Source organism: uncultured Chloroflexus sp. (genome assembly GCF_938091255.1).
Classification (GTDB): domain Bacteria; phylum Chloroflexota; class Chloroflexia; order Chloroflexales; family Chloroflexaceae; genus Chloroflexus.
The window spans coordinates 1-49,912 of record NZ_CALLJH010000049.1 but is presented as its reverse complement, the minus strand read 5'-3'; the positions used below and the strand labels follow the sequence as shown (position 1 = coordinate 49,912).

At 58.7% G+C, this 49,912-nt stretch carries 37 protein-coding genes and 1 rRNA gene; 20 read left to right on the top strand and 18 right to left on the bottom strand.

Annotated elements, in window-relative coordinates; translation table 11 throughout:
* Positions 1-144: ribosomal RNA gene (locus Q1A00_RS15605) — 16S ribosomal RNA — on the bottom strand; the annotation flags it as partial.
* A gap of 446 nt (positions 145-590) precedes the next feature.
* Here Q1A00_RS15605 and Q1A00_RS15600 point away from each other — a divergent pair.
* A complete protein-coding gene (locus tag Q1A00_RS15600) occupies positions 591-1,574 on the top strand; it encodes a CaiB/BaiF CoA-transferase family protein (protein WP_298482381.1) in 984 nt (327 codons plus the stop codon).
* 1 nt (position 1,575) lies between these two features.
* Here the strand turns inward: Q1A00_RS15600 and Q1A00_RS15595 are convergent, their stop codons facing one another.
* Genes Q1A00_RS15595 through Q1A00_RS15565 form a run of 7 tightly spaced genes read right to left on the bottom strand, consistent with a single transcriptional unit; the run spans position 1,576 to position 7,030 of the window.
* A complete protein-coding gene (locus Q1A00_RS15595; protein WP_298482379.1) occupies positions 1,576-2,472 on the bottom strand; it encodes a thioredoxin family protein in 897 nt (298 codons plus the stop codon).
* 15 nt (positions 2,473-2,487) lie between these two features.
* Positions 2,488-2,886, bottom strand: coding sequence for a FixH family protein (locus Q1A00_RS15590; protein ID WP_298482377.1), 399 nt, complete (start codon positions 2,884-2,886; stop codon positions 2,488-2,490).
* Positions 2,883-3,533: a hypothetical protein gene (locus tag Q1A00_RS15585; RefSeq protein ID WP_298482375.1), complete on the bottom strand. Its 651-nt coding sequence runs from the start codon at positions 3,531-3,533 to the stop codon at positions 2,883-2,885. The genes Q1A00_RS15590 and Q1A00_RS15585 overlap by 4 nt, the downstream gene beginning before the upstream one ends.
* Before the next feature lie 14 nt (positions 3,534-3,547).
* Positions 3,548-3,829: a DUF507 family protein gene (locus Q1A00_RS15580; protein WP_298482373.1), complete on the bottom strand. Its 282-nt coding sequence runs from the start codon at positions 3,827-3,829 to the stop codon at positions 3,548-3,550.
* Positions 3,830-3,840: 11 nt separating this feature from the next.
* A complete protein-coding gene (locus Q1A00_RS15575) occupies positions 3,841-4,518 on the bottom strand; it encodes a class II aldolase/adducin family protein (protein WP_298482370.1) in 678 nt (225 codons plus the stop codon).
* Positions 4,496-5,587 (bottom strand): hypothetical protein, encoded by a 1,092-nt coding sequence (locus tag Q1A00_RS15570; protein WP_299757702.1) that lies wholly within the window; start codon positions 5,585-5,587, stop codon positions 4,496-4,498. The genes Q1A00_RS15575 and Q1A00_RS15570 overlap by 23 nt, the downstream gene beginning before the upstream one ends.
* Before the next feature lie 24 nt (positions 5,588-5,611).
* On the bottom strand, positions 5,612-7,030 hold the full coding sequence (locus Q1A00_RS15565) for an amidase (protein WP_299757700.1): 1,419 nt from the start codon (positions 7,028-7,030) through the stop codon (positions 5,612-5,614).
* Positions 7,031-7,477: 447 nt separating this feature from the next.
* Between Q1A00_RS15565 and Q1A00_RS15560 the strand changes: the two genes are divergently transcribed.
* Positions 7,478-8,524, top strand: a complete 1,047-nt coding sequence (locus Q1A00_RS15560) for a trans-acting enoyl reductase family protein (RefSeq protein ID WP_298482365.1) — start codon at positions 7,478-7,480, stop codon at positions 8,522-8,524.
* A gap of 1,118 nt (positions 8,525-9,642) precedes the next feature.
* Here Q1A00_RS15560 and Q1A00_RS15555 read toward each other — a convergent pair.
* Positions 9,643-10,167, bottom strand: a complete 525-nt coding sequence (locus tag Q1A00_RS15555) for a hypothetical protein (protein WP_298482363.1) — start codon at positions 10,165-10,167, stop codon at positions 9,643-9,645.
* 218 nt (positions 10,168-10,385) lie between these two features.
* Between Q1A00_RS15555 and recN the strand changes: the two genes are divergently transcribed.
* The 3 genes from recN to Q1A00_RS15540 are packed head-to-tail and all read left to right on the top strand — an operon-like array spanning position 10,386 to position 16,522.
* The gene (recN, locus tag Q1A00_RS15550) at positions 10,386-12,161 is read left to right on the top strand and encodes a DNA repair protein RecN (protein ID WP_298482361.1); all 1,776 of its coding nucleotides are present in this window, start codon (positions 10,386-10,388) and stop codon (positions 12,159-12,161) included.
* A gap of 56 nt (positions 12,162-12,217) precedes the next feature.
* Complete coding sequence (locus tag Q1A00_RS15545; protein ID WP_299643367.1) at positions 12,218-15,448, top strand: hypothetical protein; 3,231 nt, start codon at positions 12,218-12,220, stop codon at positions 15,446-15,448.
* Between the two features lie 48 nt (positions 15,449-15,496).
* Complete coding sequence (locus tag Q1A00_RS15540) at positions 15,497-16,522, top strand: MraY family glycosyltransferase (RefSeq protein WP_298482357.1); 1,026 nt, start codon at positions 15,497-15,499, stop codon at positions 16,520-16,522.
* Positions 16,523-16,572: 50 nt separating this feature from the next.
* Here Q1A00_RS15540 and pcs read toward each other — a convergent pair whose 3' ends face one another.
* A complete protein-coding gene (gene pcs, locus Q1A00_RS15535) occupies positions 16,573-22,041 on the bottom strand; it encodes a propionyl-CoA synthase subunit Pcs (protein WP_299757696.1) in 5,469 nt (1,822 codons plus the stop codon).
* A gap of 457 nt (positions 22,042-22,498) precedes the next feature.
* Between pcs and Q1A00_RS15530 the strand changes: the two genes are divergently transcribed.
* Complete coding sequence (locus Q1A00_RS15530; protein ID WP_298482354.1) at positions 22,499-24,697, top strand: serine/threonine protein phosphatase; 2,199 nt, start codon at positions 22,499-22,501, stop codon at positions 24,695-24,697.
* Between the two features lie 76 nt (positions 24,698-24,773).
* Here Q1A00_RS15530 and Q1A00_RS15525 read toward each other — a convergent pair whose 3' ends face one another.
* Positions 24,774-25,211: a hypothetical protein gene (locus Q1A00_RS15525; RefSeq protein WP_298482352.1), complete on the bottom strand. Its 438-nt coding sequence runs from the start codon at positions 25,209-25,211 to the stop codon at positions 24,774-24,776.
* 127 nt (positions 25,212-25,338) lie between these two features.
* Between Q1A00_RS15525 and Q1A00_RS15520 the strand changes: the two genes are divergently transcribed.
* The 4 genes from Q1A00_RS15520 to Q1A00_RS15505 all read left to right on the top strand — a co-directional run bounded on the left by Q1A00_RS15520 (position 25,339) and on the right by Q1A00_RS15505 (position 29,463).
* The gene (locus Q1A00_RS15520) at positions 25,339-26,031 is read left to right on the top strand and encodes a hypothetical protein (protein ID WP_299757692.1); all 693 of its coding nucleotides are present in this window, start codon (positions 25,339-25,341) and stop codon (positions 26,029-26,031) included.
* 163 nt (positions 26,032-26,194) lie between these two features.
* Positions 26,195-27,676 (top strand): IMP dehydrogenase, encoded by a 1,482-nt coding sequence (gene guaB / locus Q1A00_RS15515; protein ID WP_298482348.1) that lies wholly within the window; start codon positions 26,195-26,197, stop codon positions 27,674-27,676.
* 17 nt (positions 27,677-27,693) lie between these two features.
* Positions 27,694-28,860: a GHMP kinase gene (locus Q1A00_RS15510; protein ID WP_298482346.1), complete on the top strand. Its 1,167-nt coding sequence runs from the start codon at positions 27,694-27,696 to the stop codon at positions 28,858-28,860.
* 207 nt (positions 28,861-29,067) lie between these two features.
* Complete coding sequence (locus Q1A00_RS15505; RefSeq protein WP_299757688.1) at positions 29,068-29,463, top strand: hypothetical protein; 396 nt, start codon at positions 29,068-29,070, stop codon at positions 29,461-29,463.
* Between the two features lie 75 nt (positions 29,464-29,538).
* Here the strand turns inward: Q1A00_RS15505 and Q1A00_RS15500 are convergent, their stop codons facing one another.
* Together Q1A00_RS15500 and ychF are read right to left on the bottom strand one after the other, a co-directional pair.
* On the bottom strand, positions 29,539-30,927 hold the full coding sequence (locus Q1A00_RS15500; RefSeq protein ID WP_298490409.1) for a DUF4147 domain-containing protein: 1,389 nt from the start codon (positions 30,925-30,927) through the stop codon (positions 29,539-29,541).
* Positions 30,893-31,975 carry a redox-regulated ATPase YchF gene (gene ychF / locus Q1A00_RS15495; RefSeq protein WP_298482340.1) on the bottom strand — a complete coding sequence of 361 codons (1,083 nt, stop codon included), beginning with the start codon at positions 31,973-31,975 and terminating at the stop codon, positions 30,893-30,895. The genes Q1A00_RS15500 and ychF overlap by 35 nt, the downstream gene beginning before the upstream one ends.
* A gap of 398 nt (positions 31,976-32,373) precedes the next feature.
* On the opposite strand from ychF, the gene Q1A00_RS15490 reads away from it, so the two are divergent.
* The 7 genes from Q1A00_RS15490 to Q1A00_RS15460 all read left to right on the top strand — a co-directional run bounded on the left by Q1A00_RS15490 (position 32,374) and on the right by Q1A00_RS15460 (position 40,459).
* The gene (locus Q1A00_RS15490) at positions 32,374-33,033 is read left to right on the top strand and encodes a cytochrome c3 family protein (RefSeq protein WP_298482338.1); all 660 of its coding nucleotides are present in this window, start codon (positions 32,374-32,376) and stop codon (positions 33,031-33,033) included.
* Positions 33,034-33,117: 84 nt separating this feature from the next.
* On the top strand, positions 33,118-36,207 hold the full coding sequence (locus Q1A00_RS15485) for a TAT-variant-translocated molybdopterin oxidoreductase (protein WP_298482336.1): 3,090 nt from the start codon (positions 33,118-33,120) through the stop codon (positions 36,205-36,207).
* Between the two features lie 2 nt (positions 36,208-36,209).
* The gene (nrfD, locus tag Q1A00_RS15480; protein WP_299757683.1) at positions 36,210-37,670 is read left to right on the top strand and encodes an NrfD/PsrC family molybdoenzyme membrane anchor subunit; all 1,461 of its coding nucleotides are present in this window, start codon (positions 36,210-36,212) and stop codon (positions 37,668-37,670) included.
* Positions 37,671-37,682: 12 nt separating this feature from the next.
* Positions 37,683-38,222, top strand: coding sequence for a DUF3341 domain-containing protein (locus tag Q1A00_RS15475; protein WP_298482331.1), 540 nt, complete (start codon positions 37,683-37,685; stop codon positions 38,220-38,222).
* Between the two features lie 9 nt (positions 38,223-38,231).
* Positions 38,232-38,849, top strand: coding sequence for a cytochrome c (locus Q1A00_RS15470; RefSeq protein WP_298482329.1), 618 nt, complete (start codon positions 38,232-38,234; stop codon positions 38,847-38,849).
* Positions 38,850-38,866: 17 nt separating this feature from the next.
* Complete coding sequence (locus Q1A00_RS15465) at positions 38,867-40,102, top strand: hypothetical protein (protein WP_298482326.1); 1,236 nt, start codon at positions 38,867-38,869, stop codon at positions 40,100-40,102.
* A gap of 18 nt (positions 40,103-40,120) precedes the next feature.
* On the top strand, positions 40,121-40,459 hold the full coding sequence (locus tag Q1A00_RS15460; protein WP_298482324.1) for a hypothetical protein: 339 nt from the start codon (positions 40,121-40,123) through the stop codon (positions 40,457-40,459).
* A 73-nt stretch (positions 40,460-40,532) separates the two neighbouring features.
* Here Q1A00_RS15460 and Q1A00_RS15455 read toward each other — a convergent pair whose 3' ends face one another.
* Complete coding sequence (locus tag Q1A00_RS15455) at positions 40,533-40,994, bottom strand: DUF123 domain-containing protein (RefSeq protein WP_298482322.1); 462 nt, start codon at positions 40,992-40,994, stop codon at positions 40,533-40,535.
* A 93-nt stretch (positions 40,995-41,087) separates the two neighbouring features.
* On the opposite strand from Q1A00_RS15455, the gene purD reads away from it, so the two are divergent.
* Positions 41,088-42,332, top strand: a complete 1,245-nt coding sequence (purD, locus tag Q1A00_RS15450; protein WP_298482320.1) for a phosphoribosylamine--glycine ligase — start codon at positions 41,088-41,090, stop codon at positions 42,330-42,332.
* A gap of 3 nt (positions 42,333-42,335) precedes the next feature.
* The gene (gene purN / locus Q1A00_RS15445) at positions 42,336-42,956 is read left to right on the top strand and encodes a phosphoribosylglycinamide formyltransferase (protein ID WP_298482318.1); all 621 of its coding nucleotides are present in this window, start codon (positions 42,336-42,338) and stop codon (positions 42,954-42,956) included.
* An 86-nt stretch (positions 42,957-43,042) separates the two neighbouring features.
* On the opposite strand, the gene Q1A00_RS15440 is transcribed toward purN, so the two are convergent.
* Together Q1A00_RS15440 and Q1A00_RS15435 are read right to left on the bottom strand one after the other, a co-directional pair.
* Positions 43,043-44,716, bottom strand: a complete 1,674-nt coding sequence (locus Q1A00_RS15440) for an AarF/ABC1/UbiB kinase family protein (protein ID WP_298482316.1) — start codon at positions 44,714-44,716, stop codon at positions 43,043-43,045.
* Between the two features lie 178 nt (positions 44,717-44,894).
* The gene (locus Q1A00_RS15435; RefSeq protein ID WP_298482314.1) at positions 44,895-45,287 is read right to left on the bottom strand and encodes a diacylglycerol kinase family protein; all 393 of its coding nucleotides are present in this window, start codon (positions 45,285-45,287) and stop codon (positions 44,895-44,897) included.
* A gap of 211 nt (positions 45,288-45,498) precedes the next feature.
* On the opposite strand from Q1A00_RS15435, the gene Q1A00_RS15430 reads away from it, so the two are divergent.
* Positions 45,499-46,140 (top strand): histidine phosphatase family protein, encoded by a 642-nt coding sequence (locus Q1A00_RS15430; RefSeq protein WP_298482312.1) that lies wholly within the window; start codon positions 45,499-45,501, stop codon positions 46,138-46,140.
* 262 nt (positions 46,141-46,402) lie between these two features.
* Here the strand turns inward: Q1A00_RS15430 and Q1A00_RS15425 are convergent, their stop codons facing one another.
* Both Q1A00_RS15425 and Q1A00_RS15420 read right to left on the bottom strand, forming a co-directional pair.
* Positions 46,403-47,902, bottom strand: coding sequence for a glycosyltransferase family 39 protein (locus Q1A00_RS15425; protein ID WP_299757674.1), 1,500 nt, complete (start codon positions 47,900-47,902; stop codon positions 46,403-46,405).
* Between the two features lie 212 nt (positions 47,903-48,114).
* Positions 48,115-49,912: exo-alpha-sialidase (locus tag Q1A00_RS15420; protein ID WP_299757672.1), on the bottom strand; the 1,798-nt coding region annotated here is incomplete at its 5' end.

Here is a 49,912-nt window from a genome sequence, read left to right as displayed (position 1 = left end):
GGGGTATCCCCCACTCCGGGGGTGGTAACCCACGTGTTCCTCAGCCGTTCGCCACGCAGCCGGCACAGGGCCGCTGCGTTCGACTTGCATGCATTAGGCACGCCGCCAGCGTTCGTCCTGAGCCAGGATCAAACTCTACATGATTGGTGCTGAGCCACAGCTTGCGCTGTTTCCCGTCACCGAATTGACATGGCGTTTATCTCTGGTTCACTCGTCATTCAGTTGTGAAGGTGCTTCTGCGGAACGAGGGAGAAAACAAAACCAAGAAAACTCAGCGTACTGAATTTTCTTGGCGACGTCTCTGAATTGTCTTCAGCGCGTTTCGCTCGAGTTTGCTCTCCACTTGTTTGGTCTGCCTCGCTGCTCGCGAGTGAGACCTCGTTCGTTCCAGCCCGCGTAGTATAGCACGCTGGTCGTAGGTTGTCAAGAGGGTACAAAATTTCGCATTTCTGCCCTTGAGGAAGCCTTAAATCAATTTTTTGAAGCAAGAGCAATTTTGTGAATTTTTCACCACTTTCACAACGAACCGTGCGCGCTAGCTGTGTTACGATTTATGAGGCATTGATCAGAACGACGAGTAGTGAGGAGCTATGCTGAACCTTTCGCAAGCGTTGCGCAGCGTGTCGGTAGTTGAAATCGCCAGCTATATCCCGGGGCCACTTTGTGCCGCAATCCTTGCCAAGTTAGGGGCAACGGTGATCAAGATTGAACGTCCCGGCGGAGACCCGATGCGCACCCTACCTCCACTCGATCAGACTGGTGAAAATCCGCTCTTTTCGCTGCTTAATCACGCCAAGCAATGCCGGGTGCTGAATCTGCGCCAAGCAAACGATCAAGCAGTCTTGCACGATTTGGTACGGTCGGCTGATGTGCTGATCGATGGCTTGCGCCCGGGTGCGCTTGGCCGGCTCGGTCTGTCTGATGACGTGTTGTTACAGGCTAATCCGCGGTTGCTGATAGTAGCCATTGGCGGTGCGCCGGCAACCCATACGCGCCGCGCCGAGGCGTTGCACGATTTGAACGCACAAGCGTTAAGCGGGTTGCTCGCTGCTGGCGAGCCGCCACCGCGCGTACCCGGTGTTCACGCCGCTGATATGGTGAGCGGCTTGATGGCCGCCAGCGCCGTCTTGGCCGGCTTGCTCGCCCGTACTACGACCGGCCAAGGCGGTCGCATCGAAACCTCAATGCTTGCCGCTGCGCGTTGGCTCAATACACCAGCATTGGCGCTCGCGATCGCTGGGTTGGCGGCTGATGATACGCTTAGCGGTGGTCTCGCTTGTTACCGTCTGTATCAGACGGCTGATGGCCGCTTTCTCGCTGTCGCTGCACTCGAAACCCATTTCTGGCAACGGGTCTGCACGGCGCTCAACCGGCCCGATCTCGTTCCATTACAGTACGACCCTGCTGCTCAGCCGATACTCACCACTGCGCTAGCGGCGGCTTTTCGCCAGCGCTCACTCACTGAATGGATGGCAATCTTCGCGCCGCTCGACGCATGTGTTTCGCCCGTCTTGACCCCGCAAGAAGCAGCGCAAGACGGGCCAGTAAGCGTGGCGTTGGCGATCGAAACCTGATCTACGGCATCGGGTTAACCGATTGGCCAGCCGCAAGTTGGGCAATCGCCGGTCGTAGCTCGTCGAAGGTAATCCCACCTTCGTAGCGCGCTTGGATTACACCGTTGCCATCGACAAGGAATGTCCACGGCTCGGTGCGGAGATTCCACTCTTGCATCGCCGGCACGAGCTTGGCCTGTTGAAACGACTCGCCGAATGGATAGGGGTACACCTCAACGTGAATGAAGTTGACCCGATCGCCAAATTCGCTCTTGAGTTGCTTCAAAACACTCATATTCGGTGCGCAAACCGCTGTTTGGCAGAAACTTGGCGTTGAGAACGTCACCACGAATGGCTTGCCGCTCGCTATAGCATCAGCAATGGTCAGCCGGTAGAAATCAGGATCAGGCCGCGGGTCTGAGGTTAACTGATCGAGCGCAGGCACATCAGCCGCGGTCAGATTGCGTGACGGGATGGCTTTATCACCGACCATGGGCGCAAAGGCGCGCTCGCTTACATCGAGCCGAATGCGACTCTTCTGCGTACCACCTGCCTGCGGAATGACAATTTCGGCTTCCCAACCGCCAGCCCGATCGAGATTGGCGTAAGCAACGTAGAGACCGACCGGCAGCCCTTGACCTCGATAGACGGCCTTGGCCGTTGTGACCGGCTGGGTGCGATCACCGCCGGGGCCAACGTAGTATAATGTTACATCAAGTGAAAGATTTGGATCGTTGAGCGGCACACCACCCTGTAATAAGCCAAACGGCAGCCGGTTAAGACCAACCACCAATTCTGATGCGGCAATCACTGGTGCAATTGGCGCCGCCTCGGCTTGAGGTGACGCTACTTGGCGGCCACAGCCTGAGATGAAAACGGCCACGAGCAACACCATCGCCAAAATAAGACGCGAGTGCATAACAAACGTTCTCCTCTATTGCAAGACATCACGACGAAACGTGGCTCGATACGTGGTTTCGGCTCGTTCCACCACAACGGTAATTTCCCACCAGCCTTCCATAGTGTACGCTGTGCGCGTCCAATAACGCCCCGGCCCGTCTGGCAAGGCGACCGGTCGCGTCACCCCCATTGGCATCTCCGGCATATCGAGATCGAGATACACGTTGGCGTCATTAACCGGATTGCCCTGCGCGTCAGTGAGCAAAACCACAAAATCGACCGCCGTATTCATCTTGGCCCGGTCGGGCGTGTCGAGAGTGATTGACAAGCCATCAACGATTTTCGTTTCGCGCAACGGTGTCACGCTGTTGCCACACGCCGTTACGAGAGCAAGCAAGACAACAAAACCGAGTGAACGAATGAAACCCGTCATAGCGATTTCCGTACACCTTCGACCAACAATGGCAAGGCTGCCAACTGGACCAGATGAAACAGGCCGTTGTGATCGAATGGTATCTCGCCAATCACGACTTCAAGCGAACTGGTCTGAATACCAGCGGCAGCGATCGTGACTAAAATCCCCAGCATGATCCGATCAGCACCGGGCAATTGGCGACGACGGGCCAAATCGGCATAGATAGCCAATGCACTGACCATCGCTACCAATTCGTAGATAATAAACGCGAGAAAACCCCGCTGCACCCGCCGGCTGAGCCACGTAAAACCGGGAGCGATTAGGGCTAGCACTGGCAAAACGCACTGCCCGGTTCGTTCTCCCCAGCGATCGCTGAACGCAGCGGTCGTGAAAAGAGCAATGATGAGTGCCAGCAATACGTTCAGCGGTTGCCACAAACGCTCACGGGTTGAGGGTGAGAGGCGCAACCCATGCACAATAGCCCCCAGCGCACTGCTGGCGGCCAAGAGGGCAAAAGCGACTTGCCAGATGCGCCGGCGCCAACCTGCAACGCCGCGTAAGCGTTGTATCGCAATCAGCGCTGCTCCTGCCAGCGCCAAATCAGTTGCCGCTGTGGTCTGTTCACGCCGATCAGCAATAAGGAGATCGACAAGCCATTGCTTCACATGGCAACCTTGGTCTAGAGCACAATCTTTCGTTCAGCGATCAGGCGCTGGCGCAAACGGCGAAAGAGCGTGTCGTAATCGAGCCGTTCGTGCGTAATCTCATATTTGTACGCCTGCAACATCTGATGCACCTCGGCATTCAGGCGATCTTCCACCTGAAGTTCATCAGTCATAATATCGACAATGGCAGCCCGCAGTTCTGGATCGCCAGCTTGAAACAGCACCCCATCCGTCTCGGCCAACACATCGACCAGCATCGTCGCAAGTTGCTCAACTTTCGCTGGAGAAAGCTTCATTGGTGCCCCCTCTAAATGCGTCCAGCGGCCCGAAACGCGCGCCGCACCTCGGCTAGTTCGGCGAGCCGTTCGGGCGGCAACGGGCGCGCGCCGCCAAAGAGATGGGCCGCCAGCAAGGTGCGCGCGCAGTGTTCAATTTGTTCCATGCGGTGAAACGCCTGCATCAACGTGGCACCGTAGGTCAAGGCGCCATGGTAGGCCAGCAAGATGGCCTCGTGATCGGCGACAAACGGCGCAATCGCCGCGCCCATTTCAGGAGTGCCGGTCAGGGCGTAGGGTGCGGTTGGAATTGGCCCTAAGGCGATCAACGCCTCTGGCAACAATGGTTCCGCTAAGTTGACTCCGGCTAACGTCGCCCCCACTGCCGTTGGCGGATGGGCATGGACGCACGCCATCACGTCGGGCCGCTGGCGATAGACGAAGAGGTGCAGATAGCGCTCGGACGATGGTTGGCGGCCCGGCGCACCCCGAATCAAGTGGCCATCAAGATCAACTACAACGACATCGTCAACGGATAACATCCCCTTCGCCAAACCTGCCGGCGTCATCAGGATCGTCCCATCGGGCAACCGCGCCGAGAGATTGCCGTCGCCGGCAACGATCAACCCGCGCTCGTACAATAAACGACCGCATAGAACCATCTCGGCGCGCAGCGCCGCTTCTACCTCAGTGAGTTCGGTGGTTGTCATAGCGTTTGTGTTGGCGTAAACGGAAGAACAAGACAGCGGCAACAATCCAGCCCGACCATGCCAGTAGCGGACGGCTAAACCGCATGATAAGCATTACGATGAGTAGTACGGTTCGCAAACTCTGAATTACTAGCCGCTTAGCAAGGTCAGGGCGTGGCGTTGCCGTCCAATCAATCTGGTTGAGACGCGGCAATAAGCCGCGTTCCACACACCCTTCAAGTGAAAAGAGGTAAAGGGTATCGGTGTAATGTGCGGCGAGTTGCAAATCACGTTCGAGCGCGTCCCACGTGAGTGGAGGCAAATCTTCGGCGCTGCTTGATCGCACGGCGCTGCCGACAATACAACCGACCCCGATCGCATCAGCCGCCGGGCCGTAACTGTCGATCAGTGCGCCGCCGAGATCGTTACCCAATTTTTCGATCGGAATACTGCTAAAGCAGAGCAACACCTCTACGTCAGCCGGGAGATCGACAATATCGAGTGCGCGTTGAATGGTTGTAGTCGCAGCACGCCGATCATCGATGATCAAGGGCAACTGGTAGGTATGCACCTCGTAGCCGTCGTGGTGCATTTCGGCGATCAAATCAATGTAAGCGGCCCGCGCGCTCTCGTACAAGACATTTTCGTGGGCGAGCCAGATCCGGCGAGCAATGTCACGAATGCCACGTCGCCGGCTGGCAATCACTTCCCCTAGCGGAGGCTCAATATCAAGCCCAATCGCCTGAAAGTGCAGCTTGTGCGCGATCGCCCATTGCCGCGCGGCACGGTAGCGCTCAATCGCTTGCGGATAGTTCTGGAGGTTAAACCAGAACCCTTCTTCCGCCGGCAATAGCAACCATGCAATCACCGGGATCCGGTGTTGGTTGAGGGTGGCAATTGCTTGCGCCGTCTCTGCCGAGAGATTGTGCAGGGCGACAGCAACGCCGTACTCACCGGCGGCGAGAAAGTCGAGCAACCCCGGTGTGGCGAGTAACTCAAGCAGGGCCGGCCCCTCAAGCTCACAGAAGAAGATGATGTGGGGTCGCCCCAGCGTTGATGGTATTACGGCTGGCAGTGATCTCGTTTGCACGTCTGCATTATAGCACTGTCGCTTTCACGCCGTCGCCAGTTGCGGATGGCGCCGCCAGTGTTGCGTCGCCTGCTCATAGGCGTAAGCTAGTTGTAAGACTCTGACATCGGCACGCGGACGGCCGATGATCTGCAACCCGACCGGTAATCCGTCAGGGGTGAAGCCGGCTGGCACGGCGATTGCCGGCGTATTACAGACCGAGATGTAGTAGCACGAGCGCATCCATTCGATATAGTTGCGCATCGGTATGCCATTGATCTCGGTAATATACGGTTGGTCGACCGGGAATGGCGGCACTTGGCTCACCGGCGCGATAATGAATTCATAGGTCTGCATAAACTCGTGCAGGCGTGCTAGCAACGCCGCGTGTAAGCGCATTGCACGCCCAACCTGCGGCCCGCTCAACGCTCGCCCGGCCTCGATGTTCCAAACCACCGTATCTTTCATACGAGCGCGTTCGCGATCGAGCAGCTCACCGAGTGCAAGTTCGTAGCGAAAGGCGCGCATGACCTGAAAGATCTCGTCGGCGTCGCTGAGATCAGGAGTCGCCTCTTCCACAATGCAACCGAGCTGCTCGAACACGGCCCGTTGCGCGGCAATCACGTCGCTCACCCGCGAATCAACCGGCAAACCACCTAGATCCGGACTCCACGCCACCCGCACACCGCGCAGATCGCATTCAAGCGGTTGGGCAAAGATGCTGGCCGGCTCGCTGATCGAGAGCGGCGCGCGTGGATCAGGCCCGGCAATGGCTTGCAAGATCAGGGCAATATCGGCCACCGTGCGCGCCATTGGGCCATCGATCGCGAATGGCAAGTATGGGGTGGGATCCGGCCAAACCGGCACGCGACCGGGTGAGGTGCGAAAACCGACCACGTTACAATAACCGGCTGGATTGCGCAGCGAGCCGCCCAAATCGCTCCCATCGGCAATCGGGATCATCCCGCATGCCAATGCCACGGCCGCCCCGCCACTACTGCCACCGCAGGTTTTGCTTAGGTCGTAGGGATTGCGGGTGGGGCCAAAAATTGGGTTAAAGGTCTGCGAACCAGCGCCAAATTCGGGAGTGTTGGTCTTGCCGATAGTCACGGCCCCGGCAGCTTTGAGGCGAGCAACGATCAGAGCGTCGAAGTCGGGCACAAAATCGGCAAAGATCGGCGAGCCATAGGTGGTACGCATGCCTTTGGTTTCGGCCAGATCTTTGTGCGCCACCGGCAAGCCAGCCAACGGGCCGGGATCCTCACCGCGCGCTAGCGCCTGATCAATGGCACGAGCGCGATCACGCGCACCTTCCACATCGAGCGTGACAATCGCATTCACCAATGGATTGAGCGCTTCGATCCGAACTAAATGAGCCGCAAGCACTTCGCTGGCCGAGATGGCACGCTGGCGGATCAAACGGGCAATGGCGGTCGCCGGTTGTAAACAGAGGTCGGTAGGCATAGGAATCTCTCGTTCAAGGCAACGGATGGTAGCGATCGGTCATTATCGCAGCTCGCAGAGGTTATGATACATCGGAATGCCTACAATGGATTGCAAGTCTTTCCTATGATGGCAGGCCTGATGTGGGAATAGCCACGAAAAGACACACATGACGCAAAGAGGAAACGTCAAGATTTTGGAGACTTTTGTGTGTTTCTGTGACAATTCCAAGCCCCACGCCGCCCGCAATATCCCCGGCCCTAAAGGGTCGAGCGATGGGTGCGAAGCCCGCTCCGCAGGCTTGGTTACCACTAATGCAGAAGGTGACCAGCAGATTTTTGCGGCTTTTGTACGTTTTGGCAGCTATTCCGTGGTGTATGATGAGAACGCATAGCAGAAGACAAGTATGAGCAACGGATTGTCTACCACAACCTAGGCTTTGCTCGTTTACGAAAGAAACCATGCCTAATGAATGACTGGATCATTTACGGTGCGAACGGCTACACTGGCGAACTGATTGCCCGCGCGGCAGTAGCAGCCGGTCTACGACCGCGGTTGGCTGGGCGTAATGCGGCTGCAATTAGGACGTTGGCCAACACGTTAGGTTTGCCATTCACCATTTGCCGGCTTGAGGATCGAGAGGGGTTACACCAAGCGTTGCAAGGCGCGCAAGTGGTACTACACTGCGCCGGTCCTTTCCAAGAGACCAGTGCGCCGATGGTTGAGGCATGCCTACAGACGGGAGTTCACTACCTTGACATCACTGGCGAGATTAGCGTCTTTGAGGCCGCAGCCAAGCAAGATGCCGCTGCCCGACGAACGGGAGTGATGTTGATGCCGGGAGTTGGTTTTGATGTTGTGCCATCCGATTGTCTGGCCGCTCACCTTGCCCGCCGGTTGCCGGAGGCGACGTCGTTGGCGCTGGCGTTTCGCACCTTTGGCAGTATCTCGCGCGGCACTGCGATCACGATGTTGACTATGACCACTCGCGGTTGTGAGCGGCGCAACGGCCAGCTCATTATCACACCGCCATTGCACGAGGTGCGCATGTTCGATTTTGGGCGGGGGCCTCAGCCGTGCGTGAGCATTCCGTGGGGTGATGTCGCCACTGCCTACTACACCACCGGCATTCCCAACATCAAGACCTTCGTAGCGATCCCACGCCGCGCACAGCGTTGGTTCAGCTTAGCTCGGCAGCTCCTGCCAATCGTGCAGCTACCAACAATACGAGCAGGATTGCGCCACTTGCTAGCACGGACATTGCACGGACCCGATGCCACCACCCGCGCTACTGGGCGAAGCATCATCGTGGGGGAAGTCACCGATACGACGGGACGGTGCGCAACCAGCCGTTTGACCTGTCCAGAGGGCTATACGCTCACCGTGCAGACGGCGCTGCTGATTGTGCAGCGGGTCTTGAACGGCCACACAACCGCCGGCTTTCATACCCCGGCAGGATTGTACGGACCGGATTTGATCTGCGAGGTGCCGGGAGTAACAAGGAGTGACGAATAGCGATACAGCTATATGCCAGTATGTTGGCATGTATTGAGCAGAAACTCTTTCACCATTTCGTGGTAACTGCTATATGGCAGTAGAGATGCCGCATTCCATATCTCCCACTGCGGTAGTTCTACGTCTACACGCGAAACTTTGCCGGGTCGAAGGTGGAGCTACAAGCAACAACCACATGACCGTCCTTTCCAACGAATATTCAAGAGCCGACAGAACACACGAGTGTAGATGTAGGGGATGGCTTTGAGATGAGGCGGTTCATCCTCAATTCCTGCCCTTCTCCCACTGGTGCTAGCGAGGCTCCTGTGTTCCACGCCCGCAATGCCGTGCCTGCCATCTCGTAGCTCCCCCTCGCCCGCCCTGAGGGGGTGAGGGTCAGCAGCTTGCACAGCAGGCTTTGTCAGCCGAGCGAGGTCCTTCCGGGCCGGGTTCTCTGCCCAACGGTGCAGCGCGACGGGTTTTTTCGATTGTTACGCAAACCAACTTCAGGGCCGGGTTCCCTACACAGCGGCCTAGGCGATCTCCTGTGTTCCACGCCCGCAATGCCGTGCCTGCCATCTCGTAGCTCCCCCTCGCCCGCCCTGAGGGGGATGAGGGTCAGCAGCTTGCACAGCAGGCTTTGTCAGCCGAGCGAGGCCCTTCCGGGCCGGGTTCTCTGCGTAGAAGTAAGCGGCTGTGCTCAACCATACGTTCTATCAGCCCTCTCCTCTGGGGCGGGCGAGGGGTGCGCAGCGCCAAGCGTTGAGGCATTGCACAGCGATCAATCAATAGTTACAATCGATTTCTGTCCACCTCTCAACCACCAAATACCAACGCGTTCCCATTAGGAGGAACGCACCTATCCAGTGCTTCATCCACCCAAACGTGCGTTACGTTTTTAGCGGCCATTCTCTACGACAACCAGCGTGCCCGCCGGATACCGGCGGGCACATCTGCCAAAAGCCACCTTAGGATTGCGTTGCGTGCCTCGTAAGCGAGCGCGCCTGCCAACAGCTTGATAACCAGCATGAATCACCCAAACCGCAACCAATCCTTCTTGGTTTACCCCAACCACCTGCCAATCACCGGCTCGTGGTCGAACAAGACAACGTTTGCCAGCCGCCATAGAACCTTGCTTTCTAACGACCCATCTGGCGCACGATTTGCTGCCGCTCCTCGGCAGTCACGAGACCAAAGCTGTCACCGCGATTCAGGTAAACAATCTCTTCGTTCTTGATCCCAACCACTAGATCGGGCAAGGAATCGCCGTTTAGATCGGCCAAGCGCATCGTGATCGGCGTCAAATCCTCGTTCGCCCCTACCAAGTATGGCCCGATCAGCGTGCGCGTCTTGCTCACGTCACCACCGGGAATTTCGAGGATCAACACCTGCCGATCGAGATTCATCGCGATCAGGCGCGTTGGCCTAACGGTCTCCTCGGCGCGACCGACATCCGCCGTCAGATGGAACGTGCGTGGTCGCCCATACCGCCAGTCATCAACCACTACTTGCCCCCAGCTAATGACGGCGCTGACCAGCACATAAAGCGCCAGAACTGCCAACAACCCAGTCACGATATATGCTGTGGTACCGAGAGCTGGCGCCGGCACGGCCATCGTAGACATCCGGCGCGGTGAACGGATTTCACGACTTGTTACTGCCATAGCAGCCCTCCTCCGCGAAATAGCCAGTATCATAATAGAACAAAAGTTCGCCCGCTCACTTGTTCGAAAGTATACCAGAGCCACGATGGACTGTCAAGAACTTTTGTACTACTTTTTCAACAACCGGTGGGCAAGGCGGTTGTGGTACAATGCCATGCGAGTATTTGTTGCGTCACGTTCCGGTGGTTAAACGCTCAGACGGGTACTGCGCCTGCCGTATGCTACTTGAGTTGCAGATTCAGGATTTTGCCATTATTGACCGTCTGCATCTGCGCTTTGAGCAGGGCTTTAACGTGCTGACCGGCGAAACCGGCGCTGGTAAGTCGATCATTATTGATGCCCTCGGCACCTTGCGCGGCGAACGAGTCGATCCCACCTTTGTGCGCGCTGGCTGTACTCGCGCCCGGATCGAGGGCGTCTTTAGTCTCGATGATTGCCCGCACTTGCTCCCCCTGCTCACCGAACACGATCTGCTGGACGAAGATGAAGATCAGGTCATCCTCGCCCGCGAGATTTCGGCTGAATCGGGACGAAGCGTCGCCCGCATCAATGGCCGAGCCGTCAACAGCGCCACCCTGCGCGAAATCGGCAGTCGTTTAATTGATATTCATGGCCAGCACGAGGGCCAATCACTCTTCAACCCGCGCACCCACCTTGAGTTACTCGACCGCTTCGGCGATCTGTTGCCGCTCCGCCAACAAGTAGCCGAACAATTGGCCGCGCTGCGCGTTGTGCAAGCCCAGTTGGTCGATCTGCGCACCGGTGAGGCGCGCCGGCAGGCTCGGATTGAGGAACTAGAAATGCTGCGCACCGATGTGGCGGCGGCGAAGCTCAAGCCGGGTGAAGAGGAAGCGTTGCTGCGCGAGCGTTCGATTATGCAGAATGCAACGCGCATCGCCACGCTGGCTGATGACGCTTACCGGGCGCTGTACACCGGCACCGAAGGGCGTGGCGAGCGACCGGCAGTTGAGTTGCTGTCACTGGCGGCTGATGCGCTCACCGAGCTGGCCCGTTTCGATGAGCGAGCCGGGCCGTTGGCCCAGCAGGCTACCGAGTTGCATTACCAGCTCGAAGAGCTGGTGATCGGGTTGCGCCGCTATCGCGCCGATCTTGACGTTGATCCGCGCCGGCTCGATGCGATTGAAGATCGCCTCACCGTGTTGCGTGATCTGCAACGCAAGTATGGCGTGGATGTGGCAACGTTGATCGAGCGAGCCGCCAGCGCCGAGGCCGAGATCGAGCGGTTGAGCAACAGCACCGCCCAGATCGCCGCCCTTGAGACGCAAGAGCAACACCTGCTCGCTGAATTGGCCCGCCGCGCGCTTGAGCTGTCGCAACGGCGGCGGCAGGCCGGTGAGGAGTTGAGCCGTCAAATCAGCGCGGCGATGCGTGATTTGGCGATGCCACATGTGCAGTTCGCTGTCCAAATTGATCACGCCGATGATCCGAACGGCCCGCTAATCAATGGCCGCCGGCTGGCCTGCGATCGTACCGGCATCGATCGAGTCGAGTTTCTGATCTCACCGAACCCCGGCGAGCCATTGAAACCGCTGGCCCGCATTGCTTCCGGCGGCGAGAGCGCGCGCTTGCTGTTAGCGCTGAAATCGATTTTATCGCAGGTTGATGAGGTGCCGACGCTGATTTTTGATGAGGTTGACGCTGGAGTGGGCGGGCGCGCCGGGCATGTGGTCGGCCAAAAGTTGTGGGCAATCAGCCAGCGCCATCAGGTGTTGTGTATTACCCACCTGCCGCAAGTCGCCGCTTTTGCTAACGCCCATTACCATATTCGTAAAGAAGTGGTCGCTGGACGCACCCGCACCAGCGTTGAGTCATTGTCGCCCGAACAACGGATCGATGAGATTGCGGCTATGCTTGACGGCATACCCAACGACCATAGCCGGGCCAATGCCCGTCAGATCTTGGAACGGGCGCAGGCGTGGAAAGGAGGGGTGGCTGGGGCAACCCACGGGCCGTCCCCTCAGCGAGCTTCATAAACCGATGAGCAGGGCAGCCAATCGGCTGCCCTAATAGAGAGGCCGTTGTCGCCACTATGTCTCCCCAAAGTTCGCTAAGTCGCTGGAGCGCGTGGATCGTTGAGGCGAGCTGGTTGCTGGCGCTGACGCTGGTACCGATCTACTTCAACCTCTATTCCGCGCGCCATTTTGAACCTGATAAAGCGGCAACGCTGCGTTCGCTGGCGCTGATCGGGGTTGCTGCCGCCATCGTCTGGCTGCTCGATTGGCTGAACCAGCGCGCCTCAGATCAGCCATCAGCCAACGGCTCATGGTGGGCCGCGCTGCGCGCAATGCCGCTCTTCTGGCCTACGGTTGCCTACACTGCCGTCTTTATCCTAACGACCGTTACCTCGATCACTCCCGCCGCCAGCCTGTGGGGGTCATACCAGCGGATGCAGGGACTGTACACCTACCTCTCCTATCTTATGCTCGGCGTGCTGGCGGCATTCACTGTGCGCACCCCTGCCCAACGTGAACGTTTTATCACGATGAGCCTCGCCGCCGCTGCGGTGGTGGCAGTGTACGGCATCATGCAGCACTACCAGCTTGACCCGCTGCCGTGGCGCGGCGATGTAATTGCGCGGGTGGCTTCGACGCTCGGCAATTCGATCTTTGTAGCGGCGTATCTCATCATGATCGTGCCGCTGGCGCTTTACCGGCTGTTCGCGGCGCTAGCCGCCTCGCGTAATGCGCCGCTCACTTCGCAGCCGTCTGCCGAATGGCGCTGGACAATAGCGCGCGGCCTGCTCTGGCTGGCCGGCATGCTGCTGATTATCGCGATTTTGAAGTTTAGCGTCGCGATCCGCACAATTGATTTCCGCTACTGGTGGCTCTTTCCGGGAGCAGTAATCTGCGCGACGGCGCTCTGGTGGTTGCTGACTATCAACCGCAGCCAGCCGCTGCCACGTTGGCCCCTCCTGCTCACCTTCGCGTATCTGCTCGGTTTTGGGCTGGCCTTCGCCGTCAATGCCACCACTGGCGTGCAACAGTTCGCTACTCCTGACATTGCCGCTAATGCGCTCGATTGGTGGCTGTGGTTGGGATTGGCAGTGGTCGCGCTGCTCGCCGGCTATGGGTTAACCCTGTTCGGCCCAGCGCCGGCGGAGCCATCGCGGTTGGGATGGCAGCTCAAGGCAGCGGCCAGCGCCATTGTGCTCGCTCTTGTCATCGTCACCATCTTTTTTAGCCAGAGCCGCGGGCCGTGGATTGGTCTGGGAGCAGGTCTGTTTTTGTTCGTATCACTCACGCTGTGGTACGGGCGAAAGCGGCTACATGTGAGCGGCAATTGGCACGGCAGCCGGTTGCTAGCGCAGGCGCTGGCGGCTTGGGTGGCGATCACGCTGGCGACCGGCGGCTTTCTGATTGTGTTTAACCTCTCGGATGCGCCCTTCTTTACCCAATTGCGCGAGGTCCCGTACCTTGGCCGGATGGGCCGGCTGTTGGAAGTCGAGAGCGGCACTGGGTTGGTGCGACGCTTGATCTGGGTGGGAGATGAGCACGCTGGCGGAACCATTGGTCTTATCACCAGCGACCCGCTGCGATTACTGATCGGTTGGGGGCCAGAGAGCATGTTTGTCGCTTTCAACCGTTTCTACCCGCCATCGCTGGCTAATGTCGAAGCGCGCGGCGCTTCGCCCGACCGCTCGCATCAGGCCTTTCTCGATGAAATTGTGACCAAAGGGTTGCTCGGCCTAACCGCTTATCTCTGGCTGATCGGCAGCTTTGTTTGGTTCTGCCTGCGCCAATTGCGCCAGCCGGCCAGTTGGCGGCACCATCTGCTTATCATCGCCATCCTGAGCGCGATCACGGCCCATCTGGTCGAGGGTTTGACCGGCATCCCAATTGTGGCGACGCTGATGATGTTTTGGCTGCTGCTTGGTCTCACGATTGCGGCTGAACGGGTCGAGTGCAGCCAAGAATCTGCCCCGGCGCCTGAGCCGGTCGCCACAACCAAGACGGCGGCACGTCAACCGGCCCGGCGCGGCCAGCAACGTCCACTCACGCGCCGGCCCGCTACGCGCCGGCCTGCTGCCGGTATGCTCGGCACTGCCGGCTTGATCGGCTTTGTTGCTGCCGGTTTGATCTGGTGGCTGAACATTCAGCCGGTCTATGCCGATATGCGTTTCCAGCAAGCGCAAAGCTACAGTGATCAGGGACAAGTCTCGGCGCGAGCACTGTTAGTTGCGCTCAACGAATCGATTGCCACCATTCGGGCTAATCCCGGCGAAGATTTCTATTACCTGCATTTGGCCCGCACTCTGATGAATCTAGCTGACACCCTGCGCGGGCAAGGCGCAGCGATGGGCGAGGCCGGCAAACCCGATCTCGACGCACTGCTGCGGCTTAATAGCGTGGAAGCGGTTTCCGCCTTCGTCCAACGCTCCGCCCCCCTCAGTTTGATTGCCTATGCCGAAGCAGCTCTGCAACGCGCTCACCAGCTCAGCCCACTCAACAAAGATCACTACGCTAATCTAGGTCGGATCAACACCTTCTGGTATGGGTGGACGGGTGACGTGCAACGGTTGTACACGGCACTCCAGTGGTACGAACGGGTGGCCGAGATTGCACCGCAAGATGTAGCCCTCATAAACGAACGAGCCGGTGTGTTGATGAAACTGGCCGAGCACGCAACAACGAGCGGCGATGCCGTCCAAGCTGGCGCCTTCTTCCAACAAGCTGACGAGTTATTGCAAACCTCAGCCCGGCTTGATCCGCGTTTTGGTGACACGGCGCTCCGACGCGGCGATTTGGTGCGCTTCCGCACCGGCGATCTCGACGCAGCTACGACATTCTACCTGAAAGCCATCGAACAGGCGCCGCAGCAGATGGTTGAAAACCTTGATCGGATTGCACGGGGGCTGAGCAGTCGGCCCGATCTGCTCAGTCAACTCCGCACCGCCTTTGCGGCGCAGGCTGAACTGGCCGAAAAGGCCCTCGCCGAAGTGCAAGGCAAGCCCGAACGGGCCATCGATCTGCCTGCCCTTACCGCGCAAGCTGCCGGCTTATACGCCGCCGTGGCCCGGCTAGCGGTGCAGACCGAGGATATGGCCGGCGCGGTCGCACCGTTTGCACGTGCAGTTGCTATTCAACCCGACAATGCTGCGTTGAGCGAGCAATACACGCTGATCCTCAGTGAAACGCTGCAATACGATGCGGCGCTCGCCGAAGCGCGCCGGTTGCTGGCGGTCTTGCAAACTAGCGGGCGCACCAACGAGATGGCGCGGGTCGAGCAGTTGATGACCTTGATTGAACAGGCGCGCAAATAACGCCAAGACTATAGGCAGCTTTGCATCTTGGCATTGAAACGACAGGCTATGGCTAACATCGCCCTCATCTTGATCGCTGCACTCACCTTCTCGATCCTCGCCACACCGATTGCGCGGCGCATGGCATTGCGCAGTGGTGTGATTGCCATTCCCCGCGCTCGCGACAACCACACCACGCCGATCCCGTTGCTTGGTGGGGCGGCGATCTATGCCGCGTTCGTCGCCGCCTTGCTCATTTTTGGCGATCAGGCCCATATTCGCGAATTGATTGGAATTTTGCTTGGCGCGACAATTGTGTCGCTGTTCGGGTTGGTTGACGACCGCTGGGGGATGCCGGCACTGATCAAGTTGGCTGGGCAAACGCTGGCAGCTATCGTTCTGCTGCTCGGCGGGACGCAGGTGCAACTCTTACCGTGGTCGGCGCTGAATTGGGCGATCACCCTGCTATGGGTGATTGTCATCACCAACGCGATCAATTTTCTCGACAATATGGATGGGCTATCCGGCGGGGTAGCTACGATCGCCGCCGCATTCTTCTTGTTGCTAGCAGCAATGAATGAACCGCGGCAGGTGTTGGTCGGCGCGATGTCGGCAGCGCTGATCGGGGCCTGCATCGGCTTTTTGCGCTACAACTTTAACCCAGCTAGCATCTTTATGGGTGATACCGGCAGCCTGTTTATCGGCTTTATGTTGGCGGCGCTCGCGATCAAGCTACGCTTTCTGAGCAATACCCCGCTGGTCACGTGGCTAGTACCGGTCTGCGTGCTAGGATTGCCGCTCTTTGATCTCGCGCTCGTCTTCGTGGCCCGGATCCGCCGGCGGGTCAACCCCTTCACCACTGCCGGCAAAGATCACCTCTCCCACCGCTTGTACGCGCTCGGAATGACCAAGCGCGAATCGGTACTGACTTGTTATTTGCTGGCCGGTGCAAGCGGGTTGGTAGGGGTCTATGTCACTCAAGCGCGGCCCTTTGAGGCCTACCTCGTGTTTGCCGGCCTGCTAGTCATTGCCATCAGCGGGATCGTCTGGCTCGAACGGGTCTGCCCATCAGGGCAGCCACGGCAGGGAAGGTAGTGGTGTAGGGGCAGCGTGCATACTACCCCTACACCCCCGCACCAACATCGCTACTCCTCGCGCGATGTCCACGCCTCGTACAGCTCGTCCTTGGTCTTGATACCAAGCCGCGGCAAGGCATGGTTGACGACATAGGTCGCCGCGGTATGGCGGTTCTCCCACATCGCCTGATGCGCTTCGGGCAACTGCTCCCACGGCACCACTGCCGGTTCGGTGATCGTGATCAGACCGGCGCTGATCTCTTCGTTCATCCGCACAATCTCATAAGCGTTCGAGAGGTGCGTACCGAAGATCTGAGCCGTCGGCATATAGATACGGCGCTGGCGCACCCAAATCTGCGGCGCGAAGAACGAATAGCGCCGCCCGCCGATATCCTCGAAGTAGACGATCCGTCCGGTGAAGGGCTTGATCAGCATCGCGCTCACCGCGAGCGCATCGTGGCCGGCACGCTCGATGATCAAGTCGGGATAGCCGCGCGGGTTATCAGGGGTGCGCAAGAAGCCGCCAACCGCACTGCCGATCGGCTTGAAGGTCAGGTCATTGAAACGACGCACCGCCTCTTTGAGACCCTGCGGATCCTTGCGCGAATCGGGTAGCGGCGGCATCGTTTTCGGCCACTCGAAATCATCGCCGAAGCGCCGCTTGAGATCGGCGATGCTGACCACGCCGCGCAATGCCGCACCAAAGCCCAACGAGAGCACAAACTCGCGTTGCGCATCGCTAGCCGTCACCACCACAATCCGCGCCCCCATCAACCGTGCTGCCTCAATTGCTTCAAGGCCGCTGCTATCGATGAGATCATCGCTACCCACACCGTAGTAGATCAAGACCCCCTCACCGGCGCGCAACCCAGCCCGGCGCAGCATCTCGGTCGGCGAAGCTGCGCCGGGTTTGCCAATGAAGGTGAAGTGATAACCGCTGCTCGCACCGTAGAAGGTCAGGGTTGGGATATGGCCATCACGCGGCTCACCGAGCAGTTGGAAGCTGCGCGGGAAGGCCGTCTCGCCAGCGTGCGAGACCACGTAATCGGCCAAGCGACCATCGTTCTGGGATCGGAACATCTCGAGCAACGGATGGCCGGCAGCCTCCCATGACGCCCATTCAGACGGGTCTTCCGGCACGCGGGTGAAGCAATTGGCGATCGCCGGATCTTTGCGGTTAATTGCCCCCTTGCCGCCTGCTCCGATCACCGTTGCTGCGCGGTCAGCCGAGCTGACCATACCGATCACATTGAGGCCGTTGCGGGCCGCAGTGCGGGCCGCATCGAGACCGGTACCGGTTGCCGCGCCCTCGATGAAAATCGTGCGGCCGGGTTGCACCCGCAGCGTGGTAAAGAGCGCGCGATAGATCGTGCCCAGATTGAGGATATAGCTACCCGCCGCCTCGATGGTCATATCTGGTAACACCGGCATACACTGCGGCGCTTGCGCCACCATAAACTGCTGGTGTGAACCATCAGGCGTATCATTGCCTTGGATGACGAAATCGACTGCCATCGGATCAAGGCCCACCAACGGCGAGAGCAGATCGTTCTGACCAGAGTAGATAGCGACCAAATCGCCGATCTTCAGCCGGCCTTCGCGGCGCGCCTCTTCACCGAGCGCCACCACCAAACCGATCCCGCCCGAACCGGTCACGTGCCAGTCACGGTCGTGTTCGTCGAACCGCGACACCGGAATGCCGGTAATCGCCCAAATATCGTTGAAGTTGACTTCCGAAGCCAGCACGTAGATGAGCGCCTGATTGGCCCGAGGCCGCTCGACCGGAATGATAATCTGCTTCTCAGCCACGATCGGGTCGCCGTGCATCGCCGCACCGGTCTCTGGATCGCGGATGAAAGCCTGCGCGTACTGCCACTTCGGAATCCGATCGACGCCGGGGAAGAAGGGCGAACCGATCGGCAATAGCTCCTTCTGCTCTAGCAAGAGTTGCTCCTGTTCGGGAGTGATCAATGGCCGGCGTGTGGGCAACGGCGGGCTATGGCGATCGAGGAACTCACGGATCCCACGCTTGCCACCATTCGGATCAACCACTGCCTCGGCAAATAGCTTCGCCTCGTGCTCAAGACCGGCCTCGAAACCATGGATGAAGCCGTAGCGGATCGCATCAAGGGCGCGATGCACGGCGGCGTCACGCCCAACGATATGCGACTGCTTGATAATGCGCTCAACCCGCGGATGAGCAATGATCGAGCGCAGCTCGTCATCAGCGAAGTGCGGGTTGGGCTTACGCCACTCTTCGAGCTGCTCGTGACGGTGGCGGAAGGCCTTGGTGACTGCCGCCTCTTCGCGCAACGTGCCATCGGGACCAATCGCCTCACGGGCCAGCTCGCACGCCAGCGCGAGCGCGTCGTAATCGCCGGTCGCGATTGCATCGATCAAGCCCAACTCGAGCGCCTCGTCAGCCGGCACGCTGCGCCCACCCAAGATCATCTCTAACGAGCGTAACAGACCGGTACCATTATTGCGCTTATAGAGCAAGCGCGGCAGCCGTTGCGTGCCACCATAACCGGGCAGCAAGCGCAGATTGATCTCAGGCTGGCCAAACTCAGCGTAGACATCGGCCACCCGATAGTGGCAGGCCATCGCAAACTCCAGACCGCCACCGAGCGCCACACCGTTGATCGCCGCGATGCACGGCTTGTTCATGCGCTCGATCTTGCGGAAGGCGAGGTGTGCGTTGTTTGGCAGCGCCATCGCCTCTTCGACCGTATGAATCTCTTCGAGCAACTGGCGAATGTCGGCACCGGCCACAAAGCTCTTCGCACCTTGACCGGTAAAGACAACCGCCGCCACATCACTCCGCCGGCTGAGGTGATCGACAATCGTATTCAGCTCATCGAGTGCACGCTCGTTAAGCGCATTGACCGGCGGGTTAGTCACCGTCACCACCGCCAGCTTACCGGCGCTGGCTGTAGGCGGATGGTACTCGATGCGGAAGTAGCGGTAGCGCTCGATGATCTGCTGCTCTTCGGCCATGCGCTGCTTGCGCTTCCACTCGGCGATCTTGGCCGCGATCTCTTCCAGCACCTCTGGATTACGCAGCGTCGTGGTGTCACCCAACGGTTCATCGAGCATCATATTGCGCAGGAAGCGGCGCATATACTTGCCGCTGCGCGTTTCGGGGAAGGCGCTGACCTCGATGTAATCTTCAGGCACGCTCACCGCCCCCTTCTCGGTGCGCACAATCTCATCGAGCCGCTGGCGATCGGCAGCGGTTAGTCGCCGGCCCGGCGCCGGCTGGATGAAGGCGACCGGCGTCAGACCCTTCTCGCGGTGCGGCGCGCCGACCACAATACAGTTGCCAACCGGCGAGTCGGGTGTTATCTGGCGATCGCGCAGGATCGCGCCCTCAATCTCTTCGGTGCCCATGCGGTGGCCCGACACGTTGATCACGTCGTCCGAGCGGCCATGGAGGGTAAAGCTGCCGTCAGGGTACTTCATGGCAAAGTCGCCCTGAATGTAGCCCCACTCGCCGTTCGGCCCGCGCCGCCAGTAGGTCTTCACAAACCGCTCGGCATCGCCCTTCCACGCCCGCAGCGGGATCTCGCCGCGCAAATAGGCCTCAAAGCCGGGCACATCACCCCAGATTGTGCGCGTCAGGTACGGATAGGGCGCCGTAATCACGATCTCGCCCTTCTCTTCGTAATCGGCCACCCGATAACGCACATTGCCACTCTCATCCGTTTCGGCCACCCACACCTCGCCGGCAATCCACGGCAAGGGATAGGTATGCGCATCAGGACGGAGCGGGAAGTCGTTATTGCCGTAGAAGTGCGTCCAAACAATGCCGCCGTGCTCGGTCGCCCAGTACGAATTGATATACTGCGGCGTCATGATCTGCATCCCGAACTGCTGCACTGCCGGGCTAACCGGCTCGGCGCAGAAGGTGGCTACCCGCAGAGTTGACATGTCGTAGAGCCGCACGTCTTCGATATTCTGCGGGTTCGACATCACCGTCTTCAGGAACGTGACACCGGCTTTGAAGATCTGCACATTGTACCGCTCGATAATACTGGCGAAGCGACCCGATGAAGGGAAGAGCGGCGACCCCTCGGCGATCACGCCGGTGAGGCGACCAGCCATCGTCGCGGTGAGCATATAGCTCTGGCCAGTAATCCAGCCCGGATCGGCAATGACGTAGATCGTATCACCCGGCTCGGCATCGAAGCTTACCGGCAGGGTGTGCAAAATGCCGGCGACATACCCGCCGTGAACATGGATTACACCCTTGGGCTTGCCAGTGCTGCCAGAAGTATAAATGATAAACATCGGATACTCGGCATCGACTGGCTCGCAGGGAACGCTGGCATAGAGCGCGCGGATAAGTTGTTCATCGGATAGGCTGAACAGCTCAGCTTCGCTATGGACATCAACACCGGCAGCGCGCGCATTGGCCAAAATCTTCTCAAGGGCCGCATCCAGCAGCTCATGGCTCCAGCGATCGCGTTCCTCATTCCACAGAATATCTTGACCGGTGTGGCGCACCACAATCACTGCCTCAACCCGCGGCGGCGTTGTCACCAGCGCCTGCGCCAAGATTGTGCGCACATTGGCTTGGATGGCCGCATCCAGATCGCGCATCTGAGCCAGCGCCGCCCCGACCCCACGCATCACGTCCGATCGCTCGATGGTGATCTCACCCTCCAACGCCGCATCAACTTCGGCAAGTATCTTCTGACGCTGGTCATCGGTCAACGGCAATGTCGCTAGCGTATCGGTCACAATCTGGCGCGCGGTTTCCACCGGCACATATTTATCGAGCGCCTGATCGGTATAAGCCTCTTTGTAGGGCACCACTTGCGCATTGCGGTAGGCGCCGTCCGAGGTAATCACCACCCGCGCGCCGGCATTATGGATGCGATCTGACAGCGTCTTGTCAGAGAAGCCACCGAAAACTGGCGTGTAAATGATTCCCAACCGCTTAGCCGCCTCGATATAATAGATCTGCGGCATAATATTCGGCATATTGAGCGCAATCCGGTCACCTTTCTTGAGGCCAAGATCGCGCAACACTTGCGCCGCCTTCACCACCTCGACCAGCAACCGCCGCCGGGTGATCGTCTCTTGCACTACTGGCCCGCCGCGACCATCATTGAGCGAGCTATCCCAGCGATCACCCTCGAAGTAGAAGGCCACCTCGTCGCCGTAGCCCATCATGACGTGGCGGTCAACTTCGTTGAAACAGGCATTAGTCAAACCGCCAAGGAACCAGCGGTAAAAGGGCGCTTCGCTATCATCAAACGCCTTTTCCCATGGCTGATAGTCGGCTGGATAATCCACCTCGACCGATGCACCGGTGGCCGCATCAAGCCCTTCCCAGCGCTGACTCGTCTCATTGAAGCGGATCCAACAATGATGGGCCGGATCGTACCAGTGGATCAACGTCCGAGCGATTGCGCCATGGAAGGCGCCGGGATCGGCCAGCGCAGCAGCGCGCTGTTGTTCCCAAGTAACGCGATCCCGAATTGGATTAGAACGGGGCGCCCGTGGTGGGGCGGGGGGCGCAGTGTCGATCATCGACAGTCCTCCTCGACGCATGTCAAAACTAATCTACCGGTTGTGATATAGATAACAAGGGGTGCATATTATAGGTTACCCCTCGTGACGCAATTCGTCAAGACCTCAATAATTGAGAATTGTTCACCGTTTGCTTAACAGAGATGCATAACCACACCGGTGCAGCTCATGTCGACCGATCAAATCTGGATTGTCGATATGCGTCCTATGCATAGCTGGAACCAACCGCTGCCGAGCGGCGGCTGGCGCCTGAGTACAAACAAGACAGATCATTGGATTGGTCGGCGAGAACGGCAGCCGAGCCATTGGCATAACGGCAGCAAACCTCCCTACCAGCAATCGTCGCATAAGCTTACATTGCAAGGTGGTATACTAAATTGTATCATCCATGGCGCAGTTACGAACAACCCAGTCACCGCGCCAACCACTTGCCGCCGCTCAGAGTGTGGTTACATCCATGCCCTTTCAACCTGCGATTGACGAGCAATTAGTGATCGACGGGATCAGCTATCAGGTATGTGCCCATCCGGCCATTCCCGGACGCCCGTTTGTGCAAGAGGGTCAAAGCAGCCGGGTGGTTCAATTGCGCACGGCAGGGGGGTTTGTTGCGCTCAAAGTGCAAACCCAACTTTGCGAGCCGTCGTTGATTCAACACGCGCAGCAGTTGCAGCACGTGAGCACTATTCCCGGCTTGCAAGCAGCACGCCGCATGATCATCACTGCCACAAACCAACCGGCCTTGGTGACAACGCGGCCCGAACTCGATTACGCCATCCTGATGCCGTGGGTGCATGGCCCGCCGTGGCAAGAATTGATCCATCACCGTCGCCCGCTTAGCCCCAGCCAAAGTCTGGCGCTAGCGCGAGCACTGACCAATCTGCTCGTTGAGATCGAGCAACGCGGCCTCGTGCATAGCGATCTGCAATCAGCCCATGTGATGCTCCCCGGCCTGATAGATCCCGGCGCAGCCGCACCGGTTGCACTTGTCGATCTTGAAACAATGCATGGCATCGGCGTGCTCCGCCTCGCTATGCCAACGCCAACCAGCCCGTACCAGCATCCGGTTCCAGCGCAGGGATTGTCAGCCGACCGCTTCGGCGGCGCGTTGCTGATCCTTGAATTGCTTGGCTGGTGCGACGACGCCGTGCGCGCTGCCGCTGCAACGGATAGCTTCTTCACTCCCGCTGATCTGCTGCAGCCAACCGAACGCTACCATATCCTTCGCGACGCGCTTGCCCGCCGTTGGGGGCTTGGCCCTGCTCAAATGCTTGATCGGCTCTGGCAAAGCGCAACCCCTATGAATTGCCCATCCCTCAAAGAGTGGCAAGCGGTGTTACCCTCACCAGCTATGGCTACTGCCGAACCGCAAGCGCCAGCAATGATTGCCCCATCACTGACCGATCCGGTCGCGCCCCTGATGAATGATGCCGCTGCGCTGCGCACCCACGGCCAACTGGCGCAGGCGTTGAACGTCTACCGTTCGGCGCTCGACCGGCTACCCTCAGGCGACTCGCGGGTGAGCGAGGTGATGCAAACGATCGACACCATCGAACGCGAGTTGGCCCAAACCAGCGCTGCGCCAGCCCCCCAGCGCGATCTGAATTGGTCGGCACCGGTAGCCATTGGCGTCATTACCATTATCTTGCTCGGGTTGCTCGCAGCAATTGGCCTCAACCGCGTGGCAACGTCCACGCCAACGCCTGTGATTGCTAACCCGACCACGGTTACGGCGAGTCCTCTCCCGCTTCCATCACCTTCGCCTGCGCCTGCACCAACCAGATCGCCGATGCCGATCCAATCATTCCGTGTTGATCGCATTTTCCCCATCGAACTCTTTACCGGCGCGACTCAACTTGAGTTTACCGTGCAAGGTTCGGGTCTATCCGCCGTCCGCACTGCAACCCTGCGCGCCGCCGGCTATGACCCGGTCACTCTCGAGATTATGGCCGGCAGGAGTGATAGCGAATTGCGCTTGCGCATCAGTACCCTGAACATTCCACTCACCGGTTCGGCGCCCTTTACCCTCGAACTTAATGGCACGCCGGTTCCCGGCGCTGCCGTCACCCTGCGCGACTATAGCAGCGTGCGCGTCGTGTCGGGTGTGCGTCCCGATTATCGCTATACCGGACGGATTGAAGAAGATGCTCAAGGTACTTTTGCCCGAATTCGGGTTGAACCATCGCCTGAAAGCGCCGCGACCGAGCCTATCCGCAACGGTGACGAAGTAGATATTTTGAGCGAACAACCGGCTGGTTGGTATCGGGTGCGCATTCGCTCCAGCGCCGACTCGCGTCTGATTGGGTTGAGCGGTTATGTCGAGCGCTGGTTAATCGACAATACCGGTGTACCACCCCCGCCTACCCCAACCGTGCCGCCGGAACCGCCGCGGCTGCGCTTTGTGAAACTGAATGAGAATGAAGATCAGCGCTGCATCTTGATCCAGATTCGCGGGATTAATACAGCGGGCTGGATCGTTTCTATTGACGGTCTGCGCCTCAGCGGTGCGTTCGACTCCGGAGGCAATGCGCGCGTCTGCGGTTTGCGCCCCCGCCAAGAGGTGACGTTCACGGTGCGCGACGAGCAAGGTGCGCCGGTGCGCGGTGGCGTCGGCGTGCCGACCCGCGGCAGCGATGTGATGTTTGCCGAGTGGCGATAGGGATGGCGGAGCAGGAAGAGCGGGTTTGGAACCCGCCCTTACAAGGCAGCATCTCGGCAGCTAAACGCTCAGTAGCTCACACCAGATGGCTGTAATCCGCGTGTGGTTCCGCAGTAGACGGATTGAGCTTATCGACTAGCACCTCTTCCAGTACGGTGGCGGCAATCGGAAGCAGTGGCACTAAGCTGAGATTGTACCGTTCGCTTGCATCGCCCTCTAACCGTAATACCCGCCGCCCAAAGAAGATTAGCGCTGGTAACGAGGCGGGCAACGCCGCCAAGACAATCCCGCGCGGCAACCACCGTTCACGAGGTAATTTGCCGATCAACGCTTGCCCGATGGTAACGACCAAAAGTGTATTGAAGAGTAACCGAGTGTGTTCTAATGTGCTTTCGTTGCGCAAACTCAAGTAGGGAATCTTCGGCCAAAACTGGCGAGAATTGCCGTGCAGAATAATCATCACGATCACATTCGCAACGATGAAGCCGAGGGCATGCAGAATTCGTTTGAGCATACATCACACTCCTTCACAATGCCGCACTGTGTTATCCTCATCATAGCATCTCGATGGGCCGGAAGAAAGACGTTTCGCTGTGCCACAACCATTGTTATGAGATTTATACTCAGCAAGGAAGTCTCGCATGGCATCACTGATCTTCATTGGCAGCGGCATTCTCTCCATCCTCGGCGCAGCAGCGTTGGCCGCCGTTGCTTATTGGCATGACCACCAGCTAGCCGCCATTCAGCAAACCCCACCATGGCGGGTCGGCGATCTGCTCGATCAGGTGCGCGCCGGCTTACTGCCCATTGGCACTGCGGTCGAAGTCACCGGCATTGCTGAAACGCAGACGTTGCTCCGCGCGCCCTACAGCGATACGCCTTGCGTCGCCTTTCGTTACGTGAGGCACGAGGAGCGCGAACAAGCTGCGGCCCGCTCTTGGGACGGTAAAACAAGAAAGACCGAAACCGCTTTCGGCGATGACTATACCCAATGTGTGCCAGAGTTTCAAGGGCGCGATCCCAGCGGTGCTATCACTATCGTGACCGCCGGCGCCAGCTTTGATCTGCGGGAAACCGTCGCTCGCTACGAAGAGATGACCGGCCTCAGCGGCAGCAAACGCGAAATCTGGCGCCCAGAATGGGCTTTGCCTACCGGCAGCTCGGTATTCGTCCACGGCTATCTGCACCAACTTGGCGCCGATCCACATCATCGCGGACCGTTTCTCATCTCATTTCGTCTGAAACGTTCTTACGCCGAAATCTTCACTGCCGGAGCCTCTTGCTCTATACCATTGGTGGCATCTCCGCCGGCGCCGGCATTGTCGCTATCGTGATTGGCTTGCTCGTTTGACGAGGCGGTCAGCTCAGAGTATAGTACAGACGAAACGATATGTGTGCGCTCGCCGGCACCCGTCGTTTGGAGTCAGCAGTCGTTGCTATTCCCCTGCGCTGGCCGCGGGGGGTTTTTTGTACATCACCACTTGCACGGAGGAATGTATGGGCATCGCTTGGGAGGAGAAATTTGCGCGCGAAGGGCTTACCTTCGATGATGTCCTGCTGATACCGGCTGAGTCGAACGTCTTGCCCGCCACAGTCGATGTGAGCACGTGGCTCACACGCAACATTCGCCTCAATATTCCGATCGTCAGCGCCGCGATGGATACCGTTACCGAGCACCGACTGGCCATCGCGCTGGCCCGCGAGGGCGGCATCGGCATTATTCACAAGAATATGCCGATTGCCCAACAGGCCGAGATGGTGCGCAAGGTGAAACGTTCCGAAAGCGGCATGATTACCGACCCCATCACCTTGCCGCCCGACCGCACCGTCGGCGATGCGCTCGATTTGATGGCCGAATATAAGATCTCCGGCGTGCCCGTCACCACCGCCGATGGCGATCTGGTCGGCATTATCACCAACCGCGACCTACGCTTCGAGACCGACCGTAATCGCCCCATCCGCGAGCTGATGACCTCGCGCAATCTCGTGACCGTTCCTGAAGGCACCACTCTCGAAGAGGCCAAAGAAGTTCTCCATCGCCATCGGATCGAGAAGGTGCTGGTTGTTGATGAACGCGGCAAGCTGAGCGGGATGATCACCGTCAAAGATATTATGAAGCGGATCGAGTATCCCAACGCTTGCAAAGATGATATGGGACGGCTGCGCGTCGGCGCAGCCGTTGGCGTCAGCGGCGACTATCTCGAACGGGCTACCGAGTTGGTGCGCGCTGGAGTTGATGTGTTGGTCATCGATACCGCCCACGGCCATTCGCGCGGTGTGCTCGATGCGGTCGTGAAGCTGCGTGAGCTGTTCCCCCGCGTCCAAATCATCGGCGGGAATGTCTCGACGGCAGCCGCAACGATCGCCCTGATCGAGCGCGGCGTTGATGGAGTGAAAGTTGGGCAAGGCCCCGGTTCAATCTGCACCACCCGCGTCGTAACCGGAGCCGGTATGCCGCAGATTACCGCCATTTATGATTGCGCCCGCGCCGCCGAACCCTACGGGATTCCGATCATCGCCGATGGTGGGATCAAGTATTCGGGTGACATTCCGAAGGCGATTGCCGCCGGCGCTCATAGCGTGATGATCGGCTCGATCTTCGCCGGTACTGAAGAAAGCCCCGGCGAGTTGATCCTCTATGAGGGCCGCAGTTACAAGAGCTATCGTGGGATGGGCAGCATCGGCGCAATGCAACGCGGCGGCGGCGACCGCTACTTTCAGACCAACGTTACCGAAGCGCGTAAACTGGTAGCCGAAGGCATCGAAGGTATGGTTCCGTTTAAAGGCCCGCTCAGCGACACCGTCTACCAACTGGTCGGCGGTTTGCGCGCTGGGATGGGGTACGCCGGCGCACCGAATATCGAAGCCCTCCGTCGCGACGCCCGTTTCATCCGTATCACTACTGCCGGCCAAATCGAGAGCCATCCGCACGATGTCGTGATTACCAAGCAGGCGCCGAATTACGGCGGTCGCCAGTAAAGAATGAGGAATGCGCCGTGAATGAGTCGTTGATTCCAAAAGGTTTCGCCGATCTGGTCGGGCCCATGCGCACGGCCCACGAACGCATCTTGGCCGATCTGCGCCACCACCGGATCGAACTGCCATCGCCGCCGCATCTGCCGCCGGCCCGCGCCCAAGGCATCGCTGCCGCCCGCGCGTACCCAATGCAGGGGGTGCTGAAATACCACGGCCTCAGCGACTGGACGCAACGCATCGCCTTTTTGCCTTCAATTTCGCTCAATAACACAGCGGCGCACACGACGACGCTGGTCGAGTTCGATCCGGCCCTATCCGCCGATAGTGCTATCATCAGCGGTAAACCGGCGCAAGGCCGCGAACTCGAGCGGGTCATCACAGTGCTCGATACCGTGCGTGAATTGGCCGGAGTCACCAGCCATGCCCGCGTCGTCTCGCGCAATGTGTTGCGCACCCGCGTCGCCGGTAAAGGCTTGGGCACCAGCGCCGCGGCTGCCGCCGCATTGGCCTGCGCAGCGGTCGGGGCCCTCTTTGGCCCCGAACTAGCCGGCCACATCCGCTTTATCTCCACCCTCGCCCGCCGGCTGGCCGGCTCTGGCTGCCGCAGCGCCGCCGGCGGCTTGGCGCTCTGGCTCAGTTACCCCGGTATTCCGCCGGAGGAAAGCTTCGCTGTCCGCCTCGATCAAGACCATGAGCTTGAAGACGTGGCACTGATTACGGTGCCAATTGACTCGCGGGTCGGTTTGAAGACCGAACAGGCTCATCACGACGCGCCCAACAGTGTCTTCTTCCGCGCATGGATGCTTTCTCGCGGCGAGGAGGTGCGCGAGTGCATTGCTGCCGCCCGCCGCGGCGATTGGCAAACGATCGGTCAACTGGCCGAACTCGACAGTATGCGCTTGCACGGCGTCACCATGTCCGGTTCGCGTGAGCAGAAAATCATCGGTTGGGAACCGGAAAACATTACTCTGTTCCGGCTCTGCAACGATCTACGCGCCCGTGGCGTGCCAGTGTATGCGAGTACCGATACTGGCCCGACCGTAGTCTTCATTACCCGTCGTGACCTTGCCCCCTCGGTAACGGCAGCTATCCACGATTTGGGCATGGGATTCGAGACCGTCCAAGCCCCAATCGGCGGCCCAGCCCATCTGATCACGGTGGAAGAGGCGCTCGCTGACCTGTCGTAGGCGTTACGAGAGCGCACCGCGCGCAGGGATGGATTGCGACCATATCCCTGCGCATCCAACCCACCTTTGTTTTGGCAGAGAAGATCTGGCGAATGGGAGTAAGGAAGGGCTTATCAAGCGCAACCCAGATTGGCGCAATCGTGTACCATGCGCTTGTGTTCAGTTCCCAACATTGGCGTAATTGACAAGGCGAGATCGTGTCAGGCGGTGCAGCATTTGTTCACGCTCTTAGCCCAACGCCGGATCACGTCTGCGTTGGCTGGCGGCGTTGCGCTGTTGCATGACGTACAAGGACGTCATACCAATGATGTTGCCCGCGCTATGTTTGCTGAATTGCCGGTGGATATTCTCTTAGCGCGCAATGCGTTTTTCGGCACGTACATCGACAGCATGCCCAACCAGTTGCGCTGCTTGAACAAGCCGTTCGTTACCATCGAGGGTTTGTTGTTGCTTAAGCTCCATGCCCTGCGTTCACGCTACCGACAGGGCAACATGGCCCGGATCGAGTTGTGCGAAAACGATATTGCCACCTCGCTCCACGACTATCGGTCAGACATGGTAGCACTGTTTCAAGCGTCACCCGCTTCCGCGCCCCCTTACTGATCGAGTCAAGCGCGAAGCAATCGTCACTACACTGCAACGGCACAGCCAACGCTTTGGTCAGCAATAACCCTTCGCTTACCCCACCACCACAAAGACCAAATCATTCACATTCGTCCCGGTTGGGCCGGGCCGCAAGAGGTCATCAAGTGCGGCAAAGAAGGGGTAGGCGTCGTTGCGGCGCAGATGGTCGAGCGGATCGAGGCCCAATGCCCGCGCCCGCGCCACCGTCGCGCCGGTAGCCACCGCACCGGCAGCGTCAGTCGGGCCATCGCCGCCATCGGTAGCCAGCGCAATCACTGCCGCATCGGCCAAGCCCTCAAGCGCCAACGCCGCACTCAAGGCCAGCTCTTGATTGCGCCCGCCCAATCCAGTTCCGCGTAGTGTAACGGTGGTCTCACCACCGGCAATAATGCATGCGGGACGGGGGAGCGGCTGGTCAGAAGTCACAATCTCGCGGGCAATACCGGCCAACACTCGCCCCACCTCACGCGCTTCACCCTCAAGGTAGGTCGTCAGGAGCATCGCGTTCAGCCCGGCCACCTGTGCCGCCGCCAAAGCAGCCCGTGCCGCTTGGGCGTTGCTCCCGATTACCACATTCTGCACCGTCGCCAGTAACGGATCACCCGGCTTAAGCGTCTCTGGCTGTTCGCCGCGCACGCCGGCAGTGAGGTAAGCGTGGATTGCCGGCGGACAACGATCGCGCAACTCGTAGTGATCGAGCAACGCCAACGCATCGGCAAAGGTGGTCGGATCGGCGACCGTCGGGCCGGAGGCGATCACATCGAGCGGACTACCGACCACATCTGAGAGGATCAGCGCGATTAGCGTTGCCGGGGCTGTTAACCGGGCCAAGCCGCCGCCTTTAAGCTGGTCAAGGTGCTTGCGCAGCGTATTAATCGCGCCAATCGGCGCGCCGCAAGCGAGCAATTCGGCGGTCAATCGCTGAAGATCGGCGAGAGTTACGCCGGGAACCGGCAAATTGAGCAAGGCCGAACCGCCGCCCGAAATGAGGGCAACGACCAAATCACGCGCACCGGCTTGGGCCAAGAGAGCGGCTATCTGCCGCCCGGCAGCGACGCTGCGCTCGTCAGGCGTAGGATGGGCAGCCTGCACTACGGTCACACCGGGGATTGCCGGCAGCGGTACACCATCGTCTTTCACCACCACGATCCCGCCGCTGAGCCGGTCGCCAAGGATGGCCGCCGCTGCTTGCGCCATCGCGGCGCCGGCTTTGCCAGCGCCCACCAACCAGACCCGATCAAACGCGCGCAGATCGTACCGGCGTTCGCCAGCGATCACCCAGTCACCTTCGCGGCGCAATGAGACCGCTGTGGCTTGAGCCGGATCGACTGCCGCTAACGCCGCAGCCATAACCCGCGCCATAGTTTCGCCCCACGGCGCTGATCGTAACGAGACCGTCAACAACCGGTCAGACATTGAAGAGGAAATGGCAGATGTCACCATCTTGCACGATATATTGCTTGCCTTCCATGCGCACGTGACCGGCCTTCTTAGCCTCGTGCATGCTGCCGGCAGCGATGAGATCGTGGTAGGCCACAATTTCGGCCCGGATAAAGCCACGCTGAATATCGGAATGGATCACCCCCGCCGCTTCGACCGCCGGCGTCCCACGCGGGATGGGCCATGCCCGCACCTCGTCGGGGCCGGCTGTGAGAAAGCTGATTAGACCCAGCAGGGCATAGCTCGCCTTAATCACCCGATCGCGGGCTGGGGCCGTAATGCCGAGATCATCCATAAAAACCCGCGCCTCGTCATCATCGAGCTGGGCCAACTCGGCCTCAATCTTGCCGCAGAGCGGCTCAACCGCGCTATTACGATGCGGATATGTAATCTGCGGCGGATGGGCGATATCCGCCTCGCCAATATTCGGCGCAATCAACATCGGCTTGGCGGTGAGGAACTGGTAGCCGCGGATCATCCGCGCCTCGTCGTCAGTCAGTTCTAAGGCGCGGATCGGTATCTCGGCTTCGAGCGCCTCGCGCAGCCGCTGCAGCAGATCGCGCTCGGCAGTGCGCAGTTCCTTCTCTTTGGCCGACAATTTCGGAATCTCGGCATTAAGCCGGTTGAGCCGACGCTCAATAATGCCCAGATCGGAAAAGGCCAACTCAAGATCGACCGCAGCCATATCACGCTGCGGATCGACCGAGCCATTGGGATGGGGAACGGTGGGATCCTCAAACGCGCGCACGACATGCAAGAGCGCGTCAGCCGAAGCAATATAGTTCAGCAAGACCGGCGGCAAGCCGCCGCCAGCGTGCCCGCTGCCGCTGAGACCGCCAATATCCACATATTGCACGTCAGCATATGTAATCTTGCGCGGTTTAAACATCTGCGCCAGCACATCAAGCCGAGGGTCAGGCACTTTCACCGTCGCCAAATTCGGCTCAAGCTGCCCCGATGAATAGGCAGCCGTCTCGGCATGGCCACGGGTGAGCGCATTAAAGACTGTTGTTTTGCCACTGTTGGGCAAGCCAATAATTGCTATTTTCATCGCCACTTCCTCGCGCGGTACTTCCCATTACTGCACACTATACCATAACTCGCCAGTACCCTCCCGTCACGAGCTGGCGCCGATTCCTTGCGACGGTTGTCACAAAATTGCATACCGTTTGCACAAAAAATTGTGGTACTATAGATAGAGAAGTGACGAAACGTTTCAATAACCGCCACCGCGAAGTGACAAAGGATGCCGCGTATGCAGTGCGCAAAGCTAATGCACAATATGCAAAAACCTGTCATCTAAACCACGTTGTCGATTTCGCATTTTGGGCATTATATTGGGAAAGAAAGAAATTGGTGCGTCCTAGCATTTGACGCAAAAGCAAAACGGTTCTATAATACCGTTAGGTTTACACCGTGCAGATCGCTTCCTGAACAGGGTAACGCAGCATGGCACAGATCTTCCCCCGCAATGCCAACCTTCTGGCTCGCCTCAGCATCTTCGCGCTCGTCTTGCTCGTCGTCGAAGGCATTCTCATTCTCGGCGTCTATTTCCGCTCCAACTACTTCCGGCAAGTGAATGTAGCCATCGAACAACCAGTGGCGTTCAGCCATCAACTCCACTCCAACATCGTCGGCATTGATTGCCGCTACTGTCACGTTTCGGTCGACCAATCGTATTTCGCCAATATTCCGGCGACCGAAACCTGTATGACCTGCCACTCGCAGATCAAGACATACAGTCCACTGCTAGAAAAGGTGCGCGAAAGCTACGCCACTGGCAAGCCGATCGAGTGGGTCAAGGTGTACGACCTGCCCAATTTCGTGTACTTCAACCACTCGATCCACGTCAACAAGGGCATCGGCTGCTCAACCTGCCACGGGCAAGTGAACAATATGCCGGTGGTCTGGCAGCAACAGGCGCTCTATATGGGTTGGTGCCTCAACTGTCACCGCAATCCTGAATTGTACATCCGGCCACGTGAAGAGGTCTACAACATGGATTACGTGCCGCCGTCGAACCAACTGGAGATTGGGCGCCGGTTGGTGGCGGAATATGGCATCATGCCGCCCGATCAATTGACCAACTGTTACGTGTGCCATCGCTAAACCGCTCGATTGCGTGCCGCCTAGCTTTGGACGGCACGCCTATGTGCCCGCTGGATTCATTAGCAACGGTGGTGGTAAACAACCATGACACAGCAGCAACCTGACCTCGAGGCCATTCGCGCTCAGTTGCGCGACGCGCGCGGACCGCAGTTCTGGCGTTCGCTCGATCAACTGGCCGATTCGCCGGCGTTCCGCGAACTGGTGGAGCGCGAGTTTCCGCGCGGCGCGAGCGAGATGAGCGATGGAATGAGCCGGCGCACATTCCTGAAGCTGATGGGTGCCTCGTTAGCCTTGGCCGGTATAACGGCCTGCACCTATCAGCCGCGCGAGTATATTGCGCCCTTTGATCGTCAACCTGAAGGTCGTATTCCCGGCGTCCCGCAGTTCTTCGCTTCAACATTAACCCTTGGCGGCTATGGCGCCGGGGTGTTGGTGCGCGCGAACGAGGGCCGCCCGACCAAGGTCGAAGGCAACCCGCGCCATCCGGCCAGCCTTGGCGGTACCGATCTATTTGCGCAGGCCGAGATTTTGACGATGTATGACCCTGACCGCTCGACAACCGTGTTGCGGCAGGGAGTGGCAAGCACATGGGCTGAGTTTACTGCAACGCTGACCAATGCGTTGTCGGCAGCGCAAGCGTCACAGGGAGCCGGTGTGCGGCTGTTGACTACCAATGTCACATCGCCATCGCTAGCTGCCCAGATCGAGCAGTTTTTGCAGGCGTATCCGCAAGCGCGCTGGTATCAGTACGAGCCGGTCAACCGCGATAATGTGGTTGAAGGGGCACGCCTCGCCTTTGGCCGCGATGTCACCACGCGCTACGATCTGTCGAAAGCGCTCGTTATCGTCAGTCTTGACGCCGATTTCCTTGCCCCCGGCCCCGGCTTTATCGCCTATGCCCGTGCCTTTGCCGATGCGCGCAAGGTGCGCAAGAATAGCAGCGAGATGAACCGGCTGTATGTGGTTGAGGCCAGCCCGTCAACGACTGGCACTGCCGCTGATCACCGTCTACCGCTGCGCGCTGACGCAATTGCCGCCTTCACCGGCGCCTTGGCCCACGAATTGGGTGTTGGCGGCGCTCCGGCTGAGCTTGGCCCCAAAGCGGAAGAGTTCCTGAAAGCGATCGCCAAAGACCTCGAAGAGCATCGGGGCCGCGCGGTGGTGATTGCTGGCGATCAGCAGCCGCCAATTGTGCATGCCCTTGCCCATCTGATCAACGCTGAGTTGGGCAATGTGGGTCAAACGGTCTTCTACCACGAACCGGTGGAAGCGCGCCCCACCAACCAGATCAACGATCTGGTGACACTGGTGAGCGAGATGGCCGCTGGCCGGGTCGAGACCTTGATAATGATCGGCGGCAACCCGGTCTACAACGCTCCCGGCGATCTGCGCTTCGCCGACCGGATGGCGGCGGTGCCACTGACGATTCACCTCAGCCAATTTGTTGATGAGACCTCGGTACGGGCCACGTGGCATATTCCGCAGGCCCATCCGCTCGAGAGCTGGGGCGACGCGCGTGCCTTTGATGGTACAGCCAGCATTGTGCAACCGCTGATCGAGCCACTGTACGGCGGGAAGACGGCCAATGAACTATTGGCCGCGATGCTCGGCCAGCCCGACGCCGAGAGCTACGATCTCGTGCGCGGGTATTGGGAAGAGCGGATCGGTAAAACAGAGTGGGAAATTGCGTTGGCTACCGGTGTCATTGCTGGCACGGCCTCACCGGTGATTACGCCTGAACTGAATGAAGAAGCAATTCGCGCAGCGAACATTCCGCAACCCGGTGACGGGGTTGAGATTGTGTTTCGGCCTGACCCATCAGTTTTCGATGGCTTCTATGCAAATAACGGTTGGCTACAAGAGTTGCCCCGCCCACTCACCAAGCTGGTTTGGGATAATGCAGCCCTGATGAGCCCGCGCACGGCGATTAAGCTGCTTGGCTTACCGTTCGACGCCAACCGATTAGTTGGCGGCAAAGAAGACAGTCGTGAGCGTCAGCGTTATCTCGAGCAACTCTCGAAAGTTAACGGCACCATTGCCCGTATCGAATATCGCGGCGGCGTAATCGAACTACCGATCTGGCTGCTCCCCGGTCACGCAGAAGACTCGATCACGCTCAACCTCGGCTATGGCCGCACCAACGCCGGTCGGGTCGGCAATGGCGTGGGCGTCAATGTCTACCCGATTCGTACTAGCGATAGCCCGTGGTTCGGCGCTGGCGCGCGGGTGACGAATACTGGCCGCACGTACCTGCTGGTCAGCACGCAAGATCACTGGACGCTTGAAGGACGCGATATCTATCGCGTCGGCGAGTTCAAGAAGTTTAAGGAAGACCCCAAATACATCGCCAAAGAGGTGTACAAAGAGGAATATGGCCGTGAATCAACCAATTACCTCTCGTTACAACCCGGCGATGATTACACCGGCCGTAATGCGTGGGGAATGGCGATCAACCTCAACGCTTGCATCGGCTGTAACGCTTGTGTCGTTGCGTGCCAAGCTGAAAACAATATTGCCGTTGTCGGTAAAGATCAAGTCTCACGCGGACGCGAGATGCACTGGATTCGGATCGACCGCTACTTTGCCGGCGACGATCTTGACAATCCTGCCACCTACATGATGCCTCTCACATGCATGCAGTGTGAGAAAGCACCTTGCGAGGTTGTCTGCCCGGTTGCTGCCACCGTTCACGATTACGAAGGTCTTAACAACATGGTGTATAATCGCTGTGTCGGTACGAAGTATTGCTCGAACAACTGCCCGTACAAGGTACGGCGGTTTAACTTCTTGCAATACAGCGATACGACAACCGAGACCTTCAAGCTCGCGTTCAACCCAGATGTGACGGTGCGCGTCCGAGGTGTGATGGAGAAGTGTACCTACTGCGTGCAGCGCATTAGCGGGGCGCGCATTGCTGCCAAACGCGCAGCGGTGCAGGCTGGCCAGTCGTCGTATGTCATTAGCGATGGCGCTATTCAGACTGCCTGCGAACAGGCATGCCCGACAGGTGCGATTGTCTTTGGTGACATCAACGACCCCAATAGCCGCGTCGCCAAGTGGAAGGCAGAAGGGCATAACTACGGATTACTGAATTTCCTGAACACTCTCCCGCGCACGACATATCTGGCCCGTGTCCGCAACCCGTCTGAGGATCTAGAAAAGGTGGAAGGCTAGCAATGGCACAGGCGCAACCACTCCGAACCCGGCCCGTCGATGACGGTGAAGCCTATCTGCTGCCGGGGGAAACCTTCTCGTCGATCACGCAAAAGATCGGCGATGTCCCACTGACGCCGCCACTCAAGACCCCCAAGGGCTGGCTGGCTGGCTTCAGTGTGGCATTTTTCTTGTTGATGATCTTCTTTGTGTCGGTGACGTGGCTGTTCATCCGCGGCGTCGGTATCTGGGGTATTAATATCCCGGTCGGCTGGGGCATGGACATCATCAACTTCGTGTGGTGGATCGGTATCGGCCACGCCGGTACGCTCATCTCGGCCATTCTGTTGCTGCTCAATCAGGGCTGGCGCAACTCGATCAACCGCTTTGCCGAGGCAATGACGCTCTTCGCCGTTGCCTGCGCCGGTTTGTACCCGATCTTGCACCTTGGCCGGCCGTGGCTGTTTTATTGGCTAATCCCGTACCCGAATACTCATGGGATGTGGCCGCAGTTCCGCAGCGCGCTAGCATGGGACGTATTCGCAATCTCGACCTACGCGACCGTGTCGTTAGTATTCTGGCTGGTAGGTCTCATTCCTGACTTCGCAACCCTGCGTGATCGGGCTAAGAACATCTGGGTGCGCCGTCTATACGGTATCGCCGCCCTCGGCTGGCGCGGCTCGGCCCGCCACTGGCACCGCTATGAGGTAGCGTCGATCCTGCTAGCCGGTCTCTCGACCCCGTTGGTGGTCTCGGTTCACTCGATCATCTCACTCGACTTCGCCATTTCGCAAGTCCCCGGCTGGCAAGTCACGGTCTTCCCGCCCTACTTCGTGGCCGGCGCCGTGTTTGCCGGATTTGCAATGGTGCTGCTGCTGATGATCCCGGTACGCACCTTCTACGGCTTCGAGAGCTATATCACCATTCACCATCTCGACGTAATGGCGAAGGTGATGCTCGCCACCGGCATGATCGTCGTCTATGGCTACTTCATGGAGGTCTTCGCCTCGCTCTACAGCGGAAACGAGTACGAAGAGTACCTCCTCTACAACCGCCTGTTTGGACCAAGCTCGTGGGCCTATTGGGGCTTGCTCTTCTGCAACGCGCTGGCGATTCAGCCACTGTGGTTTAAGAAGGTACGCCAAAATATTCCAGCCTTGTTCGTCATTTCACTCATCGTCAGCGTGGGTATGTGGCTTGAGCGCTATGTAATTATCGTGATCTCGCTCGAACGCGACTTCTTACCCTCGTCGTGGGATATTTATATTCCGACGATTTGGGACTGGTCGCTCTATCTTGGCACCTTTGGTCTCTTCTTTACCCTGCTGTTCCTCTTCATCCGCGTCTTGCCGATGATCAATATCTTTGAGATGCGGCTGTTCCTCCATCAGGAAACGGAGAAGGCAAAGCGGCGGGCAGAGCATGGCGCGCACGGGCACGGACACGAGCACGGTACGGCCCACGGCGCAGCCTCGGCAGACTAGAGGAGTGATGCGATGCGAAACGATATCTACGGCGTGATGGCCGAGTTTCCCACCCCAGAAGCACTGATTGAAGCGACCCGCAAAGCGAAGGCGGCGGGTTATACCAAAATGGACGCCTTCTCGCCATTCCCAATCGAGGAGGTCATTGAGGAGATTGCCCACGGCGATACTGGCGTGCCACGCTTGGTGTTGCTGTTTGGTTTGATTGGGGCAGCGACTGGTTTTATTCTGCAATATATCGGCAATCTGGTTGACTACCCGCTCAATGTCGGCGGTCGTCCACTTGATATTACCAACTGGCCAGCGATGATCCCGATCACGTTCGAGAGCGGGATTTTGCTCGCCTCGTTTGCATCAGCGATCGGCATGGTCGTGCTGAACGGCCTGCCAGCACCATACCACCCGGTCTTTAACGTCCCGCGGTTTCAGCATGCGTCGCAAGACGCCTTCTTCCTGTGCATTGAATCAACGGATCCGCTGTTTGATCGTTCGCGCACTTCGCAGTTCCTGCGCTCACTCAATCCGATGCAGGTCTCCGAGGTGGAATACTGAGGGAAGCCCATGCAGACGCCTCGCCTAACAACGCGCATGATTCGCTTCGGTTGGATCGGCCTGCTGGTGTTGCTGCTCACCGCCTGCCATCAGGACATGTACGATCAGCAGAAGTACACGACCTATGAGCCGAGCAGCTTTTTCGCCGATGGCCGCTCGTCACGCCCCAACGTGCCGGGCACGACACCGTATGAAGTGGTCAAGACCGATGAGTTTCTCTACACCGGCCTGATCGATGGCAAAGAAGTGGACGCTATGCCCTTCCCGGTGACAAAAGACTTGCTGCTCCGCGGGCAACTGAAGTACAACATCTACTGCGCCGTATGCCACGGCGAGTCAGGCTACGGAGCGAGTATGGTGGCCGAGCGTGGCGGCATTGTGCCGGCCAACTTCCACCAGCAGCGTCTGCGTGAAGCGCCACTTAGCCACTTCTTTGTGATTATTACGAATGGCGTGTACCGTGGCGACCCCAATAATGGCGGTTATCAGTCAATGTATGGCTATGCCTCGCGCATTACGCCGGAAGACCGCTGGGCGATTGCCGCTTATATTCGGGCCTTGCAGTTGAGCCAGAATGCGACCATTGATGATGTGCCTCCCGCCGAGCGTGCAAAGCTTGGTAATTAGGCTGGAAGGTTAGAGACATGGCGACGACGAGTCTTTCGCAAACCCGCATTCCGCAGTTGGGTCAAGTACAGACGCTTGGCCTTGCTGCCGCCGTCATCGGGATCGGCGTGTTAGCCGCTGGCTATTTTCTCAATCCAACCTCGTTTTTTGAGTCGTACATTTATGGCTACTATGTGGCGATGACCATTCCGCTCGGCTGCCTCGGCTTCCTGATGGTACAGCACCTCACCGGCGGCGCATGGGGCGTCACCGTGCGGCGTATGCTCGAAGCCGGCGCAGCGACGCTACCAATCATGGGCCTGCTCTTTATCCCGATTGCATTGGGATATTTCGACACCTACAAGTCGCTCGGCCTTGAGCATCCACTCTACGAGTGGGCTAATCCTGAAGTTGTTACTCCCGGCGGTGCGGAGTTTGATCCGATTATTGCGCATAAAGTGCCGTGGCTTAGCCCACTGTGGGTAACAGCTCGGATTGCGATTTTCTTTGTGATCTGGACGATATTGGCTTACACCCTGCGTAGTTGGTCACGCCAACAAGATGCAGGTGGTGATGCGAAAAAGTGGGCGACTCGAATGCGCCGACTAAGCGGTATCGGTGTGGCACTGTTTGTCATCACGGTCACCTTCTTTTCGTTTGACGTGACTATGTCACTCGATCCGCATTGGTTTTCAACAATTTACGGTGCCCACTACATAGTCAATGCTGGCCTAATGACGCTGTCGTTCCTCGCCTTGATCATGAGCCGGGTACGCGATGCGAGTCTCTTCCGCGAGTACGTATCGGTGAAACCGATTCATGACATTGGCAAACTTATATTTGCCTTTACGGTGCTGTGGACGTATATGTCTTACGGCCAGTTGGTGATCATCTGGTCAGGTGACGTGGCTGAGTTTACACCATGGTATGTCCACCGCACCCAACACGGCTGGGTCTTTGTGGCACTGGCGTTGATGCTCTTTGCCTTCGCGCTGCCCTTCTTCGTGCTGCTGTTCCGTGGCACGAAGCGCAATCTCAGCACACTCGCTACAATTGCGGGTTGGATCATCTTTATGCGCTTCGTTGATATGGCATGGATTGTGCTGCCTTACTTCCGCGAGCATCTGTGGGATATTACGATCACTGATGTGGCGGCACCGATCGGCTTGATTGGTCTGGTGGTAGCCCTGTTTGCTGCCAACGTGCAACAAGCGCCGCTCTTGCCGCTGCGCGATCCCAACATGGAACAGTTGCGGAATAGCGGCCATCACTAATGCGGAGGAGAGATACGTATGAGCTTTCGCCCGAACTATTCGGCACCCCGGTATGCACCGCCGCGCCCCATGCAATCGGCCCGTCCGGTGTATGTGACCGCCGAACCGCCGCTAAGCCGCTTGATGATTGCCGGCTTGATGGTATTTATTGTGCTGAGTCTGGTGGTGTTGCTGGCCGGTCGGGTTCCGTTTACGCCGCAGCCGGCACCGGTAACCGGCAATACGTACCGCAGCTACGTCACCGAAGCGCGCACTTTGCTCAACAGTTATGGCTATACGCTAGAAGGCAAGGTGCATATCCCGATTGATCGGGCGATGGATCTGATCGTCGAGCGCGGGTTGCCGGTACGGCAATAGTCAAGAAACGATATACGGCACGGGTAGTAGGAAGGGCCGGTTGTAAACCGGCCCTTCCCGTTTCATAACGGCCCTACCGGTTTGTTTGGCGTAATAGATCAGCGATATGCGTTACCGCTGCCGTGGCATAGAACAGATGACCGCCACATCCCGTATCCGACGCGCCAAAATGCGGGATTGGCCTGCTCAGCTCTGGCAAGCTGGCGAGAACGGCGCACCAGCGGCATTCCAGCCGTTCACCGGCCACCGCTGCCCACATTTCTCGCAATTCAAGATGCGGACGGAGATAATCAAGATGCCAATGCGCCCGTTTCTCAACTACGCTATGCCGGCGAAGCCGCGCTGCCAGCCCGCCCGGCCCAAACGCGCTCCCTACGTAGTAGTAATGGCCCGGAGCAAGATCAAAGCGCCCTAACCGCCCAATCGCAAGCTGGGCCAGCGGTTGCGCCAACCATAAATGGAGCAGATAGGTGCCCCGAGCCGCTAGCACCGGCATTTGTGTGATTACCGCTGGCGATACTAAGAAGATCTGCATCAAAAACCTCTTTTTGCCATCCAATCGCGGCAACCATGCTATACTGAACAACGATTGTACGGCAGAACGCCGCTCAGTGTGATTGATAAGCCTATGAACGTATTACTGATTGGTTCCGGTGGCCGTGAGCACGCACTAGCATGGAAAATTGCCCGCTCACCCAACTTTACCAAACTGCTGACCATTCCCGGCAACCCCGGCACCGGACGTTACGGTAGGAACGTACCCTTCCCACTGCACGACTATCCGGCACTAATCGAACTCGCCCGCCAGGAACAGATCGATCTGCTCGTCGTTGGCCCCGACAACCCGCTGGCCGACGGCATCGTTGATGCCTTTCAAGCCGCCGGTATACCGGCGTTCGGCCCCACCGCCGCTGCCGCCCGGATCGAGAGCAGCAAGTCGTTTGCCAAAGAGATCATGGCGGCTACCGGCGTTCCCACCGCACAGAGCCACGTCTTTGCTTCGGCGGCGGAAGCGGCTGATTTTGCCCGCGCCAGCGGTAAAGCATGGGTTGTCAAGGCAGATGGTTTGGCGCTTGGCAAGGGGGTGATCGTCGCTGAGACCATTGAAGAGACCCTCGATGCCATTGCCAAGTTGAGCACGATCCCCGCCGGCCATCACCTCTTGCTCGAAGAGCGGTTGTACGGGCGTGAAGTGTCAGTGCAAGCGCTTTGTGACGGCGAACGGCTGTGGCCGCTCCCACCGGCCCGCGACCACAAACGGCTTGAAGAGGGGGATCGCGGCCCCAACACTGGCGGGATGGGAGTGATTGCGCCAGTTGATGAGGTCACGCCGGCCCTGCTCGACGAGATTGTGAACCGCTGTATGCAACCGGTGGTCAACGAGTTGGCCGCGCGCGGCACGCCATTTCGAGGCTTGCTCTATGCCGGCATGATCCTCACTGCTGACGGGCCGAAGGTGCTGGAATTTAATGCCCGCTTTGGCGACCCTGAAGCGCAAACCGTTTTGCCGCTGCTCGAAGGGGATTTCCTCGGCGCGTTGTACGCCTGCGCCACCGGCCAATTGAAGCCTGATACGTTGCGCCGGCGTAAAGGCTACGCGGTCTGCGTCGTCTTGTGCGCTGCCGGCTACCCCGGACGCCCGCGCAAAGGTGATCTCATTCGCGGCGTCGAGGCGCTCGATGAGGATCAAGTGCTTGTCTTCCATGCCGGAACCGCAGTTGGCCCGAACGGCCTCTGCACGGCGGGCGGACGGGTATTGGGGGTCACCGGTCTCGGCTCAAGCTTGCGGCAAGCCCGCGAACGCGCCTACGCCGCTGCCGACCAGATCCGGTTCGAGGGTAAGCATTTCCGCCGCGATATTGGTCAGGAGTAGGTTGTGCCAAGCATTGCGGTGTTGTTGAGCGGCAGCGGTAGCAATTTGCAGGCGCTGCTCGATGCGCAGGCTGCTGGTGAGCTAGCTGGGGAAGTGACCTTGGTTGTCAGTGATCGAGCACAGGCTTACGGTTTGCAACGGGCGCTCAACGCCGGCATCGCTGCCGCGCACGTACCACTCACAGCGCCGCGCGGCCCCTTGCGCCAACAGTGGGAGCAGCGGCTGGCTGGTGTGGTTGCTTGTTTCGAGCCAGACCTGATCGTATTAGCCGGCTTTATGCGGGTACTCTCGGCTGCATTTCTCGACCGATTCCCCAACCGAGTCATCAATCAGCATCCGGCGCTCTTGCCTGCCGACGGCGGCGATACCGTCACCACCAGCAGCGGTATTGTGATTCCGGCCCTACGCGGTGCGCACGTTGTGGCCGACGCCATCCGCCTCGGTTTACCGGTCACCGGTTGCACCATCCACCGGGTGACGCCGCGGGTTGACGACGGCCCAATTTTAGCCAGCGCCGAGGTACCGGTTATGCCCGGTGATACGGTCGAATCGTTGCACGAACGGATCAAGGCGGTGGAACGGCGGTTAATCGTGGCTACCGTAAACCGGTTACTAGGGGGGTAAAACACGACGGGGTAGGGGCGCAATGCGCTACGCATAGGGGCGCAGTAGGGCGCGGTAGCGCAGTAGGAGCGCAGCCTGCTGTGCCCCTACTCCCGCCGCAACAACGCCAACGTCAACATGACCCCGCCGGTGACCACCCCACCCACGCCGAAAAACAACAATGTCCACGGCAACCAGCCGTACCATTCAAAGGCCCGCATCGCCACCACCAGCATAGCCACGCCGAGAATAAACGCCGACACGACCAACGCCAGCGCCAAGCGGTTTGCTGCACCGATCAATGCACCGGCGACCCGCCGTAGCTCAACTTCGCGGGTTTGTAGGTGCAACTCGCCCTCGTTGAGGCGTTGCAGGCTCTGACTAATCTGTTCGGGAATCTCAAACGCCAGCTCACCCAACTCACGCCCACCGGCTAGCACTTGTGCACCCAACGCTACCGGCGTGATCTGCTCGCGCAGGGCGCGCTGAATGTATGGGCGCGCCGCATCAAAGACGTTAAGCGTAGGATCGAGCTGCATCCCCAACCCCTCCATCATCACGATCGTCTTCAGCAGGGTGGCTAGCGGGCCGGGAATAATCAGCCGATGCCGGCGTAACAGCGCCGTCAAGCCTTCAAAGGTCTCGCGAGCCGAGATTTGGCCCAACGGGCGATCGACGAACCCATCGACGAACCGTTCGAGATCGCGGCGCAGCACTGCCGTCGCTGCCCGGCGCGGAATCACGCCGAGCCGTTCGAGCGCGCGCAGCAAGCTTTGGCTATCGTGGCTGATCAGCGCCCCCATCATCAAGAGTAACCCTTGCATCGTGGCGTGATCGAGCGTGCCGACCTGCCCAAAATCGACTACGCCCAACACCTCGCTATCAATAACGAAGAAATTGCCCGGATGCGGATCGCTGTGGAAAAAGCCATGCCCGAAAATCTCTTCGAGTGTAATCTCGACACTCACCCGGGCCAAGCGAGACAAATCAACCCCGGCGGCGCGCAACGCTGCCCTATCGTTCAACTTGGTGCCGATTATCCGCTCGGTGGTGAGGACGCGAGTATCGGTATATTCCCAGTAGACACGCGGGATGTAGATGTGCGGATTGCCGCAGAACATCTGGCGAAAGCGATCGGCATTGCGCCCCTCACGCACATAATCAAGTTCGGCGCGCAGGGTAGCGCTAAACTCCCAAACGATCTCGCTCAGGTTATATTGAGCAGCCAATGCCAGTCGCTCTTGGGCCAGCGCCGCGAGATCGGCCAAAATCGCCAGATCAGTTTGAATGCGATTGGCGATATCGGGTCGCTGCACCTTCACCACCACCGGCGTACCATCGAACAAGACTGCCGCATGCACTTGGCCCAACGACGCTGCTGCAAACGGTTCGCGCTCGAAGGAAGCGAACAAGCGGTCGATCGGCTGGCCAAACGTGGTTTCGATCAGCGCCACCGCCTGCGCGCCGGGGAATGGCGGCACTGTATCTTGCAACTTGCTCAGTTCGGCCACCATATCGGCTGGCAGCAGATCGGGGCGGGTACTGAGCGCTTGGCCCAGTTTAACGAAGGCCGGGCCTAGCTCAACCAACGCCTCACGCAACCGCTCGGCGCTGCCCAACGGCGGCGGGGCCGGCGCGCGCAATATTGCGCGGCGCGGCAAAGATAGCAATGCAGTAAGACCGAGCTGATCGACCAAATAGCCAAAACCGTGATGCACCAGCACTTGCGTAATTTCACGGTAACGGCCAAGATGACGAGCCTGCCGGACAAGTGGCCACATAGATTGCACCAGTAGCGGCGGCCTGCTAGACCGCCGCGCTCGAGCAACGGCTTGGCAAAGCCGTCGCACCTCTTGCTTATGGCTCTGCTCAGCGGGCTATCGCGCTGCCCAGACCAAGAACGTGCAACGAACAAGCTCAGTATACCCTAGTTTCAGCAGGTTAAAGCAATGAAATTGATTATGTCAAAATCACCCAAAGCAGCCATAACCGCGGGCCAAAGATAAGCACACCCACCACAATTGCGGTCAATGCGCAAAGCAAGACCGTGCCAGCGGCGACATCTTTAGCAATGCGAGCCAGCGGATGGCGCTCGCTGGTTGCTAAGTCAACTGTCGCTTCAATCGCCGTATTGAAACCTTCGGCAGCCAGCACCATCCCTATTATCAACGCTAGCGCAACCCATTCCCAACGCGCAATCCGCAATACCACACCCAACGTAATTGCGATGGCACCAATGAGCAGATGAATCTGAAAATTGCGTTGGGTGCGCAACAAATGGCCGATCCCAGTAAAGGCATAGCGAAACGCAATCAGAAAACGGCGAGTGCTGCGATCAATTGGCGCCGCCATTGCTAAGATTCCTCTCTACGATACGTATGACTTCACACCGCGAATGATACCACCTCGGCTATAATGGCGCTGCGCGTCTATCCTGAGAGATTTGGCGACGAAGTTGGTGACGTTTTGCCGCCGCCCATTACGATGACGAAGGGCGTGTATGGTAAAAAGATAGACAACTTCGTCGACCAGCCCGCGATCTGCATTATTAGGGTAGTGAACTATGCGACTGATTATTGTGCGTCACGGCGAGAGTGAATGGAACCGGATCAATCGGTATCAAGGTCAACAAGACGCCCCGCTGTCGGAATTAGGCCGTATGCAGGCTGCCGCGCTTGGCGAACGGCTGCGCCACGAGAAGATCGATGTCGTCTATAGCAGCCGCCTGCAACGTGCCGCCCACACGGCGCAGGCAATCGTCGCCCATCACCCCGGCCTTGAGGTGATCTACGACGATGCCTTGCTCGAGATTAACCACGGCGATTGGGAAGGCAGATATCTGCACGAAATTATGGAGTTATACGCTGATGGGTTGCGCGAATGGCGGCAACACCCCACTCGCTCGCAGATGCCGGGAGGCGAGAGCTTCTCGAACGTGCTCAAGCGGGTGCTCGACTTTCGCGAGCGCATCTATACCGAGCATGCCGGCAAGACGGTGCTTATCAGCACGCATGATGTGATTGTGAAAATACTGGTGGCCGACGCGCTCGGTATGAACATGGATCGGATCAACCGGATTTGGGTGACGAATGCGAGCATCAGCGTGATCGAATACGGTGACGATCTGCCTTACCTTGTTAGCTTGAGCGAGGCATGCCACCTTGGCCAATTGGCCACGACCCGCGAACAACAGCACGCCTTGTAGGGATGCGAAGCGGATCACCCAGAGATGCGACGGGAATGGGTGTAGCAGAGACGAGACGTTGCAGGGCAATGTCTCTACGGTATTGCGCGGGCGCGCCTTGGTGGCGGCGGTAGCTCTCCCCCACCCCCGGCCCCTCCCCCACACGGGGGGAGGGGGGTATCTTACCTTTAGACCGAGCCATACTACCCACCACCCTCCCCCACACGGGGGGAGGGGGGTAGAATGTATTCCGTCATACGTTCGATGGCCTCACGATACTAGATCAACAATTGGTCGTCAACCGACAGCGGTTAAACAGAATATCGCCCAACCGGCCCAGCGTCTGCAACGGCACTTGCAGTTGGTAGTAGAGCATCCCATCCCAGATCAAGCCTTTGCGTAGCTCTGGCCGAACAAACGTCCACTGCGCAATGAGGCCGACATTCCAGAGCACGAAGATGGCAGCGCCGGCCAGCAATGGCTTCCAACCGATCTGCGGCTGTACCCATGCGAGCAGTGCGGCTAGGCCGAGAGCAAAGATTGGCGTACACTCGATGAGGCGGCGAAAACCGAACGAGCCGCTCAGGTGCCACGTGGTGCCGAACGCACCGTTGATGTAGACTTGCCCAAGGAAGCCAACGAAGAGCAACAGCGCCAGTGGGCCGTCGCGCACAAAGAGCCAGAGTAGGCCAATCAAAGACACGAAGAGGATCGGACTCCAAAGGAATGCACCGTGAGCCGGATCGAGCAGCGTATCAAGAAAGTGAGGACTGATCAACATCGGCAGTGGGCCAAGATGAGCAATAGCTAGCTTTCCGCCGACAGTGGTTGATGGCCCAATTCGCCCGTTGAGCACCCAATAGGTAGCTAATTGTGGCGTGAGTGATAACAGGAAAACGCCTAAAAACACGACATGGCCGACAAATAGCTCTCGCACTACTGACCACTGCCAGCGGCGTACAGCACCTGCATACGCCGCCAATGCCTCGAGTGCTGGCACGAGCAGCAACAACCCCAATTGCTCACGGGTCATGACCATTAAGCCGGCCACTACCCCAAGCGCCAGCCATACGCTCCAGTGCCGACGGCCATCGCTGTGACTCAGGTTTCCTTCGCGTCCGCGTAGCCAGATGGTTAAAAATAGGGCAAAGAGAAAAAATCCATTCGCGTGCGACCACGCCATCGCCAGATAGGTATAGAACACCAACGGCGTAGCGAGAAAGATGGTGATCGTCGCCAATAATGCCGGGATGTGACCGGCGTAGATACGGGCCAGCCGGTAGGTCAAGAGCAAGCCGATCAAACTATAGAGGGCCGACATCATACACACGGCCACGATATAAGGCTGGCTAAAGCCATCGCGGGGAGTAGTCGCGCCGAACGCATTGGCAACCTGCACCCACAGATCGGCCAGCACAAAACCGGGAGTCCACAGCAACGCTGAGCCAATTGGGGCTACGTTGCGCAGCTTGCCAGTGATCGGGTTCGGATTGGCGGCATCAGGCCGCAGCAGGGCGTTGAAGACCGCCGGATCGTTATTGCGCAAGCCGATTGCGGCAAAGTGTTGGTATTCGTTATAAAAATCGAGATCGCGATCAAAGTACAGCGAACGCAGATATGCGTAATACTGCACCTCATCGCTCAATGCAATCCGCGGCAGACTGATCGGCAACAGGGCGCTAAAGATCAATACTATCACAAGCGGCCCAACCTCGCGGCTAGCAAGCAGAGCCTGTAGCCGTTGCGCCAAACTCATCATCATCGTGCGAGAGAACGTTTGCATACAGGCCTTCAACGAGAACGAACTAACTTTACGCAAGCGCAGGGCATTGAACGCGCAAACGTAGCCTGCCCACACCATCTTGCCGGCAACGCTTACGCTATTGTACGACGAATTGCCGCGGACATTGCACCCCGTGCATGCGGCAACAAAACAAACAGATGGACGCTACCTTGACAGCGCCCATCTGTCAGCCGAACCAGTGCTATGTCACGCTATCGCAGTACGATGGGGATGATCACCTGCGGCAACGTCACCTGATCAAGCGAGATGGTTACCTCCGGCAAGGCCGTTGCACTCGGATTACCGGCGCCATCGAGCACACGGGCGTACACATAGTACGTTCCCGCAGTGACTTGCGTCTCAGGCAGCCCGCTCGCCAAGCTCCAGACCAGCGAGAAACTGGTGCCATCACCCGGCGCTTCAACCGGTATCCAAACCAGATTCGGATCGGTAGCCGGATTGGCGACCGCGCTGCGACTATTCGCCAGCCACACCCCCCAGAACCCACGACCGGGGTAGAGGTTATCGGTCACGCTGAGGCTATTGAATTGCAGATTGACGATAATCGACGGGCCGCCGGCAATCGTCTGTACCTGCATCGTCCCGCCGTTAAGCGTCGGTGGCGTGACATCATACGTCAATGTTCGTTCAACCGTCATCGGATTGCCTAGTGCATCACGCATCCGTAGGACTACCGGCATTGGCCCTTCGCTTATTGTGCCGGGGTACGGCAGAATATTAGCAAAACGGTTGCCGCTCATCGCCAAATTGCTCACAGACGTCAGGGTTGCTGAGCTAGGCGCCAGCGCAAAGCGTTGCAATCCGCTGCAATCGCCAAGGCTGCGTAGCTCGACAAAGACCGCCGGTACACGGGTATGATCGGGATGACCATCACTGGCGCCGCCTTCACCGATCAGATCAACCAGTGTAGCCGCCGTGAAGGGTGATGTCTTCATACGAGAGAACGGATTGGCAACAACAGCGTTGCCTCGCACGCCAGCATCGATCACGACAGCATCGGAACGAACCTGATCGATCAGATTATCCACCGAGCGACGCAACTGCGTATACAGCACACGTTCGACACAGCCATCATCGGTGAGTAACCCCGGTGGGATCGGCACGGTCAGCACGCTGGTTGGGCCAGTGGGAGCGAACGCTTGCCAACCGCCCGAATCGTTCTCGGTATCGGTTGGCGGCGCACCCCACCGCCAGCGCACCTGATCGGGAAAATGCGGTGCGGAGAGATCGGGGAAGGTGACGTTCACTGATACTTTCCCTTCACCACCGATGACAGGAAGATCGTTTTCGATGACGGGGCGTGAGCCAAAGCTGACCCCCGGCGCCCGGAAGAGGGTATAGTGTGGCTTTGGCACGCCACCATCGAACTTTTCATGGGCGACATGCATATACGCCCGCACGCCGACACGGGCATCAGCCCACGTATTAAACACTGGGGCCACGGTGGGAGAACCGACAACCGGCAAAAAGCCGGATCCGACCGGACGGGCCGTGTAAAACAACTGGTTGGCATTGCGGTTGCCACCCGCTCCTTGCCGAATCCACGCCAGATGGAGTGTTCCCAGCTGATCGTAATCGACCGAGACGCGGCCATCTCCCTTCCCGTCAATCAGATACGTTGCCGACCATGGGGCGTAAAATGCGCTGACCAGTTTTTCGGCGAAGTAGATACCATCATCGGCACCACGAAACGCGATGACGATGCGCGTGTTCGGCGCCGGATCGGGACTAAACGCAACACTGGCATCGGCAAAGACTTCACTTGACCCGGCATTGATATCAACCGGTGGGTCGAACGCCGTGCCGTTCCAGAGTGCCGCCATCACGTGGAGCGGTCGCGGCGTATCACGGGTAAAGACAACGGCAACCTCGCCGTTGGGGCCGGCTGCCAATGTGGTCTGCGATTTGTACGCTTCAACGGCTGTAATCACCCCTACCGGCGACCACGTCGCGCCACGGTCATTGGAGAAGGCGAAGCGAATATTCTTG

Excerpts from the sequence above, each read along its gene's own strand:
- Q1A00_RS15600 (WP_298482381.1), top strand. The coding sequence starts at position 591 with ATGCTGAACCTTTCGCAAGCGTTGCGCAGCGTGTCGGTAGTTGAAATC.
- Q1A00_RS15595 (WP_298482379.1), bottom strand. The coding sequence starts at position 2,472 with ATGCACTCGCGTCTTATTTTGGCGATGGTGTTGCTCGTGGCCGTTTTC.
- Q1A00_RS15590 (WP_298482377.1), bottom strand. The coding sequence starts at position 2,886 with ATGACGGGTTTCATTCGTTCACTCGGTTTTGTTGTCTTGCTTGCTCTC.
- Q1A00_RS15580 (WP_298482373.1), bottom strand. The coding sequence starts at position 3,829 with ATGAAGCTTTCTCCAGCGAAAGTTGAGCAACTTGCGACGATGCTGGTC.
- Q1A00_RS15575 (WP_298482370.1), bottom strand. The coding sequence starts at position 4,518 with ATGACAACCACCGAACTCACTGAGGTAGAAGCGGCGCTGCGCGCCGAG.
- Q1A00_RS15565 (WP_299757700.1), bottom strand. The coding sequence starts at position 7,030 with ATGCCTACCGACCTCTGTTTACAACCGGCGACCGCCATTGCCCGTTTG.
- Q1A00_RS15560 (WP_298482365.1), top strand. The coding sequence starts at position 7,478 with ATGAATGACTGGATCATTTACGGTGCGAACGGCTACACTGGCGAACTG.
- Q1A00_RS15555 (WP_298482363.1), bottom strand. The coding sequence starts at position 10,167 with ATGGCAGTAACAAGTCGTGAAATCCGTTCACCGCGCCGGATGTCTACG.
- recN (WP_298482361.1), top strand. The coding sequence starts at position 10,386 with ATGCTACTTGAGTTGCAGATTCAGGATTTTGCCATTATTGACCGTCTG.
- Q1A00_RS15545 (WP_299643367.1), top strand. The coding sequence starts at position 12,218 with ATGTCTCCCCAAAGTTCGCTAAGTCGCTGGAGCGCGTGGATCGTTGAG.
- Q1A00_RS15540 (WP_298482357.1), top strand. The coding sequence starts at position 15,497 with ATGGCTAACATCGCCCTCATCTTGATCGCTGCACTCACCTTCTCGATC.
- pcs (WP_299757696.1), bottom strand. The coding sequence starts at position 22,041 with ATGATCGACACTGCGCCCCCCGCCCCACCACGGGCGCCCCGTTCTAAT.
- Q1A00_RS15530 (WP_298482354.1), top strand. The coding sequence starts at position 22,499 with ATGCCCTTTCAACCTGCGATTGACGAGCAATTAGTGATCGACGGGATC.
- Q1A00_RS15525 (WP_298482352.1), bottom strand. The coding sequence starts at position 25,211 with ATGCTCAAACGAATTCTGCATGCCCTCGGCTTCATCGTTGCGAATGTG.
- Q1A00_RS15520 (WP_299757692.1), top strand. The coding sequence starts at position 25,339 with ATGGCATCACTGATCTTCATTGGCAGCGGCATTCTCTCCATCCTCGGC.
- guaB (WP_298482348.1), top strand. The coding sequence starts at position 26,195 with ATGGGCATCGCTTGGGAGGAGAAATTTGCGCGCGAAGGGCTTACCTTC.
- Q1A00_RS15500 (WP_298490409.1), bottom strand. The coding sequence starts at position 30,927 with ATGGTGACATCTGCCATTTCCTCTTCAATGTCTGACCGGTTGTTGACG.
- ychF (WP_298482340.1), bottom strand. The coding sequence starts at position 31,975 with ATGAAAATAGCAATTATTGGCTTGCCCAACAGTGGCAAAACAACAGTC.
- Q1A00_RS15490 (WP_298482338.1), top strand. The coding sequence starts at position 32,374 with ATGGCACAGATCTTCCCCCGCAATGCCAACCTTCTGGCTCGCCTCAGC.
- Q1A00_RS15485 (WP_298482336.1), top strand. The coding sequence starts at position 33,118 with ATGACACAGCAGCAACCTGACCTCGAGGCCATTCGCGCTCAGTTGCGC.
- nrfD (WP_299757683.1), top strand. The coding sequence starts at position 36,210 with ATGGCACAGGCGCAACCACTCCGAACCCGGCCCGTCGATGACGGTGAA.
- Q1A00_RS15475 (WP_298482331.1), top strand. The coding sequence starts at position 37,683 with ATGCGAAACGATATCTACGGCGTGATGGCCGAGTTTCCCACCCCAGAA.
- Q1A00_RS15470 (WP_298482329.1), top strand. The coding sequence starts at position 38,232 with ATGCAGACGCCTCGCCTAACAACGCGCATGATTCGCTTCGGTTGGATC.
- Q1A00_RS15465 (WP_298482326.1), top strand. The coding sequence starts at position 38,867 with ATGGCGACGACGAGTCTTTCGCAAACCCGCATTCCGCAGTTGGGTCAA.
- Q1A00_RS15460 (WP_298482324.1), top strand. The coding sequence starts at position 40,121 with ATGAGCTTTCGCCCGAACTATTCGGCACCCCGGTATGCACCGCCGCGC.
- Q1A00_RS15455 (WP_298482322.1), bottom strand. The coding sequence starts at position 40,994 with ATGCAGATCTTCTTAGTATCGCCAGCGGTAATCACACAAATGCCGGTG.
- purD (WP_298482320.1), top strand. The coding sequence starts at position 41,088 with ATGAACGTATTACTGATTGGTTCCGGTGGCCGTGAGCACGCACTAGCA.
- Q1A00_RS15440 (WP_298482316.1), bottom strand. The coding sequence starts at position 44,716 with ATGTGGCCACTTGTCCGGCAGGCTCGTCATCTTGGCCGTTACCGTGAA.
- Q1A00_RS15435 (WP_298482314.1), bottom strand. The coding sequence starts at position 45,287 with ATGGCGGCGCCAATTGATCGCAGCACTCGCCGTTTTCTGATTGCGTTT.
- Q1A00_RS15430 (WP_298482312.1), top strand. The coding sequence starts at position 45,499 with ATGCGACTGATTATTGTGCGTCACGGCGAGAGTGAATGGAACCGGATC.
- Q1A00_RS15425 (WP_299757674.1), bottom strand. The coding sequence starts at position 47,902 with ATGCAAACGTTCTCTCGCACGATGATGATGAGTTTGGCGCAACGGCTA.